The 57671-nt window shown below is 34.2% G+C and carries 39 protein-coding genes and 1 tRNA gene (2 of these 40 only partly in view); 12 read left to right on the top strand and 28 right to left on the bottom strand.

The features are described 5' to 3' along the window. The 5 genes from sufD to BUE95_RS04050 form a co-directional block, all read right to left on the bottom strand. Positions 1-1110: the 5' portion of a Fe-S cluster assembly protein SufD gene (sufD, locus tag BUE95_RS04070; protein WP_073582428.1), read on the bottom strand. The gene continues 207 nt to the left of window position 1, outside the view; only the first 1110 of its 1317 coding nucleotides appear in the window; the start codon lies at positions 1108-1110; the stop codon falls past the left edge of the window. Between the two features lie 35 nt (positions 1111-1145). Beyond that, on the bottom strand, positions 1146-1535 hold the full coding sequence (locus tag BUE95_RS04065) for a four helix bundle protein (RefSeq protein WP_073581673.1): 390 nt from the start codon (positions 1533-1535) through the stop codon (positions 1146-1148). Positions 1536-1608: 73 nt separating this feature from the next. Beyond that, on the bottom strand, positions 1609-2358 hold the full coding sequence (gene sufC, locus BUE95_RS04060) for a Fe-S cluster assembly ATPase SufC (protein WP_073581671.1): 750 nt from the start codon (positions 2356-2358) through the stop codon (positions 1609-1611). A 132-nt stretch (positions 2359-2490) separates the two neighbouring features. Continuing rightward, the gene (sufB, locus tag BUE95_RS04055; RefSeq protein ID WP_073581669.1) at positions 2491-3939 is read right to left on the bottom strand and encodes a Fe-S cluster assembly protein SufB; all 1449 of its coding nucleotides are present in this window, start codon (positions 3937-3939) and stop codon (positions 2491-2493) included. Positions 3940-4055: 116 nt separating this feature from the next. Then, a complete protein-coding gene (locus BUE95_RS04050; RefSeq protein ID WP_073581667.1) occupies positions 4056-4385 on the bottom strand; it encodes a HesB/IscA family protein in 330 nt (109 codons plus the stop codon). A gap of 143 nt (positions 4386-4528) precedes the next feature. Between BUE95_RS04050 and BUE95_RS04045 the strand changes: the two genes are divergently transcribed. The 6 genes from BUE95_RS04045 to BUE95_RS04020 all read left to right on the top strand — a co-directional run bounded on the left by BUE95_RS04045 (position 4529) and on the right by BUE95_RS04020 (position 11981). Beyond that, positions 4529-5389, top strand: coding sequence for an MBL fold metallo-hydrolase (locus BUE95_RS04045; protein WP_073581665.1), 861 nt, complete (start codon positions 4529-4531; stop codon positions 5387-5389). Between the two features lie 73 nt (positions 5390-5462). Further along, the gene (locus tag BUE95_RS04040; protein WP_073581663.1) at positions 5463-7058 is read left to right on the top strand and encodes a S8 family peptidase; all 1596 of its coding nucleotides are present in this window, start codon (positions 5463-5465) and stop codon (positions 7056-7058) included. Positions 7059-7127: 69 nt separating this feature from the next. Next, positions 7128-9005: a M1 family metallopeptidase gene (locus BUE95_RS04035; RefSeq protein ID WP_073581661.1), complete on the top strand. Its 1878-nt coding sequence runs from the start codon at positions 7128-7130 to the stop codon at positions 9003-9005. A 46-nt stretch (positions 9006-9051) separates the two neighbouring features. After that, the gene (rnpA, locus tag BUE95_RS04030; protein WP_073581659.1) at positions 9052-9423 is read left to right on the top strand and encodes a ribonuclease P protein component; all 372 of its coding nucleotides are present in this window, start codon (positions 9052-9054) and stop codon (positions 9421-9423) included. A 73-nt stretch (positions 9424-9496) separates the two neighbouring features. After that, the gene (locus BUE95_RS04025; RefSeq protein ID WP_073581657.1) at positions 9497-11131 is read left to right on the top strand and encodes a S41 family peptidase; all 1635 of its coding nucleotides are present in this window, start codon (positions 9497-9499) and stop codon (positions 11129-11131) included. Position 11132: 1 nt separating this feature from the next. Beyond that, entirely contained in the window at positions 11133-11981 is an 849-nt protein-coding gene (locus BUE95_RS04020) for an OmpA family protein (RefSeq protein ID WP_073581655.1), read from the top strand. Between the two features lie 146 nt (positions 11982-12127). Here BUE95_RS04020 and BUE95_RS04015 read toward each other — a convergent pair whose 3' ends face one another. From BUE95_RS04015 to BUE95_RS03970, 10 genes are all read right to left on the bottom strand, one after another. Continuing rightward, positions 12128-12571 (bottom strand): GNAT family N-acetyltransferase, encoded by a 444-nt coding sequence (locus BUE95_RS04015; RefSeq protein WP_073581653.1) that lies wholly within the window; start codon positions 12569-12571, stop codon positions 12128-12130. Positions 12572-12680: 109 nt separating this feature from the next. Next, positions 12681-13661 carry a DUF4837 family protein gene (locus BUE95_RS04010; protein WP_073581651.1) on the bottom strand — a complete coding sequence of 327 codons (981 nt, stop codon included), beginning with the start codon at positions 13659-13661 and terminating at the stop codon, positions 12681-12683. An 11-nt stretch (positions 13662-13672) separates the two neighbouring features. Beyond that, on the bottom strand, positions 13673-15181 hold the full coding sequence (locus BUE95_RS04005) for a lytic transglycosylase domain-containing protein (protein WP_073581649.1): 1509 nt from the start codon (positions 15179-15181) through the stop codon (positions 13673-13675). 58 nt (positions 15182-15239) lie between these two features. Continuing rightward, the gene (locus BUE95_RS04000) at positions 15240-16427 is read right to left on the bottom strand and encodes a phosphoglycerate kinase (RefSeq protein WP_073581647.1); all 1188 of its coding nucleotides are present in this window, start codon (positions 16425-16427) and stop codon (positions 15240-15242) included. Positions 16428-16443: 16 nt separating this feature from the next. Beyond that, positions 16444-17400: a PorP/SprF family type IX secretion system membrane protein gene (locus BUE95_RS03995; RefSeq protein ID WP_073581645.1), complete on the bottom strand. Its 957-nt coding sequence runs from the start codon at positions 17398-17400 to the stop codon at positions 16444-16446. Positions 17401-17459: 59 nt separating this feature from the next. After that, a complete protein-coding gene (locus BUE95_RS03990; RefSeq protein WP_084530220.1) occupies positions 17460-27887 on the bottom strand; it encodes a T9SS type B sorting domain-containing protein in 10428 nt (3475 codons plus the stop codon). A 50-nt stretch (positions 27888-27937) separates the two neighbouring features. Continuing rightward, on the bottom strand, positions 27938-30817 hold the full coding sequence (locus BUE95_RS03985; RefSeq protein ID WP_073581641.1) for a PorP/SprF family type IX secretion system membrane protein: 2880 nt from the start codon (positions 30815-30817) through the stop codon (positions 27938-27940). A gap of 7 nt (positions 30818-30824) precedes the next feature. Then, positions 30825-32267, bottom strand: a complete 1443-nt coding sequence (locus BUE95_RS03980) for a T9SS type B sorting domain-containing protein (RefSeq protein ID WP_159433493.1) — start codon at positions 32265-32267, stop codon at positions 30825-30827. Positions 32268-32447: 180 nt separating this feature from the next. Continuing rightward, positions 32448-33722: a hypothetical protein gene (locus BUE95_RS03975; RefSeq protein ID WP_073581637.1), complete on the bottom strand. Its 1275-nt coding sequence runs from the start codon at positions 33720-33722 to the stop codon at positions 32448-32450. Positions 33723-33747: 25 nt separating this feature from the next. Next, positions 33748-34185: a hypothetical protein gene (locus BUE95_RS03970; protein WP_073582426.1), complete on the bottom strand. Its 438-nt coding sequence runs from the start codon at positions 34183-34185 to the stop codon at positions 33748-33750. 317 nt (positions 34186-34502) lie between these two features. Here BUE95_RS03970 and BUE95_RS03965 point away from each other — a divergent pair, with 317 nt between their 5' ends. Further along, positions 34503-35654: a DNA polymerase III subunit gene (locus tag BUE95_RS03965; RefSeq protein ID WP_073581635.1), complete on the top strand. Its 1152-nt coding sequence runs from the start codon at positions 34503-34505 to the stop codon at positions 35652-35654. 2 nt (positions 35655-35656) lie between these two features. Next, a complete protein-coding gene (locus BUE95_RS03960; RefSeq protein ID WP_073581633.1) occupies positions 35657-36046 on the top strand; it encodes a DoxX family membrane protein in 390 nt (129 codons plus the stop codon). Between the two features lie 796 nt (positions 36047-36842). Here the strand turns inward: BUE95_RS03960 and BUE95_RS03950 are convergent. The 7 genes from BUE95_RS03950 to BUE95_RS03920 form a co-directional block, all read right to left on the bottom strand. Further along, positions 36843-37154, bottom strand: a complete 312-nt coding sequence (locus BUE95_RS03950) for a GIY-YIG nuclease family protein (protein ID WP_073581631.1) — start codon at positions 37152-37154, stop codon at positions 36843-36845. 133 nt (positions 37155-37287) lie between these two features. Next, positions 37288-39561: a helix-turn-helix domain-containing protein gene (locus BUE95_RS03945; protein ID WP_073581629.1), complete on the bottom strand. Its 2274-nt coding sequence runs from the start codon at positions 39559-39561 to the stop codon at positions 37288-37290. A 165-nt stretch (positions 39562-39726) separates the two neighbouring features. Next, positions 39727-40302: an OmpH/Skp family outer membrane protein gene (locus tag BUE95_RS03940; protein WP_073581627.1), complete on the bottom strand. Its 576-nt coding sequence runs from the start codon at positions 40300-40302 to the stop codon at positions 39727-39729. A 242-nt stretch (positions 40303-40544) separates the two neighbouring features. Then, positions 40545-41393, bottom strand: a complete 849-nt coding sequence (locus BUE95_RS03935; protein WP_073581625.1) for a class I SAM-dependent methyltransferase — start codon at positions 41391-41393, stop codon at positions 40545-40547. 104 nt (positions 41394-41497) lie between these two features. Then, positions 41498-43369, bottom strand: coding sequence for a tRNA uridine-5-carboxymethylaminomethyl(34) synthesis enzyme MnmG (mnmG, locus tag BUE95_RS03930; RefSeq protein ID WP_073581623.1), 1872 nt, complete (start codon positions 43367-43369; stop codon positions 41498-41500). 56 nt (positions 43370-43425) lie between these two features. Next, positions 43426-43845 carry an rRNA maturation RNase YbeY gene (gene ybeY, locus BUE95_RS03925; protein WP_073581621.1) on the bottom strand — a complete coding sequence of 140 codons (420 nt, stop codon included), beginning with the start codon at positions 43843-43845 and terminating at the stop codon, positions 43426-43428. Continuing rightward, positions 43838-47152, bottom strand: coding sequence for a DUF4175 family protein (locus BUE95_RS03920; RefSeq protein ID WP_073581619.1), 3315 nt, complete (start codon positions 47150-47152; stop codon positions 43838-43840). Before BUE95_RS03920 ends, ybeY begins: the two co-directional genes overlap by 8 nt. Before the next feature lie 176 nt (positions 47153-47328). Between BUE95_RS03920 and gltX the strand changes: the two genes are divergently transcribed. Beyond that, positions 47329-48825, top strand: coding sequence for a glutamate--tRNA ligase (gene gltX, locus BUE95_RS03915; protein ID WP_073581617.1), 1497 nt, complete (start codon positions 47329-47331; stop codon positions 48823-48825). A gap of 36 nt (positions 48826-48861) precedes the next feature. Here the strand turns inward: gltX and BUE95_RS03910 are convergent, their stop codons facing one another. After that, entirely contained in the window at positions 48862-49509 is a 648-nt protein-coding gene (locus BUE95_RS03910) for a hypothetical protein (RefSeq protein ID WP_073581615.1), read from the bottom strand. Between the two features lie 97 nt (positions 49510-49606). Here BUE95_RS03910 and BUE95_RS03905 point away from each other — a divergent pair, with 97 nt between their 5' ends. Then, positions 49607-50584, top strand: coding sequence for an SPFH domain-containing protein (locus BUE95_RS03905; protein WP_073581613.1), 978 nt, complete (start codon positions 49607-49609; stop codon positions 50582-50584). Between the two features lie 448 nt (positions 50585-51032). On the opposite strand, the gene BUE95_RS03900 is transcribed toward BUE95_RS03905, so the two are convergent. Beyond that, entirely contained in the window at positions 51033-52715 is a 1683-nt protein-coding gene (locus BUE95_RS03900) for a glutamine--tRNA ligase/YqeY domain fusion protein (protein WP_073581611.1), read from the bottom strand. A 131-nt stretch (positions 52716-52846) separates the two neighbouring features. Between BUE95_RS03900 and folB the strand changes: the two genes are divergently transcribed. Beyond that, complete coding sequence (gene folB, locus BUE95_RS03895) at positions 52847-53206, top strand: dihydroneopterin aldolase (protein WP_073582424.1); 360 nt, start codon at positions 52847-52849, stop codon at positions 53204-53206. A 161-nt stretch (positions 53207-53367) separates the two neighbouring features. Further along, positions 53368-53438 (top strand) — tRNA-Cys (locus BUE95_RS03890). 274 nt (positions 53439-53712) lie between these two features. On the opposite strand, the gene BUE95_RS03885 is transcribed toward BUE95_RS03890, so the two are convergent. The 4 genes from BUE95_RS03885 to rnr form a co-directional block, all read right to left on the bottom strand. Continuing rightward, complete coding sequence (locus tag BUE95_RS03885; RefSeq protein ID WP_073582422.1) at positions 53713-54405, bottom strand: LysE family translocator; 693 nt, start codon at positions 54403-54405, stop codon at positions 53713-53715. Positions 54406-54514: 109 nt separating this feature from the next. Then, a complete protein-coding gene (locus BUE95_RS03880) occupies positions 54515-55189 on the bottom strand; it encodes a head GIN domain-containing protein (RefSeq protein WP_073581609.1) in 675 nt (224 codons plus the stop codon). After that, positions 55186-55467, bottom strand: coding sequence for a hypothetical protein (locus BUE95_RS03875; protein WP_073581607.1), 282 nt, complete (start codon positions 55465-55467; stop codon positions 55186-55188). The genes BUE95_RS03880 and BUE95_RS03875 overlap by 4 nt, the downstream gene beginning before the upstream one ends. 77 nt (positions 55468-55544) lie before the next feature. Then, on the bottom strand, positions 55545-57671 hold the 3' portion of the coding sequence (rnr, locus tag BUE95_RS03870) for a ribonuclease R (RefSeq protein WP_073581605.1). Its footprint extends 51 nt past the window's final position; only the last 2127 of its 2178 coding nucleotides appear in the window; its start codon lies off the right edge, out of view; its stop codon occupies positions 55545-55547.

The raw sequence follows: 57671 nt of genomic DNA, 5'->3' as shown, positions 1-57671 counted from the left end.
ACATTTTACATCATCGGCAAAAATTTCCAATTGTGGTTTTGCATTGATCGTCGCTTTATCGCCAATTAAAATGTTATTGTTTTGTTGGAAAGCATCTGTTTTCTGCGCTTCTTTTTCAACGAAAATCTTTCCGTTAAAAACACCTGTTGCACTATCGTTTAAAATTGTTTTATAGTTTTGGTGACTCTCGCAATTTGGGGTGGCGTGTTGTACCAAAGTATAATGATCTACGTGTTGTTTATCACCAATAATGGTAATTCCTTTCAAAGTAGAATCAATTCGTTCTCCTTGGTGATAGAAATTCAAATTGTTTCTCGTAATGTTTCCACCAAACGAAAACGTATGTACCGCTACTCTACTCTCTTGTTTTTGTGCAATGTACGTGTTATCAATCAAATTCGCAGTTGGCACATCGTTTTGAATCTTGTAATAATCGACGATCGCCCGTTTTTGAGCAAAAATTTCGGTAACCGAATTCGTTAAAACTGGATTACTATTTAAACTTTGATGACGTTCTACAATTTGAACATGAGCGTTTTCTCCTACGATAATTAAGTTTCGAGGTTGTACCATCAAAGCTGCTTCATTTCCTGTAGAGAAATAGATGATTTCGATTGGTTTTTCAACCACTTTACTTTTTGGTATATTGATATAAGCACCCTCCAGTGAAAAAGCAGTATTTAAAGACGTCAAACTATCTTCCTTATTCGCAATTTGATTGAAATAGGTATCGATTACCATTTTGTATTTAGGCTTTGTCAATGCTGAAGCCATCAAACAAACGTCTAAGCCATCATGGGTAGTCGATGACAAAAACGAACTAAAAATTCCGTCGATGAAAACTACTTTATAAGTGTCAATTTCGTGTAAGAAATACTTTTTTACATCTTTAAATTCAATCGCATTTTCTTTCTTCGGGAAAACCGAAAAATCATTCTTTAAAATCGAATTTAACGAGGTGTATTTCCAAGCTTCCTCTTTTTTAGTAGGGAAACCTTTGTTTTCGAAATTTTTTATGGCGTGATTTCGAACCTCATGCAAATCCTCATTGTCTTTGATTTTTTCTTCAAAGGCCATGAAGGAAGCTAACATTTTATCTTTTAATTCCATTGTCCAATATTTTGTTTCAGGTTTCAAGTTTCAGGTTATTGGAACTTGATTCCTTTAAAATCTTTCTTGTTTAAATAAGTGATGAAATTTTTAATTTTACCGCTTAAGTTTTCATATTTATTCTTCAAATCTTTAAACTGTTCTTCCGAAATATACTCGCAATCATAAAGTCTATAAATTTGAGATCTAGTTTCTCCTGCCGAACCTTTTGCTACAGATAAAAATTGGCGAAATTCCAAATTTCCATCTCTTTCAAAACCTTCAGCAATATTATCCATTACGGAACCAGATGATGCTTTTATTTGTTCTTTAAATCTAAAATCAGTTTTTAAATCTGTTTCTTTTGAGAGAATAAAAACTTCTTTTGCTATTTTTCTAGCTTCTTGCCAGATTTCTAAATCTTCAAACTTTGTAATTGTTGCCATGGCGTATATAAAATTAAATTGTCGTGTATATAAATGAGGTTCTAATAACCTGAAACCTGAAACTTGAAACAAATTAAACCAACTCGTTCTTTATCCAATCGTATCCTTTTTCTTCTAATTCCAAAGCTAAATCAGCCCCACCTGTTTTTACAATTTTTCCATCCATTAAAACGTGAACGAAATCTGGAACGATATAATCTAACAAACGTTGGTAGTGCGTAATCACTAATACCGCGTTGTTTTCGTTTTTCAATTTATTTACACCGTTAGCTACGATTCGTAAAGCATCGATATCTAAACCTGAATCGGTTTCGTCCAAAATAGCGATTTTTGGTTCTAACATGGCCATTTGAAAAATCTCGTTACGTTTCTTTTCACCACCCGAAAAACCTTCGTTTAACGAACGCGACAAGAATTTTCTGTCCATTTCCAATAATTCCGATTTTTCACGGATTAATTTCAGCATTTCATTCGCTGGCATTTCCTCTTTTCCGTTGGCTTTTCTACTTTCATTAATTGCGGTTTTAATGAAATTTGTTACTGAAACCCCCGGAATTTCCACTGGATATTGAAACGACAAGAACACACCTTTGTGCGCTCTTTCTTCAGGCGCTAATTCCGAAATTTCTTCTCCATCTAAGAAGATTTCGCCTTCGGTTACATCGTAATTTTCGTTTCCGGCAATGATAGAAGATAAAGTTGATTTTCCGGCACCATTTGGTCCCATAATCGCATGCACTTCTCCTGCTTTAATTTCAAGGTTGATTCCTTTTAATATGTCTTTGTCTTCTACCGAAGCGTGTAAGTTTTTTATCTGTAACATTTTAGTTTCAGGTTTAAAGTTTCAAGTTTATGAAATGGTGTTCTTGAAACGTTTATATTAAATTATTTTTAAATTCTATTATAATTGTTTTTATGTTCAGGTATAACTTGAAACCTGAAACTTGAAACAAAACTATCCCACTGAACCTTCTAATGAGATTTCCAATAATTTTTGCGCTTCCACAGCAAATTCCATTGGTAATTTGTTCAATACTTCTTTGCTGAATCCGTTTACGATTAAAGCGATGGCTTTCTCGGTTGGGATTCCGCGTTGGTTGCAATAGAACACTTGGTCTTCTCCAATTTTTGAAGTTGTAGCTTCATGTTCGATCTTTGCCGAAGCATTTTTGCTTTCGATATATGGGAATGTATGTGCTCCACAGTTATTTCCCATCAAAAGCGAATCACATTGCGAGAAGTTACGAGCATTTTCTGCTCTTGCTCCAATTTGCACTAATCCTCTATAACTGTTTTGTGATTTTCCAGCTGAAATTCCTTTAGAAATAATGGTCGATTTGGTGTTTTTTCCCAAATGAATCATCTTGGTTCCGGTATCCGCTTGTTGGAAATTATTGGTAACGGCAATCGAATAAAACTCTCCGATTGAATTATCGCCTTTTAATATGCAAGAAGGATATTTCCAAGTGACAGCCGAACCTGTTTCAACTTGTGTCCAAGATATTTTAGCATTTTTCTCGCACAAACCTCGTTTGGTAACGAAATTGTAAACGCCTCCTTTTCCTTCTTTATTTCCAGGAAACCAGTTTTGAACGGTTGAATATTTGATTTCGGCTCCGTCCATTGCAATCAATTCAACCACAGCTGCGTGCAATTGGTTTTCATCACGACTTGGAGCGGTACATCCTTCTAAATAAGATACATAACTCTCTTCGTCGGCAACCAATAACGTTCTTTCAAACTGACCTGTTCCACCTTGATTGATACGGAAATACGTTGATAATTCCATTGGACAACGAACGCCTTTTGGAATGTAACAGAAACTTCCATCCGAAAAAACAGCCGAATTTAACGCTGCATAAAAATTATCTTTCATAGGAACAACTGTTCCTAAATGTTTACGAACTAATTCTGGATGTTCTTTAATCGCTTCGGAAATCGAACAAAAAATAATGCCTTTTTCGTTTAATGTTTTCTTGAAAGTCGTTGCCACAGAAACCGAATCAACCACGATATCAATCGCTACGTTATTCATTTTCTTTTGCTCGTCAATAGAAATACCCAACTTTTTGTACATCGCCAAAAGCTCTGGATCAACATCTTCTAATTTTTTATTCGGATCGGCTTTCTTGGGTGCCGAATAATACGAAATCGCCTGAAAATCTGGTTTTTCGTAATTTACGTTGGCCCATTCTGGCTCTTCCATTTCTTGCCAAGCACGAAAAGCTTCTAAACGCCATTCGGTCATCCATTCTGGCTCGTCTTTTTTCTTAGAAATAGCACGAACAATATCTTCATTTAACCCAATAGGAAACGTTTCCGAGTCCAATTCGGTATAAAATCCGTATTCGTATTCTTTATTTTCTAATTCGACCTTTAAGTCGTCTTCAGTATATTTGCTCATATTAGCCCCCTAGCCCCCAGTGGGGGAACTCCTATTAGGGGTAAATAGGATTTTTAATTTATTAAAATAAAATTTGTGCGCAACATTGTCAACTCCCCTTTTTGGGGGTTGGTAGGCTAAAGCGAGAAACTCTCACCACATCCACACGTTCTTTGCGCGTTTGGATTGTTAAAAACAAATCCTTTTCCGTTTAATCCTCCTGAAAACTCTAAAATAGTACCTGCCAAATACAGAAAACTCTTTTTCTCAACGGCAATTTTTACATTATTATCTTCAAATATTTTATCGTTTTCCCCTATTTCGTTGTCGAATTTTAAATCATATGACAAACCCGAGCAACCACCACTTTTTACGCCTACTCGAACGTAATCTTTGGCTGCATCAAAACCATCTTCTTGCATCATTGCAATGATTTTTTTACTTGCTGTATCTGACACTTTAATCATACCTATTTTGATTTTGTCTAAATTAACCGCAAAGATAAGCCATAAATTGCTTTTTACAAGATTTCATAACATTTTTATAACTTATTGATGGATAGTTTCCATTTATAGTATTTTTTGTAATTTGGCAGAAAAATGTTTAACTCATGAAATTACACCCTATTGAAGCAGGAAATTTCAAATTAGATGGCGGGGCTATGTTTGGCGTAGTACCGAAAACCATTTGGAATAAAACCAATCCAGCTGACCAAAATAATTTAATTGATATTGCGGCAAGATGTTTACTAATTGAAGACGGAAACCGATTGACTTTAATTGATACCGGAATGGGCAGCAAACAATCGGAAAAATTCTTTGGTTATTATTCGCTTTGGGGGGACCATTCGCTAGAAAAATCATTAAAAAAAGCAGGGTTTCATCGCGATGATATAACCGATGTGTTTATGACGCATTTGCACTTTGACCATTGTGGCGGAAGTGTGAATTGGAATAAAAATAAAACGGGTTATGAGGTAGCATTTAAGAATGCTAAATTTTGGACCAACGAAAACCATTGGAAATGGGCAACCCAACCCAATGCTCGCGAAAAAGCTTCTTTTCTTCACGAAAATCTATTTCCAATGCAAGAGAGTGGACAATTGCATTTTATCAATCGTCCAGAAAGTGATTTTGGGTTCTCAAGCGAGTTAGGCTTTGACATTTTGTTTGCCGATGGTCATACCGAAAAACAAATGCTACCACACATCAATTACAACGGAAAAACCATTGTTTTTTGTGCCGATTTATTAGCAACAGCAGGGCATATCCCGATTCCATATGTAATGGGTTACGACACAAGACCATTATTGACATTGGATGAAAAAGCAAAATTCATGAATGCAGCTGCTGACCACAACTATTATTTATTCTTAGAACATGATGCGCATAATGAAATTATCACCGTGGAACGAACCGAAAAAGGAGTGCGCTTAAAAGAAGTTTTCAAATGCGAAGACATTTTAAAATAATGTTAAAACGTTTTAAAACTGTAACAAATACCCAATAGTTCTACCCAATTAATAAAAAAATAACTGAATTAATATGAAACGAATTTTTAGACCCCTTTATCTAAGCCTATCGCTTGGAATTTTTCTTATAAGTTGCGGCAGCCAAAAAATGATTTCAACTCCTGTTGAAAATATTGATAATTTACCTTTAAAAACCACTCCAGTTGCTGAAAAAGACCTGTTGCGTTGGAGCCATTTAGATTTAGTCAAAGACACGCTACCTGGGATGAGTGTTGACAAAGCGTACACCGAATTTTTGAAAGGAAAAAAAGGAAAAAAAGTCATTGTAGGAATTGTAGATTCTGGTGTTGACATCAACCATGAAGATTTAAAAACAGTAATTTGGACCAATCCAAAAGAAATTGCTGGCAATGGAATCGACGATGACAAAAATGGTTACATTGATGATATGCACGGTTGGAATTTCTTAGGAGATGCCGTACATGAACAATTAGAAATGACTCGAATCGTAAAAAAAGGGCCTGGAACACCAGACTATGATAAAGCCAAAGCGAAATTAGATGAAGAAGTAAATAGTCTTCAACCTCAAAAACAACAATTGGATTTTCTTGTAGATGCTGAAAAAAATCTTGTTGCTTACTTTAAAAAAAGTGATTTTACCTTAGACGAAGTAAAAGCAATTCCTGATACCGAAACCAGTCTGAGCCGACCAAAAGCAATTTTTACTCAAATTTTATCGCAAACTTCAAAAAAAGAATTCGATGAAGAGATTAAAAATTTCAGAGACTATGTTTACGACCAACTCAACTACAATCTGAATGTTGAATTTGACGGTAGAAAAATTGTTGGGGATAATCCAAACGATTTGAACGATACGAAATATGGTAATAATAATGTTATAGGCCCGGAACCAAAAGAAGCTAAACATGGTACGCACGTTGCTGGAATCGTGGCACAAATTAGAGGAAATAAAAAAGGGGGTGACGGCGTAACCAACAATGCCCAAATCATGACCTTAAGAGCGGTTCCAAATGGTGATGAATATGATAAAGATATCGCGCTAGCCATTCGCTATGCTGTAGACAATGGTGCTAAAGTGATTAACGGTTCATTTGGAAAATATTTTTCTCAGAACAAAGAATGGGTTATGGATGCGATCAAATATGCGGAATCAAAAGATGTACTAGTAGTAATTGCTGCCGGTAATGAATCGTATGATTTAGATGTCACCAATAAATACCCTAATGACACCTATGATGGAAGTCCCGAATATGCTAAAAACGTATTGATCGTTGGAGCACTTGCCCCAACTTATGGCTCAAAAATGGTTGCTGGTTTTTCAAATTACGGAAAAAATAACGTAGATATTTTTGCTCCAGGAGATAAAATTTACGCTACCACTCCGTTGAATACATACGAATATTTGCAAGGAACTTCTATGGCGTCTCCAAACGTAGCCGGTGTAGCCACCTTAATTCGTTCGTATTATCCGAATTTAAGCGCACTTCAGGTAAAACAAATTATCATGGAAAGTGGAACACCTTTGAAAAATCAAGTAGTCGTTGGAGAAGACAAACACAAGGCGAATTTCGCAGATGTTTCTAAATCAGGAAGTATTATCAACGCTTATAATGCTTTGGCTTTAGCTGCTAAAATGGCAAAAAAATAAATTTCAAATCAGCATAAAAACCTACAAATTATCCATTTTTTGTAGGTTTTTCCTTTTAACTCATTAATCATGAAAAAAATCCTTTTTTTACTCATTCCAATTATAGGTTTTACACAAAACAACCCAAATCCAGGTTATTGGCAACAACACGTTGACTACAAGATGGAGGTTGACATGGATGTTAAGAAATTCCAGTACAAAGGAAAACAAGAAATTGTGTACACCAACAATTCACCAGATACCTTACATAAAGTATTCTATCATTTATACAATAACGCCTTTCAGCCTGGTAGCGAAATGGATGCTAGACTTCAAACGATTTCAGATCCCGATAAACGAATGGTTAAAACCTTTAAAAAAGAGGGTAGAGATGTAAAAGAAAGTAGAATTAGTTCCTTAAAGCCTAATGAAATAGGGTATCTGAACATCGCTAATTTTAAACAAGACGGTGTTGCCGCTACTACTAAAGTGGTAGGAACAATTTTAGAAGTTACCTTGGCAAAACCAATTTTACCAAATCAAAAAACAACACTTTCACTAGATTTTGATGGTCAAGTACCGTTGCAAATTCGTCGTTCTGGAAGATTGTCTGAAGAAGGAGTCGCGCTGTCCATGACACAATGGTATCCAAAATTATGTGAATATGATTTTGAAGGTTGGCATGCCAATCCTTACATCGCGAGAGAATTTCATGGTGTTTGGGGCAATTTTGACGTGAAAATCACGATTGACAAAGCGTATACCATTGGAGGTACGGGCTACTTACAAAACAAAAACGAAATCGGTCACGGTTATCAAGACGCTGGGGTTAATGTGGTTTATCCAAAGAAAACTAAGAACTTAACGTGGCATTTTTATGCACCAAATGTGCATGATTTTGCTTGGGGAGCGGATAACGAATTTATTCACGACATGATTTTAGGACCCAACAATGTGGAATTGCATTTCTTGTATAAAAACAAAAAAGAAAATTTAGAAAATTGGAAAAAATTACAACCTAAAACGGCTGAATTGTTAGCCTTTTTTAATGAAAATGTTGGTCAATACCCATACAAACAATATTCTGTTATTCAAGGTGGCGATGGAGGAATGGAATATGGCATGTGTACCTTAATCACAGGAAACAGAGCTTTTGGTAGTTTAGTTGGCGTAACGGCTCACGAACTTGCACATTCTTGGTTCCAATTTGTATTAGCAACCAACGAAACCAAACACGAATGGATGGATGAAGGATTTACTTCATACATTTCTAACTTGGCAATGAACAAAGTTTTGCCTCCTAAAAAACCTGAAAATCCATTTGAAGACTCTTATAAAAACTACATTTACTTGGCTACATCAGGAAAAGAGCAACCCCTTTCTACGCATGCCGATCGTTATGATTTAAATATGGCATATGGCATTTCAGCGTATAGCAAAGGAGAAGTGTTTTTAGCACAATTGGGTTATCTTATTGGTCAAGAAAACCTCAACAAAACTATTAAACGTTATTACAACGAATATAAATTTACGCACCCAACACCAAACGATATCAAACGTGTTGCGGAAAAAGTTTCCGGTGCTAATTTAGATTGGTATTTATTGGATTGGACTTTAACAACGAATACCATTGATTATTCGATAAGAACTGTTAAAGAAGATAAAAATGAAAACCGTAGTACAATAATTCTAGAACGCAAAGGGAAAATACCAATGCCTTTAGATGTTATAGTGGAATATCAAGATGGTACTAAAGAATTTTTTTATATTCCAAACACCTTGATGCGATGGGAAAAACCTAATCCATACGCTTCACTTAAAACAACCATTTTAAAAGGTTGGGATTGGGCTTATCCAACTTTTACTTTTGATGTTGCGCAAATCAATATCAAATCCATTACGATTGACCCAAGCGGTCTAATGGCAGATATAAACAAACAAGATAATATTTTTTTGAGAAATGATTAAATTCAAGCCGACTTTCAATAGTCGGCTTTTTTTATACCTTTGTGCCATGTCATTTACATATCCCAAACACGAAAAATTAAAAAGTAAAAGCACCATTGATTTGTTGTTTTCGGAAGGAAAATCGGTTTCGAAATATCCTTTGCGTTTGGTTTATGTTGAAAATACAGAGGAAAATGCTGAACGCATCAAAATGGGGGTTTCCGTTTCAAAAAAGTATTTCAAAAAAGCGGTAGATCGAAATTATTTCAAACGCGTCTTACGAGAAACGTATCGTTTAAACAAACACCTTTTGATTGATAATTTAGACAAACCTCACGCTTTTATGTTTTTTTATCAAACGAAAGAGCGGCTTTCTTACCAAGAAATAGCAGAAAAAACCATACAACTCTTTCAAAAATTCAACGAATTAAAAAAGTAAATCTCAGATTGGGTTTCAATTTTGGTTAATATTAATTACTTTCGTAAGCTAGTACTAATCAACTATTCCGATCATGATGCCATCTTTCAAAAGAAAAATAACCATTCCTTTTGCTGCCCTAATTTTCCTATTTGTTGGGGTTAGTTTTAAAAACGATTTTTTTGAAATTGCCAAACAAATTGAAATCTTCACGGGTCTTTTCAAAACCGTTAATCAAAATTACGTGGATGAAACCAATCCAGGTGAAATGATGGATAATGCTATTAAAAACATGTTGAAAGAATTGGATCCTTATACGGTTTTTTTCAACGAACAAGATGTTTTAAAATTCAAAATCAACAATACAGGTGAGTATACGGGCATCGGTGCCATGGTACAACGCAAAGAAGGTAAGGTGTTTTTGAAAGAAATATACAAAGGATTTCCAGCCGATAAAGCTGGACTGAAAGCAGGTGATGAAATCATCCAAATTGGGGATATTAACTTAAAAGAATATCAGGATGATGCCTCGCAATTGTTTCGTGGGGCTAAAAACACAAAAGTTGAAATTCAATACCTTCGTCAAGGAAAAACACAAAATGCAACCCTTGTTTTAGATGATGTTGAAGTAAAAGCAGTGCCCTTTTTTTCGCTTTTAAAAGACAATACCGGTTACATTGTTTTAACGCGTTTTACTGAAAAAGCCAGTTCAGAAACTAAGGCGGCCGTATTAGAATTGAAAAAACAAGGTGCTACCAAAATCATTTTAGATTTGAGAGGAAATCCCGGGGGATTGCTTCACGAGGCGGTAAACATATGCAATCTTTTTGTAGCTAAAAACGAATTAATAGTAACCACAAAATCTAAAAATCCAAAACACAACTTGGAATACCGTACAAAAAATGAACCCGTTGATTTAGAAATCCCCATCGCGGTCATTGTTGATGGAAAAAGTGCTTCAGCATCCGAAATAGTGGCAGGTGCCATTCAAGATTTAGACCGAGGGGTTATTTTAGGAACGAGAAGTTTTGGAAAAGGATTGGTTCAGCGCCCATTGGATTTATCCTACGGAACGCAAGTTAAGGTAACCATTTCGAGATATTACACCCCTTCCGGAAGATGCATTCAAGCGTTGGATTATTCCAAAAAAGACGAAAATGGAAAAGCCTTAAAGAAATCGCAAAACGAATTCAATGCGTTCAAAACCAAAGCGGGTAGAATTGTTTATGACGGTGGTGGTGTTTTACCAGATATCGAAATCGAAGAAACCAAAATGGCTACCGTTTCTGATGCACTAGTTAAAAGTGATGCTATTTTCAACTTCGCTACACAATGGTATTACAACAACCCAAACGTTTCTGGAATTCCCACCCTTAACGAAGACCATTTCACTTCATTTAAATCGTTTTTAAAGCAAGAGAAAATCACTTTAGAAACCGAAACCAACAAAGCTTTGAAAAATGTTTTAGAAACCGCTAAAAAAGAAAAAATAGACTCACAAATTGCATCCGAGTACAAACAACTAGAATTGGCCCTAGAACGAAATCAAGAATTGGAACTGGATAAAAACAAAAATCAAATCAAAAAACTGATTCAAGAAGAATTAATAACGCGTTACCAATATCGTGAGGGTTTGTATCGTTATTATACCCAAGAAAACTTAGAAATTGAAAAAGCTATTGCCCTACTCAACAATCCATTGCAGTATAAATCCATTTTAAAAAAATAAAATGAACCGTTTTTTTTCTCTCATCTTAATTTTTTTTAAAGTAATATCTTTTGCTCAAGAAGAGAATGAAATACACTCAATATTTTTTGAATTTGACAAATACTATTTAAATGAAGAACAAGCAAATGCAGTTTTTAGTTTTATAAAAAAAATCGATACCGTACAAATTGAATCCATTCAGATCTTTGGCTATTGTGACGATAGAGGAAAAGACGAATATAACTATGTTTTATCGACCAACAGAGCAAATACTGTTAAAAATATATTATTAGAAAAAGGCATAAAAAATAAAATCATTATTACCCTTGAAGGAAAAGGTAGAATAATGCTTGATGAAGACATGCAAAACAATCTTCCCGAAGCGCGTTCTAAAAACCGAAGGGTAGATGTGGTTGTAAATTTTAAACCTTTTGTAATTGATGATTTAAAAATTCCTGGCGTATATAGTACGATCAAGAAAGACAGGGTTGTAGGTGATAGAATTTATCTTGATCACGTTTTGTTTGAAAGAGGTAGCAGTCAACTAACTTATAAAGCTAAAAAGGAATTAGATAGAATAGCTGTAGAATTAAACAAATACAAAAACATTTATTTCGAAATACAAGGTCATGTATGTTGTACCCCAACATTCCAAAAAGAAGCAATAGATAGGGAAACGAAAAAACGCGAATTATCAATCAACAGAGCAAAAAAAGTTTACAATTATTTATTAAAAAAACGCATAAGTAAATCTAGAATGACTTTCAAAGGTTACGGTAATTCACAGTCTTTGAAAAAAGGAAGCATTTTTGATAGAAGAGTAGAACTTTTGATTACTAAAAATGAAGAACTTTTATCAAAAAAGGAATAAATAATTTAAATTTGAATTGTTTAATTCATTTAAAGCAAAAAGAATATGATTAGAAATTTTCCTTAATGGAAAATTATTTTAAAGATGAATGTTAAAAAAACATCTTAACAGCATAACAAAATCGCGCTCACTTGAAAGCTCCGTACTTAACTCCTCTTCATCTGAATATGAGGAATTTCATCTTCCAAATACATTACACTCGTTTGAACAAATCCATGCGATTCATAAAATTTCTTAAGGTATTCTTGAGCGGAAATGGTAATAGCAGTTTCATTAAAATTTTCTTTAATCGCTGCAATAGAAACGCGCATCAAATCGTGACCGAATTTTTTCTCACGGTACTTTGGGCTAACTACAACGCGTCCGATAGATGTTTCTTCAAAATAATAGCCTTTGTTAAACAAACGAGAATAAGCCGCCAAATCATCGTTATAATAGCCTAAAACGTGAAGTGCTTTCTCATCCTTGCCATCAACATCTTGATAAACGCAATTTTGCTCCACTACAAACACTTCTGAGCGAAGTTGTAGCAAAGAATATAGTTCTGTTGTAGAAAGTTCGTTAAATCGCTTTATTTTGAATGTAATCATGGTGGGTGGTGGGTAATGGGTAGGAGGTCATGGGTGATGGGTAAAGTGAGTAGCTTATTTTTAATAGCTATTACCAACTACCTTTAACCTATCACCCATCACCTAAAAATTATTTTAAAAATTTAACCGATTGAATAATCGCTTCCAATTCGAAAACCAAATCACGTTTTGATTTGGACGGATTATAGGTGAATCCTTCTATAATCAGATAACGATTATTTTTAGTGTCTTTGATAGCATAATTAACAAAAGGACCAGCCATAAAGTCGTTCTTTAATTCCCAAGTTCCTTTCGTCAAATAGGTTTTCTTGCCTGCTACCGTTACATCAAATAAGTAAGGGGCATATGCCGCTTCGGTAATCATCCAAGTGTTCGGTAATGTACCGTGGATATTAGCTTTACCAATCTCATCGCGCATAGCAATTATATTTCCAATAGTATTAGTATCTTTCTCTATGGAATCAATAGGAACTTCATAAATTAAAATACTATTGTAACCCGAAGTAAATTCTTTACGTAACCAGATAAACTTGTCTTTGACCATATCATATTTGTAGCCAAAACCAATTGCTAGGCTAACGCCAAACATTTTTTGAACTTGAGCATCTGAAACCAGCGATTTTTTCATTCGTACTTGATTCTCGACGATCTCAGAAGATTTAATAGTCTTAATGATACCATCAGCTTCTTTCTCTAAAATATTCAAAATAGCTTCTGTAGTACTTCCTGAAATAAAAAATACATGCTGCGGTTTGGCATAACTATTCTTTTTTGTACTAAAACCATTTTTTGAACCTTTTCCTATAACAATGATGTTTCTGCTTTTTCGTACAAAACCTTCAAAAACTTTTGTAGGATATTGATTCAATGTAAACAAAGGTTCTTCTTGAGGAAGTCCGTCAACAGGTGCGGCAAATTTTTTTCTTATACTGTCCCCTATTTCTCCATTCCATAAATTATCATCAATGATTATGGATACATTATTAATTTTTCCATTAGATTCAGAAAGCGTTGCTTGAAAATCTTTTTCGGTTTCTTTACAGGAAAAAAGACTAATTGTGATAAAAAAAAGTGTAAATAAATGTTTCATTAGGTAAATAATTATCCGTTAATTTTTAATTTCATTCCGGGTTTAATTTCATCACCGCTAATATCGTTCCATTTTTTTAAATCATCAATGGAAACATTAGGAAACTTCTTAGAAATAGAATAAAGTGAATCACCACTTACAACTGTATAAGTACCATTTTCATAGGTCTTAGCACTAGTTCCAACATTATTTTTTTTACTAGAATAAATTTTTAATTTTTTTCCTGCTTGAATGGTAGTACCGCGAATATTATTCCACGATTTTAAATTATAAAGAGAAACGTTGTACTTGTCTGCTATTATACCTAAACTTTCTCCTTTTCGAATAGTATGATATTGGAGTTGCTGATTTGATTGCGGATGAACTAGAGCAGAAGTATTAGATGCCACAACCGAAGCGTTATTTTTGACACCTTCTTTAAAAGTGTCTAAATAGGTAAGGTAATGATATATTTTTTCTTCATTAGAAACGAAAAGACCCATTTTGTCTTTTGGAAGTCTTAAGAAATGGGGTTTGGTTGCCTCAAAGGGAATAACTTTTAACTTATAGATAGGGTTAAGAAATTCCAATTGTTGTTCGGTTATATCTAACAACTCTGAAATGTGCTGAAATGACATCTCTTTTTTTACCATAACCGTATCGGTTTCAAAATAAGTTAAAGGGGCTTTTTTGGGAGATAAACCGTGCTCGTTGTGGTATTCGTAAATATACATTGTTGCTAAAAATGCGGGAACATAATTCGCCGTTTCTCTAGGTAAAAATTTTCGAATATTCCAGTAGTTTTGGCTGCCTCCTGAGCGTCGAATAGCTTTGGAAACATTACCTGGGCCTGCGTTGTAAGAAGCTAACACCATACTCCAATCGCCAAAAATACTATACAAAAAAGACAGGTACTGACAAGCAGCCTCAGTCGCCTTTAAGGGGTCAAAACGTTCGTCAACATAGGAATTCACATTTAAGTTAAATTGCTTTCCAGTAGGGTACATAAATTGCCATAATCCAGAAGCTCCAACACGAGATCTAGCCTTCGGGTTTAAAGCGGATTCAACAATAGCTAAATATTTCAACTCCATTGGTATATTATATCTAGCAAGATGCTCTTCAAACATTGGGAAATAATATTCTGAAACGGCCATTAGACGCTCAAATGCTTTCGTTCGGTTCTTTAGAAAAGACTTGATCGTGTTTTCTAGTGCCGGGTTGTATTCAATGTTGAAAGGGGATTTTGCATCTAATTGCTGTAATCTGCTTTTTAATAAATCAAGTGATAAATCATAACTTACTTCAGCATCAATGTTGAGACTTGCTATATCGGAATACATCTCTTGTGATAATTCAGTATTCGTAAGCTCAGCAATCCATCTTTCATCAATACAATTACTTGTGGAATGGTTAACAAAAGTATTTTTTAAAGAATCAATATATGATAACTTGGGTAAGGAGAGCATATTTTGCTCCATGCTTTCCTGAGCAAATGTTGTTGTTGCAACTAACAATAGGACACTTACTAATTTTTTCATTCTTAACTATTTTTCGAATTAAAAACTAATAACTATTGTATCAGTTTTTGTAAATTATTTAATCAATTATAGCGGCTATTCCGGGTAAAACTCTTCCTTCTAACATTTCCAACATAGCACCACCTCCAGTTGAAACGTAACTCATTTTTGGCTCTAGTCCAAATTGTTTTACAGCAGAAACACTGTCCCCTCCTCCAACTAAAGAAAAGGCACCGTTTGCGGTTGACTCCCCAATATAGTTTCCTAATTCGATAGTTCCTTTTGCAAAAGATTCCATTTCAAAAACCCCTAAAGGTCCATTCCATAAAATCGTTTTAGCATCTAAAACAATTCTTTTAAAAATTTCCAAAGATTTAGGGCCAGCATCTAACCCTTGCCATCCAGCTGGAATTTGATTGACATCTACGATTTGTGTGTTAGCATCATTAGAAAAGGCATCCGCAGCGATTACATCAACAGGTAAATGAATTTGAACCCCTTTCTGTTTAGCTTGATTTAAAATTTCAATCGCCAACTCCAATTTATCGTCTTCGCAAATGGAATTACCAATCTGGCCTCCCAACGCCTTTATAAAAGTAAAAGTCATTCCTCCTCCAATAATCATGTGGTTGACTTTGTCTAAAATATTCTCAATAACAGTAATTTTGGAAGAAACTTTACTACCTCCTAAAATGGCTACAACAGGTTTTTCAGAATTCTTTAAAACTTTCTCAATACTCTCAATTTCCTTAGCTAAGAGCAAACCGAAACATTTTGATTGCTTAAAAAATTGCGCAATTATAGTAGTAGAAGCATGAGCCCTATGAGCCGTTCCAAAAGCATCGTTTACATAAAAATCGCCTAATGAAGCTAATTTTTGGGCAAATGCAACATCCCCTTTTTCCTCTTCAGGATAAAAACGTAAATTCTCTAATAATAAAATCTCTCCTTGTTTTAAGTTGTTAGAAGCCGATTCAGCAACAGCTCCAATACAATCAGAGGCAAAATGAATTTTGTGCCCTAAGATAGCTTCTGCTGTAGGAATAATATGTTGTAGTGAGTATTGCTGTTCTACTCCTTTTGGTCTTCCTAAGTGACTCATTAAAATTACACTTCCACCGTCATTCAATATTTTATCAATTGTAGGCTTAGCTGCTTCAATTCTTGTAGCATCTGTGACTTTAAAACGATCATCTAAAGGCACATTAAAATCGACCCTGATAAGTACTTTTTTGGTATTGAAATTGAAATGTTGTAATGAAATCATTATTATTTTATTTGTATTAATATACGATACGATCTTGTGTACACGGACAATTGCTAAGTCCTTGAAGGAAATCAAAACCAATTGTGATCATGTGAGTTCCCGAATTATACGGAAGCAACTCATTTGTATTAATTTGATAAGAGTAACCTAAATAAAAATTACTTTTTCTCATACCAGCCATTGGTCCTATAGTAGCAGGAGTAAGTGATTGATCATTAAAAAAACGAGCGGTAACACCAGCCCAATAATAATCTTCATACTGATGCAACTTAATTTTAAAATTCAAATCTGTAGTAGACCTACCGTCACTTTGGAAATATTGAAAAAGAGCAGAAGGCTCATAAGAAACATCTGATTTTCCATTTCTGATATTGAAACCTGTAAAAGCTTGATAATTAGCTAATAAATTAGGTTCGATCTGATTAAAATCATCAATGTTTTTTGGTAAGATATTGGACGCATTAAAAGCAAAGAAATACGATTTAAACCTGTACAAAAAACCAACATCAAAGTTATAATTTTGGTTGAATCTGTTTCCATCAATAGACGGATCGAAAACATTATCAAAATTTTCAATATCTAATTTGAACTGATTCAGATTGAAAGAAAGTCCAAGTGAAAGATACTGCTCAGAATAATCATCAAGAATAAGATGATGTGCATACGATAACTTGGCGCCATACTGTCTTGTATTACCATTTCTATCGTTGTAGAAAACAACACCAACACCAGTTGTATTGGCAATTCTAAAATCTGCCGCTAAGGATTGATTCATAGGAGCGTTTTTAACACCTACCCATTGTGCTAAACCATTCAAACGGATTCGAGCATTGTCACCAATTCCCGCATAAGCAGAAGAAATTAGAAATGGATTATCCGCCAAATATTGTGTTTGAGCAGGAACAGCCAGCTCCTGACCAAACACTTTGGTAAATGATATTAAAAGTAATGTTATGCTTAGTATATTTTTCATGAGATATTTTTAAAATGATGATTCAGTTAACAAATTCATAAGCAACTCTGTTAGCTTGATTATCTATATAATGTGAAATGACCAATAAATTCTCTTGCATCTGTATCACCGTTTAATTTAATCACATACCAATAATCTCCTGTTGGTAACGGATTATTATTATAGTTTCCATCCCAAGATTCTCCAACACGTAATCTAGCCACTTTTCTACTATATCTATCGAAAATATAAACGACCATGTTAGGGAAGTTATCGGTGTAAATTGGAGCCCAACCATCATTAGTTCCATCGCCATCAGGAGTAAAATAATCTGGAATTGTTACATCGTAAAACGTCATAAAAATGGTCTTAGTATCCTCACAACCATTATCATCAATTACAGTTACGGTATAATCGCCTGTTTGATTAATCGTAAAGACATTTGTAGATCCCATATCCTGACCATTCAAGATGTACTCATTACCACCTGCACCACCAACTGTTGTCGCTGTAAACTGATTCAATCCCGTCTCAGCTAACGTTAGAACCGGTGATGTAAATGCTGTAACACCAAAAGAAAGTGTTTCTGTACATCCAGAACTATGATTAACCGTTACAACATGATTGCCTTCACTAACACCATTAAAAATATTATTTGATGTTGGGGCAGCTCCATCTAAACTGAAAGTGAATTCAGACAATGGTACATTTGGATTTACCTCAACTGTTACCGTGTTTGTTGGTATATTTCCAGTACATAAATACGCAACATCAACTAAAGCTTGAATATCTACACCAGGATTTAACACCTGTACAAATTGGAAATCATCACAACCATTAGCGTCGATTACAATAAAATCATACGATCCTGCAGGTAAGTTCACAAAACTAAAGTCACCTGTTAAAGAAGTCTGAACAAGTGCACCTCCATTAACACTCACTGTATATCCTTGCGTTCCATTAATCGTTCCGCCTGTTAAACTAAAGCTTATACTACCACCATCATTGAAACAAACTTCCTCATTTACACTTAATGCAGTCAAAGTTATTGGCGCTGGTTCAGTAATAGTAAAGTCAATTGGCGCTAAGAAACATCCCGCTTGATCCTGAACATAAACTGTATAATTACCTGGAGCTAAATTGGTAAATAAACCACTATTAACCGTTTGAAGCGGATTTGAGGAAATAGAGTATTGAATAATACCCGTTCCACCAGTTGCAATTACCTCAATAGCACCATTATTTAAGCCACTACAAGTTACATTCGTAAAAGTACTCGTGAATTGTATTGGAGTAGGCTCAGTGATAGTAAATGGTGCCGAATCTGAACTACAATCACCACTATCAACTCTTACCGTATATGTACCAGCGGGTACATTTTCAAAGACTCCAGGAGAAGTTTGTACTACGCCAGCAGTAGCTGGTAAAAGGGTATATACATAACCTCCTAAACCATCTGTTGCATTTACAGAGACTGTTGCTGTACCTCCATTACAAGATATAATGGCATTAGCGGTATCTACGGTTACTGAAACAGGCACAACTGGCTCTACAACAATACTGTTTGAAACCACTTCCTCGCAATTGTTAGCATCAATTACATAATATTGATAAGCTCCAGCGGTTACGTTAAATGTTACTGAACCTACAAAAGGAGTATATGGTCCACCAGGTGTGGTACTGTAACTGTAAGGCGCTGTTCCCCCAGAAGCTGTTAAAGTGATGGTAGCATCAATCAAACAAGTTGCAGTAGAGGTTACATTCAACTGTGCTGTTACAGCACTTGCTGGCTCTGTTATCGTAACATCTGCTGTTGTAAACGTACAATTAAATGAATCTGAAATAATAACATTGTAAGTACCTGCACCTAAGTTTTGGAAAACATTACTAGTCTGAGGAGCTGAAGTAGTTCCTGTAGTAAGATTCACAAGACTATATAAATAACCACTTCCTTGACCTCCTGTTACACCAGAAACTGTAATAGAGGCATTGGTGTCACCGAAACACAATAATGACATTGTCGAAGCACCAACAGAGGCATTTATAGGAGTAGGAATAGACAATACAACATTTGTACTAACCACACACCCTTGTGCATCTCTTGTACTAACCGTATAATTACCAGGACCTAAATTTGTAAAATTAGCCACTGAAGACCAAGGCGAAAGTATTGTTGCGCCTAACGCTAATTGATATTCATAAGGAGCACCCCATCCGTTGGATGCCGTCGCACTTATAGTACCATCATCTGAAGTTGCCACACAAGTTATCGGAGTACTAGTAGCGTTAATAGCTAATGCAGCTGCTGGTTGGGTAATGGTAAAGTTTTTAATAACCGTACAAAATGGTGTGTTCACCAATGTTGCTTCTAAGCTATATACTCCACTTGCCAGTCCAGTAATAGTTAATGGTCCTGCTGTTGCACTAGTTCCACTAGAAACTAAATTATTTGCTTGATCGTAAATTTCATAATTAAATGATCCCGAATCATTAGTTGGTGTCACATCAATATCAACAAAAGTAACATCAATTGAACCATCTGTTCCACCAAAACAAGTAACATTATTGTTTACTGTAATGTTCACATCAAAAGTATTTGGATCAAACACATAATGTATGGCTTGAACACTACAACCTGTATCAGGATTTTCAACAGTTATCTGATAATTACCAACCGTTAAACCAGTAAAGTTTGGTGAAGTTTGCGTTACATTATATGGGTTTCCGTTAAGCCCTACTACAGTGTAATTTAAAGCTGATGGAAAACCTCCTGTTACGGTAACATTAACTGTGATGTCCTCATTGGTCGTACAAGTAATAGAATTGGCTACCGTTACTGTAGGATTTGAAATCGATACGAAAGGATCAATAGTTGCAACCGTAGTTCCTATACACCCGTTATTGTCATAAACGTTAATTGTAAAGGTTCCTCCTGCTAAATTTGATGCTGTATAAACATTACTTGATCCGCTTTGAAGAACTGAACCACCTAGTATAAACTCATAATTGATATACGTTGAAGAACCTCCAGTAACACCATTTACAGTAATGGTTGCGAAATTAGTTGCGTTGGTACCTGCATTACAATTAAACTGTGTCACTACAGGAGCAGGAACTAAAATAGCTGCTGGTTCACCCACTACAATATCTTGAGAAGTTGAACAACCTCTTGAAGAAGTAACTAAAACAGTATAAGTTCCAGCTGCTAAACCATTAAACACATTTGTTAATTGAGGTCCAACTACAATTGGAGCTGTTATTTCATATGTGTAAGCCGGATCCGTATTTGAAGCAGCTAAGTTGATGGTTATACTACCGTCTGTACCAGCATTACAAGTTGCGTCAGTAACTGTTGAAGTGAAAACTACTGGTGCTGGAGCTGTAACAGTAACAGGCAACGTGAACACACAAGAGGTCACAGCATCTGTTATACTGATGGTATAAGAACCAGCAGGAACATTTGAAAATACATTACCACTTAATGTTATCACAGCCGGACTCGGAGTTATAGCGTAAGAATAACTTCCTGAACCACCAGAAACATTTAATGTAATAATTCCATCGCTTACACCACAATTTCCTGCAGTTGCCGCACTTACAGCAGCACTACTGATAATTGGAGGGTTAATCACTAACGTTTCTGTATAAGAACATCCATTTGCATCTCTAACAATAACCGTATGCGAACCTGAATTTAATCCTGATAATACAAATGAGAACGAAGCGTCTTCTGTGTAAGAATTAAATGCACCCCCATCAACACTGTAAGTGAAAGGAGCCACACCTAGTGTATTGTCTCTTGTTACAATAATGGAATAATTTCCTTCACTAGCATTACATGTTGTAGATGCGTCTAGAGCTAAAAAAATCTGAGGTGTTGTATCAGTTGGTACAAAGATAGAAACCGTTTGGATACAGTTGTTATTATCTTTAATATACACATCATAATTACCGCCTTCAACATTGAAAATAGATGAAGTTTGACCTGCCCAAGTTGCAACCGTAGGCGCAGGACCACCAGATGGAACTAACTGATATTGGTAAGGACCAGTACCATTAGCACCAATTACCGTAATTTGACCAGCATTAACATTACAGTTATCATTTCTGGTTACGTTAGCCGTTAAAGATAATAATACCGCCGATTGTGAAATCGTGAAATTAACAGATGTTTGCGAACAGGCTACATTTGGCCCATCGTTTTCTGTAAATAAAATATAATAAACGCCTGGAGGCAATACTCCAAAGTTATTTATGGTTACGGGAGCTCCTGTTAAACCTGTAGAAGTTCCTGCCGGACCAACCGCAACGTTATTAAGAGCTGTGAAAATTTGATACGATACACTGGTTCCTTGATAACCTTGGAAAGTAAATGTAGCACTTCCATCTGCTAAACCTGTACAAGTAACATTATTAGGAACAAGATTAGATGTAATTGTTGATAATGTTGGAACAGGTGCTGCAGCAGTTTCAAAATAATAACAATTTGTCGATTGATCATAAACAATGAAACTATATGTAACGCCTGGTGTTAATCCTGTAAATGTAGAAGTTAAACCACCTGGAACATCTGCTGGCTGAAAAGCAGGATCTGGAAAAGTAGGATAAGGTGGGTTTGCAGGAGATAAATCTTGATAAATAGCAAAGAAATAAGGTCCTCCAACAACCACTGGATTTACGGTTACTTCTATAGTACCACCACCCACACATGTTGCAGTTGCAGTACCTACATCAATAGATAAACTATTAGGTGGAGAAGCGATGAATACATCGTTTTCAACCAACTGACATCCGTTGGCATCTACTACTGTTACGGTATAGATACCAAAATTTAAAATTGGGAAAGAATGATTTTCATTTGTTGTTGCTGAATAACTATCAAAATAACCAAAACTATTGGTAACATAATAAGTAAAAGGCTGTGTTCCCCCAGTTACACCAACAACTTCAATTTGTCCTGGTTCTGTTCCCGAAGGACCACAATTAATATCTGTTTTAACTGTTGAAAATGCAATTGGATCTGGTTGCGTTATTGTTATTGTTGTTGAAGCAGTACACGAATTAGCATCAGTAGTAGTAATCGTATAATTACCCGCTGCTAATCCAGAGGTTTGCGTTCCGTAATCAACTCCTGTGGTATTGTTAAATACGTTAATCACATAAGGAGGTAAGCCCCCTGATGAAGTAACTACGATTGAAGCGTTACTATCACCGTTACACAATACTTGATTATTCTGAACCACCGTTGGTGGCAACAAAATTGGTAATGGATTAACGGTCACTGTATTTGTTACATCGATACAACCAATACTATCCGTGATCGTAAATTGATAGCTTCCTGCAGTTGTTGCTGCAAAGTTAAATGTTGAACCTACTACACTTACTGGAGCACTTAAAGCTCCTCCATTAAATGAAACTTGATAGGTATAAGAAGCAACACCACCAGAAATTGTTCCCGAAATAATGGCATCTGGTGAAGTTGTACAATTAAGATTACTAGTGATAACTACATTCGCTAATAAAGCGGGAGCAATAGTTGTTGCAGGCAATGTAACTGAACAGCCATAAGCATCGCGAACGGTAACTACATAAGAACCTGGAACTAATCCACTAAAAGTATTACTGCTTTGGAAAGCACCTCCATTTATACTATATTGATAAGGTGTTACACCATTTGCAGCATCTACAACTATAGTAGCTGCATTTACACTGTCGTAACACAAATCTGATGTTGTTGAAATCGATGCCGTAGGTACAACAGGACTTGGAACATTAATTGGCACATCTGTAGGATCTGAACAACCTCTTGCATCTCTAACAACTACTATGTAATCACCAGGGACAATGTTTGAGAAAACACCACTCGCTTGGAATGGTACAACAACAGTGCCTAAATTATCCTCTAATTGATATTGATAATTTGGTGTTCCACCTGAAGCGGAAGCAGTAATTGTAGCTCCATTTAAACATGTTGCAGGACTGGTAAGATTAGCCGTAACCACTAAAGGTGCTGGTTGTGAAATAACTTGAGTGAAAGGGAAAGAACAAGTCGTTGCTGAATCGTCATATCTAACTAAAATAGAATAGGTATTCGCCGCTAAACCATTCACCACTACAGGTGAAGTTGTAGCGTTAATCCAAGTAGTTCCTCCATCTATCGAATAATCGAATCCATAAGGAAGCTCAAAGTTTTGAGCTGCGATAGTAATCTGACCGTCATTAGCTCCATTACAAGACAAGTCTGAAAAACCAGTGATAGAAGCACTAAAAGCTTGATTACACGCAATATTTATAGGAAAATTCACTTCAGTAATACATGCTATTGGTAACTGATATACTCTAATATCATCAATAGCGGCATCATTACCGTTATATAAAATACTTCCTGAACGCACATTAAAAGTTAAACTGGTGTTAGCTCCTGGGTTTAACGTTACTGTTCTCAATTGCCACGCATCTACTGTGTTATCAATAACTCCAGTATTCTGTGAAGCAACAACATTTCCAGCACCGTCTACTAATTCGAGTATAAAGTCAGGATCTGCACCAGCCACACCTGTTCTTAATAGATTGGCTAACCAAATTTCAACTATTACAGGTTGGTTTGGTAAAACATCGGTAATAGGTTTACTATATAGAATTCCATAATTACCTGCTGCTGAACCAATATTTACCGCTAAAAATCTTCCGCTTGGATCTGTCCCTCCAGAAGTATGATCTCTGTAGGCAAACCAAGCACAGTTATTAGGAATAATAGCACTCGTTACACTATACTGATTATCTTCAATGGTATAGGATCCACAAACTGGAGCATAACCTGGAATTGGAGAATTTCCACATGGTGATGTAGCTGGATAAGGTTGGCTGTTCCAACAATAAGCAGAAGCTATACCATCTGTTGTTGTATTAGCACCACTTCCAAAGTCTTCGTTTAAAAGATTACTGAAAGTAGGAATATTTAAATTTTGATATTGAACGGTAACCGTATGATCGCCACAAGGTACATTGGTAAACACGTTACTAGGAACATTTGTATTTGGAACACCGTCTAACAAATATGTATAAGCAAAGTTTCCACCATTATCATTAACCGTTACGGTTGATGTTGCAGTTCCATCACAATTAAAATCGGGATTGTTTACCACAATGGTTGGATCTGACGGTGCTGGATCTATTGTTACTGCCATTGGGAAGACACACATATTAGCATCTCTAATGTAAAGTGTATACGTTCCTGCTGGTAAAAAAGCAGTATTGGCAGGTCCGTAAGTAACACCATTATCAAAACTATAAGCATAAGGTGGTGTTCCTCCTTGAGGATTTGTAATTCTTACTTCTCCTTCACCAGCTGGACCACAACCTGCTAGTTGCGATACACCACCAGAAGCCGTTAATGCCAATGCTGGCTCTGTTATCGTAATTGCTTGAGCAGTTGTAAAACAAGCAACACCTCCTAAAGCATATTGTACTATTGTTTGATAAGTTCCCGCTACTAAATTAGTAAAACTTGGATTCGTAGTGTAGGTTGTTCCGTTATCAATACTATAGGATAAGGTATACCCATTCGTATTAGTGACATTAAAAGTTATAGCCCCACTATTATCTCCATAACAAAGAATATTGGTTTGCCCTACTGTAAAAACAGGAGCTGGTATTTGGTCAACAACAATACTTGTTGTTGCCACACAGTTATTAAAATCGGTTACGGTAATATTATAAGTACCTGGTGTAGTAATTTCAAATTCTGGTGTAGATTGAAATCCTGGAATTGTACTGACCTCATAAATATAAGGTGGAGTTCCCCCAACTGGATAAATCGTGATTTCACCAGCAGTACATGTCAATGGAACTGTAATTGCTGCAGAAACAGTTAAAGGTGCAGGATCTACTATAGTAACATTTTGTGTACTAGTACATCCATCTGTTGTGGTTGCTACAACAGTATACGTTCCTGGATTTAAATTTGGAAAAATATAATCGTTTGCATTTATCGGTCCAGCCGAGTTAACTAATGTAGCGCCTAAATACAATTCATAAGAATATTGTGGTTCTACATTATTAACCTGAACCCTAATGCTACCCTGTCCACCATTACATAATGGTTGTGTAGGGATGACATCAACGCTGAAATTTCTTTGTAAAACAGAAATGTTTTCTAATTCAAAGATACAAGTACCTACACTATCTCCGATTGGTCTAACAAAAACAGAATATGCCCCAGGTGTAGTTATTGGAAAAACATTACTTGTTTGCCATGGACCTGCATCACTACCAATGCTAAATTCATATCCTACAGGTACATTGTTTATAGTTATGGAACCATTTGTGCCACATATAATATCTGTACTTGTAAATGTTGGTGTGAATTCGTTTTTATAAACATTGAAATAATAGGTCTCAAAACATCCATTTTGATAAACAAATCGAACGCGATATTGTCCAGCATTTCCTGCATTATAATTAATACCACTTCCTACTTGATTCCAAACACAAGAGGTATTCGTATTAGGGCAATCCGCAACAGTTATCGCAGGACAACTCGTTTCGTCTAATCGCTCCCAAACAATTCCAGAAGCACTATTACTTGTAGTACGTATCAATCTTCTTTCGCTACCACATAAGAAAAACTTGAACAAAGTTTGACCATCATTCGCACATACTGCTTGCGCATCACTTTGTTGAAAAGGATTTGTGCCAATTACAGAAGAAAAGAAATTCACATTAAATGTTTCTACAATAGACAAGCAAGGTGCTGGTGCTGTATTCACAACCGTGAAAACACCAGTAGCAGTAGTCTCAAAAGTTTGATTTGTAGCGCCTGGAATAGCATTAGCTGCAGTAGGTGGCGAACCAGCATGCCACTGGTAAGTCGAGTAACCAGAACCCGCTGTTAATATGATACTATCACCACATAAAACCTCATCTCTTGTGAAAGAACAGTCATCAATTCCAACAAGGAAATTAGTTGTACCTGGCTCAGGAATAAGACAAGCACTAATACCTGATGCACTTGGTTGTTGATTCTCTACAATATTTCCTGAATTCTGACTGCTATAGGTTTTAAAAGCTTGGTTTCTAATTTCATTCGAACAAGCATCTCTTAATGAAAAACAATCTTCAACCACTTTAACTTTGATACTGATTGTATAAGCGGCACCCCCTTGCGTCACTAAAGAGTTTGGAATGGTAAACACAATGGTATTCGTTGCTGCATCAAAAGTATAAGTAACCCCTGGAGGCAATACCAAATCTGCTGGCAAGAAATCAACATTTATAGGTAAAACATCAGTTATGGTAAAATTAGTAGCGTTGTCATTTCCAATGTTTTGAAATGTTAAATCATAAAACAATTCTTGACCTAGCGTCACACTTCCATTCCCAATATCATTACCTCCTAAATCACTAACCGTTTTAATTAAATTGATTTGTGGTTGAATAATTTCTATAGCAAATGCATTCAAATAATAAAAATACGCATCTCCAGTTGTGAAAAGAGTTAAGGTAGCATTAGTGGCTCCGTTAGCTATTAAAGCATTACCTGCATTCGGCACATTAAAAATCCCTGCATCAAATCCTAATAAATTACTACTGTTGGGAACACGGGCATTGAATGCGCCATTAATATCGTTAATTGTACTATTAAAAAAATTTGTTGCTGGTCTTGTTGGGATGGTCATATTTGTCCCGTTGACTCTTAAATTGTCACCTGTTAGTCCTCTGTCTCCTTCCAAAGCGGAAAAGGCAATTTTTGACCTAACAGGTCCTACTGGAATAGTTGTAAAACCAGAAACTGGGATGTTTAATGTTTGTGTATCTCTTACGGAACTAAAACCATCAAAACTTGTAAAATTCTTAGCAGTTGCTAATGGATCTTCATAAACCACAAAAAGAGACCAACCTCCTGATGATCCCTCCCCATTACCAGCAATTAAATCTGCGACTGTGTAAGTTCCATTGGCGTCAGTTAAACCCTGTAACAATGTTGTAACATCAGCATAACTTACATAGCCAGTTTGATTAAGTGATAAAATAGTTGGATATGCGTCGTGAATAACTGTACCTGTTATATTTGTATAACCAGCTGTACCAGGTAATCTTAATTTTACTCTATTGAAATTGGCTCTATTAACTGTATTATTATTGATATTTGCTTGTGAATATAGCCCCCCCCAATATAAAGCAGCATATGCAATCCTATAACAATTTGCAGTGGCTGTTGGAATAGTTAAATTTGCACTACTTGATGAAAAAGTACTAGCATCTCCATCAATATCAATATATTGCATATTGAAACTATTGTTATTTCCATCACCTGTGTAGGGATTACTTGTTGTATTACCTGGATTAGTTCTTACGTTAACAATTCCATTTCCAATAAGCAACATATCTCCTTTAAGTGAAGCATTGTATTTTACAGAAAAGGGTACTGCAGTCTGTGCAACCACAGTGTTTGTCGCCAATAGTAAAAAGGTCAGGACGAATAAGATATTGGGAGTAATTCTTTTCATTATGGTACAGAATTAAGTTGGTGTTATTTTATTATTTTATCTGTTTGTTGCTATTCTACTTTTACAATAAACATGTTTTTATTATACGTTTTAGTTCCTTTAGCTTTCAATTCTTGGTTGGCAGCTGACATGCTCTCTACTTGAGAAATATATACATAGTAGGTACTGTTATGCAAGTTATAGAAGAAGTTTACATTAGAACCTCCTCCTTCTTTAAGTACCGTAGCTAAATAAGCTTTTGTTTCGTCGATTGTATTGAACTTTTCTAATACCAAATAGTATCCCGAATTTACATCTTTTAATTTCTTAATAATCGGGATGTCCATAACGGCATTCGGATCTGTATTTGTATCACTCACTGGGGTTACTCCTCCTGTAGGGTTCGTACCGTTTACTACTCCTTGGTTTTTCTTTAACGCCTCCAAATACTGTTGGTTGGTTAAATTTCTTTCCGTTTCATCAACAAACTCTGCTTTTTTAATCCTTCTTAATCGTTCTGCTTCTTTTTCCTCTTTAATTCTTTGGATTTTAGCATCCGCTTCTTGCTCTAACTTGTTGAATGCGTCCCGTTTTTGTTTTAAATCGTTTAACATTTTTAAGTAGTAATCATTGACTGATTTTGCGTCTGCATCTGAAATGCCTTTAGCTTTCAAATCTTTAATCCTTTGATTATTGGAAGCTTCAAAGTCTCTAATTAACTTATCAAAAGCAGCTTTATTCGCATTAATTTTAGATTTCAAATTTTGAATCTGTGCGTTTGACTCTGCTGTACTAACAAACTTTCTAGGTGCTCTAGCAGTTCCATCAGCATTCAACGTATTTTCTAGCAAATACTCCTTTAAGTCATTATCTCTGTCTTTAACTATCGAATCAATACTTTTTGTTAATCTATCCGATGCTGCTGTTTTTAATTCAATTTCTTTCTTGAATGCCTCAACTGCTCTATTAGACTCGTCTGATTCGATTTGTTTTCTTTTCGCTTCTTCTGCTGCCAATCTATCTTTTTCTGCTTGTGCTTTCGCTGCTGCATCTGCATTGGCTTTATCGGCTGCTGCTTTTAAACGTGCTGCTTCTTCCGCTGCCAGTCTATCTTTTTCTGCTTGTGCTTTCGCTGCTGCATCTGCATTAGCTTTATCGGCTGCCGCTTTTAAACGTGCTGCTTCTTCCGCTGCCAATCTATCCTTTTCTGCTTGTGCTTTCGCTGCTGCATCTGCATTGGCTTTGTCGGCTGCTGCTTTTAAACGTGCTGCTTCTTCCGCTGCCAGTCTATCTTTTTCTGCTTGTGCTTTCGCTGCTGCATCTGCATTAGCTTTATCGGCTGCCGCTTTTAAACGTGCTGCTTCTTCCGCTGCCAATCTATCTTTTTCTGCTTGTGCTTTCGCTGCTGCATCTGCATTGGCTTTGTCGGCTGCTGCTTTTAAACGTGCTGCTTCTTCCGCTGCCAGTCTATCTTTTTCTGCTTGTGCTTTCGCTGCTGCATCTGCATTGGCTTTATCGGCTGCTGCTTTTAAACGTGCTGCTTCTTCCGCTGCCAGTCTATCTTTTTCTGCTTGTGCTTTCGCTGCGGCTTCTCTTGCCAATCTATCACGCTCTGCTTTGGCTTTAGCCGCATCTGCTCTGGCTTTATCATTAATAGCTTTTCTACGTGCCTCTGCTTCAGCCGCTAATCTATCTTTCTCAGCTTGAGCTTGTGCTGCTGCATCAGCTGCTGCTTTATCAGCTGCTGCTTTTAAACGTGCTGCCTCTTCTGCTGCTAACCTATCTATCTCCGCCTGAGTATTTACAACTTCTTTTGATTGTTCGGCTTTCAAACGAGCTGCCTCTTCTGCAGCCAATCGATCTCTTTCTGCTTTTTCAGCGGCTTCGCGAGCCAATCGATCTTTTTCTAATTTTGCATTAGCTAACTGATCTGCTTTTTCTTTAGCAATTTGCGCTTTAGTTTTTGTTGGAGTGGTTGGAACTTTTTTAGTTGTTGCCTTTGGTTTTTTTGTTACTTGTTGATAATATCTATTGCTCTCTTCATATTCATCAAATTTGTAAGAAAGTAAAAATTCATGACTAGATCCTAATTGGGATACATCTCCTAAACCAATATCGTAATTATATCCTAACGAAAATCTTTCCGACAATGTAATACCTACACCGGCAGAAAATCCATATAAAGTATTGTATCCTCCTTGAAGCCATGCTTTATTAGGGATGTCTAGTAGAAGATTTGCCGCCAAAGCAGTAGCGTCTTTGTTTTTTTCTACAAAGAATAGTGTTGAAAATTTAGCATCCTCTAGGAAATCATTATAACTGTTTACGTAACCTGTGTACATGGCATACCCCATGTAGCTGTTCTCTTGATTGTCCTTAACCATTTCACTTGTAGCTAAGTTATAGAGCACCAAATTATTTACAGAAACACCAAAATCAAAAAACTCGGTTCCAAGGTTTATTCCTGGCTTGATTGCTATCAAAGAATTTGATTTTTGATTTTGTAACAAGGGCTCCTCTACAACGGTAATTACTTTACTAAAATCAAAAGTTGAATTATAAAAATACGTGTTAATACCGAAAGTAAGGTTTGATTCAAGACCAACAGGAATATTATAGGCGTAGTTTAAAACCCCTCCAAAATTTTTCAAAAGCCCTAAACTTTGTTGATAAACACCAACTCCAAACCTTGAGTTGTTGCCCAAACTCCCTAAGTAATTTGCAAAATAAAGTTGGGGTGAATTTTCAAATTTAACCCATTGTCTTCTATTTACTAAAGTTATTGTAGGAGTACTTTCTCTTGCATAACTAAAAGCAGGATTGAGTAAAAATTTATTAAATTTAATCGAATTTCTTAAAGACACGTCAAAAGAACTGTATGCGTTTTCCTGAGAAAAAACACCAACACTTAAAAACAGCGAAGCAAACAATAAAAAATATCTTTTTCTCAAAACGTAATTACTTAATAACGGTTATGGTTCCTTGCTTAATTTTTTGGTCTCCCTTAGAGATAATATAGAAAAAAACGGAATTTGAATCAACAAAATCAGATTCATTAATTGGCCAGTTATTCTCGTAATTATCCGTATTCAAAACCATCTTACCAGATGCATTGAAAATCTTCACATTAATTCCTACTTGTGAAGTAATGGATGTAGGTAAAATCCATTTTTCATTTGAACCGTCATTATTAGGACTTATCAAATTTGGCACATCATTGATTTGAGGGCCTTGGACTACAATTTCAATTTCTTCACTAACAATACATCCCGTAGTTTGATTAACAATCAAAGTGTACGCTCCTGTTTCATTTACAATCAATGTATTAGAGGTTTCAGACAAAACATTCCCGTCTTTAAACCATTGGAAAACTGGATTTGTTGCTGAAGTTGTTACAACAATAGTCTCCGTTTGACCTGGGCTCAATGTAATTGGAGCAGATGGGGTAAAACTAACATTAAAAGTAATGGGGGATAAGACAATCACATTGGATTCCGCTAAACAAGTACCGTTATCTGCTACTAATTTAAAATTTCCAGCTACAGTAGTTGTATAAGTACTTGAATTTGCTCCTATTATGGCTTCAGTTCCATTGTACCATTGAAACGTATAGGCAGATCCTGTCAAACTTCCTGTTAATGTAACATTTGAACCTTCACAGATTTGATTTCCAGAACTACTAGTTATGGTCAAACTTGAAGAAGACTGATCGGTTACAGTTACTATCCTTGATCTCGAGTTAAAAGATGGTGTACATACACCATAGTTTGTTTCTACAAAGTATTCCCCAGGTTGATTAACAGACAATGAAGCTCCTGTACCCACAACAATATCATTGGGTAATTGTTTTCTCTTCCAAACGTAAGTCAACTCCGGATAAAAAAGAGGAGAGGAATTGGTTCCTGAATTAAAGATAAAAAGGGTTATGCTTCCACCAGAACAAAATGAAATATTATTGATTCCCGTAGCTGTATTAAGCATAATTTCTTGATTATGCTTGATATAGTAGGCGTCAAAAGGATCAGATGCGGGACTGACAGATGCGGGACTAGAACTTCTTACCCTTAATCTGTGATTCGTTCCAAACGTACTGGTCGGTAAACTAAAAGTCATCGTAAATTGAGAACCTGACTGTACAACAGCTATTGGATTAATCAACACAGGTGCTGTAGCGAAGTTATCTTGTGACATTTCCAAACTAAAAACATTTCCAGAATTTATGTTTCCAATTGGAGAAACCGTAAACGTTATATCATGCGTTGTATTAACCGTCTCACTTTGACATAAAAAACTAAAAGTAAGCTGTGGTTTTGTAATCACTATTTGAGCTGTCATTACAGATGACATCGCTAAAAACAGTAGTAACCACTGATATTTTCTTAAAAAATAAGACGTCTGCATAATGGCCATTTTAGATTTGGTGTGGAAAAATACAAAAAAAAATGTTAAAACCAACTTTTTTATAATTAAAAAAAAAACACATTAAATGAAATATTTCATTTAATGTGTTTGTTTATCAGTGTTTTAGACAATTATTAATATTTTACTAAAAAATATAAAATTGTTATAAAAAGTGATTTGTTATCTTATGCCACCAATTTTAATTCTGTAATCTGGAGTTCTCTCGTTGTTAGCATCATTAAAAATATCTGCTGACAAAACTTTAGAATAAACATTTCCATAAATTGTAGCAGCATAATTTGATTCCAAATCTTCACTCGCTGTAATTCCCAACTCAGATGTTATGTTTTTTACACAATTATTAATAAAGACTTTTTTAAGCTTTACTTTGTCTAAATTCTCGGGTTTTAATTCAATTTCTGAACTAAACAACAGTGCTGTTTCGAATCCTGATACAATACTTTTGTTTAAAGATAACGAACAGTCCTTATTGACAAAAATTGCTTCTTTAATTAAACCATTCGTACCTGATTGTCCATCACTCTCATTAACTAACGAAAAATTAGTCATTACTACATTTGTTTGTGGTTTAGAAAAATCAGTTAAATCTTTGTTTTCATATTGCTTGATATTCACAGCTCTAAAGCCTGTGTTTGCAGAAAAGAAAGCGTATCGAATCACTAATCCGTTATTCAAATCACAATTAACGCCTTGTGTTAACTCAAAATCGCTATTTTTTGATCGGTAAGCTACTAATTTAGTTCCTTTGATATTACCTCCAACGAACTTAAAAGAGTTTCCATTAGAAAAACTAGATTGAATCGCTTCAATTGTAGTACCTGTTCCAACACCTATAAAACTAACAGCGTCATAAACAGAATTTCTATCAGCACCTCTTCCCGCAAACTCAACCCTAACATTTTTTATAACCCCCGAATTATCTGCAGGATTTGAACCTCCAGCAATGATAAGACTTGGATCAATAGACGATTCTATTTTGAATACACCTCCATAAGTATTAATGGGTGCATTTCCTAAAATATAAATACCCCCCCAGTCTCCTGGTTTTCTTTCCTTAATAGATTTTGAAGAAGTAAAAACTATAGGATTGTTTGGTAAAGCATCAGCAACAAGTTTTGAACCTCTAGTGATGATTAAAGCACTGTACTCATCTGTACTAGCTCTAATTATCGTTCCTGGTTCAATTGTTAAAGTTGCATTATTAGTTACATAAACTTCTCCAACCAAAGCATAAGTTTCATAACTAGATAATTTAAAATCAGCAGATATTACGTTAGGTAATATTTTTGTTGTCTGAGGATAATCGTTTGTTAATGGTTTAAATGATGTCCAACCTTGAAGCCAGTTGTTAGCCCCAACGATTCCCAAATCTTGTTGTGCCCAAACCATTGAGCAGCTAAAGATAACTGTAATTAAAAATCTAATTTTTCTCATAAGATAGGGTATTAAAATATTTTATTTAAAGTTGAGAACTACTCAACAACTTCAAAACTTCTTCGTAAAAAAGAATTGCATTAATTATATTAGCGGTATCCGAATACGGTAAAATCGCATTCAAAAAAGCTTCATTTTTGTCAATAAACTGAGATCTATTAATAATCTCTTCATCAAGTGCCGCAGAATTTTCTTTACTTGCTGGAATTCCTAAATCAGCAAATGACACTCCAGGTTTTGGAGTCACTCCAATATATGGGAAAATGTTATATAATATTTTAACTCTTTCCTTATATAAAGGGATTAATTGACCCTTAGTCATTCCTTGTAATTCTTTCAAATCATGGAATTTTGAAATTCCTCTAACATTAATAATAATTTTTGGCGGTGCAACTTTTTGCGCAATAACTTCTCCGGTGCCGAATAAAAAAAGCGATAATATTCCAAAGTAAATTCCCTTCATGTTGTGGTTTTTTTTAAAATTATTTTTTAGTTTTCTCATTTGCGTAAATACAAATATATATTATTTAATAAAAACAAACAAAATAAAATTTATTTTTCAACAATTTTTTTGTTAATAACTAATTTTAGCTTTTGTTTTTTGTACTAATTACAACTAGAAACAATTTAGTCGACATTCTTATTTAAAGTTGCAATTTATGAAAAGTTTTCAAAAAACGTGCCAAAAAATTTTTTTTTATTTTACTACCGCTGCTGTTCGAAAGATTGACTCCTATAAATTTCAATTCAGAATTAATAAAATTACTTTATATTTGAAAAATGCTATTCAAAGATATTTTAGGACAGGAACATATTAAAAATCACTTAACTAAGAGTGCCGAAGCCGGAAGAATTCCGCATGCTCAGTTGTTTGTAGGACCCGAAGGTTGTGGTACACTCCCGATGGCAATTGCTTATGCACAATATATTTTGTGTGGCAATGTTGGTGGTGAAAATATAGGAGAAAACACAGCTTGTAACCTAAAATTTGAGCATTTCTCTCATCCCGATTTGCATTTTGTTTTTCCAGTTGCTACAACCGATAGCGTTAAAAGTCATGCAGTTAGTGATAATTTCATGATAGAATGGCGCCAATTTTTAAACGAAAGTCCGTACGGAAGTTTATTTGATTGGTTGAAAAACCTCGGAATTCAAAACAAGCAAGGTTTAATTGGAGTAGATGAAGCTACTGAAATCAACAAAAAATTAGCGTTAAAAGCTTACGAAGGCGGTTATAAAATTATGATCATTTGGATGGCGGATAAAATGAACGGTCCGGCTGCTAATAAATTATTGAAATTATTAGAAGAGCCGCCGGCTAAAACCGTTTTCATTTTAATTACAGAAAGCACTAGTGATATGTTGCAAACGATTTTGTCGCGTTGTCAAGTAATCGATTTTATTGGTTTGAGCGAAAGTGTAATTGCAGAAGCTTTGGTTTCACGTGAAAAGTGTGAGCCAACAATTGCAAAAAAAATCGCGCATCAAAGCGAAGGAAATTATAATAAAGCCTTGCATATTTTACGAAAAGAAGACGATGAATTTCCGTTTGACGAATGGTTTGTGGAATGGGTGAGAAGTGCTTTTCGTGCTAAAGGAAATGCCGCCGCCATTAACGATTTGATTGCTTGGAGTGAAAACATCGCTTCTACCGGAAGAGAAACACAAAAACAATTTTTACACTATTGCATTCACTTTTTCAGACAAGCTTTATTACTTAATTATCAAGCGAATGACTTGGTTTTCTTAGAAACAAAAGTGCCAAAATTTGAATTGGAAAAATTTGCTCCGTTTGTAAATGGCGCTAATATTTCAGATATTTACATAGAATTAGAAGATGCTATTTACCATATTGAAAGAAACGGAAATAGTAAAATCATCCTAACCGATTTATCTATAAAACTAACACGATTAATCCATAAAAACGCATAATTATGATACAAGTTGCTCCTCTTTTAGTTTTAGCTTTTTTAGCCATCACTTTTTTACAATCTGGATATGATAAAATTAAAGACTGGAAAGGCAATGTGGAATGGTTAACAGGTCATTTTGCAAACACGATTTTAGCCAAACAAGTTCCGTTTGCTTTAGGAATTGTATTGCTATTAGAAGTAGTTTCCGGAATTTTATGTGTTTCTGGAATTATTCAACACCTCGTACAAGATGTAGTGATTAGAGGTTTAGGATTTTATGGTGCGATTTTATCTTGCATTACATTACTTTTTCTTTTGTTCGGGCAACGTTTAGCCAAAGATTACGATGGTGCTAGAACGATTGTAATTTACTTTATTCCAGCAGTTTTAGTGGTTTTTTGGTTGAACTAATTTTGATATCAACGAAATTTCACATATACAAGAGACGCTTAACAGCGTGACAACTTTACGGATAATTAAGCGTAAAAAATCTACACAACGCTTGTTATGCTGTCAAGCATGCCTTTTGTTATTTATGAAAACCTATTATTAAAAAAATCCATCTTTGGATTGAAGTCTTGTATTAACTCCAATTTCAAATCTCTTCTTAAAAGTTTTATTTCTTTTTCTCTATCTATTGCTTGTTAAATCCAACCGCATTTTTCATAATAAATCAAATAATTAAGGTTGTATTTTGCTGTAAAACTGTTTGGGTTTAGTTTTTCATTGTGTTCTTCTAATCGTCTTTTTTAGATTATTAGTAACGCCTGTGTAAAACTGTTTTGAATTTGCTTGTTAGAATATAAACGTAAAAGTTGTAGATTCCTTCTGTGAATTCCATCATGATTTTGGCTTTTAAAGTGTTTTTGAGTGAGATGCTTGACAGCATGACAAACTGAACGTGGAATAATTGGGCTTAAATTTTAAGTGAAACACCCTGAACAGTAAAACAAACTTTACTTTAAAACTAAACGCAAAAAGATCTCCACAACGTTTGTCATGCTGTCAAGTATCTCTTTGTATTTCCAATGAAAAATGATTGTTCAAAAATTATTTTTTAGGCTTTATCTTTGTGTTAGACTGCTCGTGAAAGAAATGGATTTAAACTTTGCGTGGGATGCTTAGCAGCATGACAACTTTGAGGGTAAACTAAACGGAAAACATTCACACACAAAGTTGTCATGCTGTCAAGCATCTCTTTTAATTCTTATGAAAAGCTTTTATTTAAAAACTCCATGTTGGGATTGAATTCTCTTATTAACTCCAATTTCAAATCTCTTCTTAAAAGTTTAATTTCCTTTTCTCTAGCAATTGCTTGTTGGATCCAGCCATATTTCTCGTAATAAATTAAATAATTGAGGTTGTATTTTGCTGTAAAACTTTTTGGATTTAGTTTTTCGTTGTGTTCTTCTAATCTTCTTTTTAAGTTATTCGTAACACCTGTGTAAAGAACTGTTTTAGCTTTGTTTGTTAGAATGTAAACGTAAAAGTTATAGATTCCTTCTGTGAATTCGATCATGATTTTGGCTTTTAAAGTGTTGTATGTGAGATGCTTGACAGCATAACAAACTGTATGTGAGATGAATGCGTTATAACTTTGTGTGGGATGCTTAGCAGCATGACACCTTTGAGGGTAAAAATTGTGTTAAAAATTAACCCAAACTCGCTTTATACAATTTCAACTCGTCCCAAGTGAATTTATCGCCGTGGATTTCTTTTAATTCGCCCAAACTTTCGCCTTTAAAATCTTTGAAAGCGGCTCTTAAATCGGAAATTTTATCTTCTGGTAAAATGTCGGAAAGTTGCACGATTTCCATTTGAATTAACTTGGAAAAATGGTTGTAAATCGTTTGTGGTGTTAACTTTCGGTGTTTTGCTATTTCGTAAATCGATAAGTTTTGTTTCCACAATTCCAAGGTGTCTTCGTAAGTCGATTTTTTTGGCTCTTTTGTTTTTTTCTTTTTTGAATCGGTGTAATACGAAACATCTTCATTGTCTTCTACTAATGCCGCATGCAAAGTTCTAAAACGTTCTGCCACAACCACTAACTTATTGATTTTGTAAGTACTAATGTCTTCCGAAATTAAATTTTTCCTTGAAATTTCTTTCCCTTCTACAATGATATTGGTCAGTAATTTTGCTTTTTTAAGTTGTAAAATCGTTTTGATTTGAAGTTCTTCTAAAACCAATAATTCATCATAAAATGCTTTAACTTTTTTAATACGTTTGACTTCTTCGATCTTCAACAACAATTCTTCTGCGGCAGCATCTAACGTTTTAAAAAAGTACTGATAAGCAGCATCACATCGTTCTTTAACAAAATTCACATCAAGATTCTCATCGGAAAAAATTTTATGCAATTGCGACATGAATTTCCCAGAGGGTGCTAAAATTTCGGCGATTTTATCATATTGGGATTTGGCCCAATCGTTATGCTTTGTTTTTGGTGATTTTGGTGCTTCGGAATTATAGCTGAACAAATGATTGCGCCATTCTTGACCTAATTCTTTGAAATCATAAGAATTAAGTAAGGTATTCAACCAAAAAATTAATGTTTCTTTGGCTAACGAATGTTGCAAAATCTCTTCAGAAGCTTTGTTTTCGGCATAATTGAGTACTTCTTCATCGCTCGAAATGCCATTCATTCGCAACGGAGAAAGCAAAATAAGCCCTTTTAACGAACGCAAACGCGATAAAGCCACATACGCTTGTCCGGGTGCAAAAACTTGCGATACATCGAGCGCAGCTTTGTCAAAAGTTAAGCCTTGACTTTTATGTACCGTAATCGCCCAAGCTAACTTGATAGGGTAGTGGACAAAAGTTCCGATGACTTCTTCTTCAATTTCTTTAGTATTTTCGTTGACTTTGTAGCGAATGTTTTGCCATTCGTACCTTTCAACTTCAATCGTTTTATTTTCTTCAGGAAAGTGAACAAAAATTTCCTTCTCGGTTAACGAACTGATTACGCCCATTTTTCCGTTGAAAAATTGCTTCTCGAAATTCAAATCGTTTTTAATAAACATGACTTGCGCTCCGACTTTTAGCTGCAATTGCTCTTCTAATGGATAAATTTTTTCGGGAAAATCTCCAGTAATTTCTGGTGAATAGTTGAATTGTTTTCCTTCTAAATCTTGTAACGACTGAGCGTTTATGCTATCGGCTTTAGCATTATGCGTGGTTAAAATAATGAAACCTTTGTTATTCTTCAGATCAAAATCAGGTTGCACAAATTGATTTAGCAGTTGTACATCATCTGAAGTGATTTTATTGTGACGTAAATTGTTCAAAACAGCAATAAATTCGGTATCCGTTTGACGAAAAATTTTATCTAATTCGATATACAAAGGTGGGAATTGTTGTATTACATGCGAATGAAAAAAGAACATGCCTCGGTAGTAATTCTTCAACATTTCCCATTCCTCATTTTTCACAACAGGTGGTAATTGTAATAAATCTCCTATAAATAAAACTTGGGCTCCGCCAAAGGGTTTTTCAATTCTTCTCACTTTACGCATCATGAAATCCACAGCATCAAGCACATCAGCACGGAGCATAGAAACTTCATCAATTACTAGCAATTCCATATTTCGTATGACAGAACGTTTTGTCCTATTCATTTTAAAATGACGTCCGAGCGAATCCCGATTTTCAAATTTTGTGGTCTCTGAAAAATGTGGAAGTTTCTTATTATCAGGGATAAAAGCGGCAAAAGGTAATTGAAACATCGAGTGAATTGTAACGCCATTCGCGTTCAAAGCGGCAATTCCAGTTGGTGCGACAACAACTGTGTTTTTATGTGTTGTAGCTATAATTTCTTTTAAAAGTGTTGTTTTTCCGGTTCCTGCTTTACCGGTTAAGAAGATGGATTTATTAGTTTGATTAATAAATCGGAGAGTGTAATTGGCTGCGGCAGATAGTTGTTCCATATGGCGTAAAATTTTAAAAAACAAATATATAGAAACAAAAAGAAATAAAAAAGAGGCTCTCAAAAAAAGGAGAACCTCTTGTTAAACTGAACTTGTTTCAGAATTAATTTAAATTAGCAAAATTAGATTCTGAAATAAATTCAGAGTGGAAATAACAACAAAGAATTATTTCTTTTCTTCTTCTTTAGCGGCTACCTTAACGTCTTTTTTTGTAGCATTATAAGTGTCATTAAGTTCTTTTAAAACATCTTTAGTAATATCATATCCTTCTTTTGCGTACAAAATTGTTGCTGCATCTCCTGTTCCATAGATATAATCATAACCTTTTTTCTTCCCATAATCTTTAATGAATTTTTTTACTTCACTAATTAAAGTATCCTTCAAAACGGCTCCTTCTTGTTGTAATTGTTGAATTAAAGCGTTTTGTTCCATTCCCAATTGCTGCTCTCTTTGTTGCAATTCAGCACCTTTTTGTTGTGCCCATTGTGGCCCTTTTGCCTGAGCATTCTGTTGAAAACTTTGTGCTTCAGATTGAAAGGCTCTAACTTTAGCTTCAAGTGGGCGACCTAATTCTTCCGATTTTACTTTGAACTTGTCGTCTTCATCTTTAAATTTTTCATATTTTTCAATCAACACAGCGGTGTCGATATATGCAGTTTTAAATTCTTTTGCAGTAGTTTCTGTTTTGTTGCAAGCTAAAAAACCTAATGCAACAGCTAAAATCAATACTAGTTTTTTCATTTTTCGATATTGGTAATTAATAAATTTTCGTAAAAGTAATAATAAGTTGTAAAGTAACAAATTTGTAGCTTTTTATTTTAATTTTTTAACTATAATCATTTCTTATTTAAATAATAAAAATTAATAGTTTATAACTATAAAAAAGGGCTTTTATAATTCAAACAAGATAAATCAACTATAAAAAGGCAACAAACTATATCAAACCAAACAAAAAAGTGTCTAAAATCGCTTTAAAATGATTTTTACTTGTTTTTTAATACATAAATATGCGATGAAAACTCCTTTTTAAAGAATCCAGATAGATTTGAGATCAAACCAATAAAAAATCCAGAAAAGAAATTCATTTTACCTGATTTATATTTTTCAGATAAAAGCGACACATAAAAACTATCAAACCACATTGGTTTAATATCTTCAAGATTCATATTTTGTTTGTCGAATAATTTTTCGATTGCTGTTTTTGAAAAATGCCACAAATGTCTAGGCACATCATAAGCTGCCCAAAATTCCTTGTAATATTTCGCATCGTATGATTTGAAATTAGGAACGGCAATAACAATAGTTCCAGAAGGTTTCAATAATCTTTTTAATTCCGCAACTTGATGTTCGACATCTGGAACATGTTCTAAAACATGCCACATAGTAATGACATCAAATGAATTGCTTTCTAACTTTTCAATGGTATTGCCAAACTTAATTCCTTTTCCAACAGCAATTCCCTTTGCTTTATCGTTTGGCTCAATTCCTAAAATATCCCAGTTTTGATTTTTACATTCTAAAAGAAAATCTCCTGTTCCAGCTCCGATGTCTAAAATTTTACCTTTTAGTGGTTGGTACGAATTAATTAATTTCACTTTATCACGAATTGCTTTTCTTTTGATGAAATGATACATTTTTTCAAACAAGGTACGTTTTCCATCGGTGTGGGAAATGTAATCTTCGAATTCGTAATATGAACCTAATTTATCTAACGTAGGTTGGGGATGTGTTTTTAAAATTTGATATTCCTCATTTAACAACAAGGAAAAAGATTCTCCAGAAACTGAAAAATCTTTAACGGTAATAAAACTTTTATCTTCTAAAAAATTCATTTATTTAATTTTTATGCGAAAGGCTTATTTTAATGGGGTTTACAAGGTTGTTTCACGTGAAACATTTTTTACTGAATACTAAAAACTGAACACTGAACACTTTTTTATCTTCCCATATATATCAACAACACCGAAATATCACTTGGCGAAACTCCACTAATACGAGAAGCTTGTGCGATAGTTCTTGGTCGAATCTTATTTAATTTTTGTTTGGCTTCAATTGAAATGGATTGGATTTTATCGAAATTAAAATTATCGGGAATTATCATGTCTTCTAAACGTGTCAATTTATCCGCATTGTTTTTTTCCTTTTCGATATAACCTGAATATTTTACTTGAATTTCGGCTTGCTCCACTACTTCTTGATCTAAATCGTGTTCTTCTATATAAGCAGCTACTTTTTTAAACTTTCTAAAATCTTCCAAATCCAATTGCGGACGAGAGAAAACTTTAAACATTTTATCTGGCTGACTCATCGGAGCCGAACCTTTAGCTTCTAAAATTGGATTTGCTTCTTCAGGTTTCAAACTTGTTTCTCTAAAGAAATTCACCATTGCTTCCGATTGAGAGAATTTTTGTTCCATTCGAATCAAACGCTCTTCTTTAGCTAAACCAATTTCAAATGATTTAGGTGTTAATCTAAAATCAGCATTATCTTGACGCAATAACGTTCTGTATTCAGCACGAGAAGTAAACATACGATAAGGCTCTTCTGTACCTTTTGTTATTAAGTCGTCAATTAAAACTCCGATATATGCTTCATCTCTTTTTAAGATAAATGGTTCTCTATTCTGAACTTTTAATGCTGCATTTATTCCAGCCATCAAACCTTGTGATGCTGCTTCTTCGTAACCAGTAGTTCCATTAATTTGTCCGGCAAAATACAACCCTTCAACCAACTTGGTTTCTAAAGTGTGTTGCAATTGCGTAGGAGGGAAGTAATCGTATTCGATAGCATAACCTGGTCTGAAAAATTTCACATTCTCAAATCCGGCAACAGAACGCAATGCTTTGAATTGAATATCTTCTGGCAACGAAGTTGAGAATCCGTTGATATAATATTCGCAAGTTGTCCAACCTTCTGGTTCAACAAATAATTGATGACGTTCTTTATCTGCAAAACGATTAATTTTATCTTCGATTGAGGGACAATATCTCGGACCTAAACTTTTGATTCTTCCGTTGAACATTGGACTTCTATCAAAACCTTCACGTAAAATATCGTGCACTTCTAACGAAGTATACGACATCCAACAAGAACGTTGTGTTTTTAATGGAGCGGTCAAATTCGAATACGAAAACTTTTCTGGATGTTCGTCACCAGGCTGTTCTACCATTTTAGAAAAATCTAAAGAACGTCCATCCACACGTGGAGGTGTACCCGTTTTCATTCTTCCTGATTCAAAACCTAATTTCACTAAATCTTCGGTGATGCCAAAAGAAGCACTTTCTCCTGCGCGACCTCCACCGAATTGTTTGTCGCCAATATGAATCAATCCATTCAAAAAAGTTCCGTTTGTTAATACAACAGTCTTTGATTTGATTTCCACTCCAAGCGAAGTTTTCACTCCTACAATCTTTCCGTTCTCTGATAAAATTCCAGCCACCATTTCTTGGTAAAAATCCAAGTTCGGAGTATTCTCCAACATCGATCTCCATTCATCAGAAAAACGCATTCTGTCCGATTGCACTCTTGGCGACCACATTGCTGGTCCTTTTGATTTATTCAACATCTTGAATTGGATGGCAGTCTTGTCTGAAACAATTCCAGAGTATCCACCCAAAGCATCAATCTCACGCACGATTTGTCCTTTTGCAATTCCTCCCATAGCAGGATTACACGACATCTGCGCAATGTTTTGAAGATTCATTGTTACCAAAAGAGTAGAGCACCCCATGTTGGAAGCAGCAGCAGCAGCTTCACAACCGGCATGACCAGCACCCACAACAATTACATCGTATTGATTTAAAAACATCTTCTATAAATATTATGTTCCACGTGAAACATTTAAAAAAATTCTAGTTTATAAGCTTAATGTTCCACGTGAAACATTTGCATTTTTTCTTCTTCTTTAGAACGCATCAAAGCTTCGTCTTCAGGAGATTTATCTTTGTATCCACAATAGTGTAAAACTCCATGTGAAAGAACACGCTTTAATTCTTCCTCAAAAGAAACCTTAAAATCATTCGCATTATCTTGAACACGTTCTACAGAAACGAAAATATCTCCCTGTATTAAATTTCCTACTGTGTAATCAAAACTGATAATATCGGTTAAAGTGTCATGATCTAAGTACTCCACATTGATTTTATGTAGGTATTCGTCATCACAAAAAATATAATTGATTTCGCCTTCATCAAATCCTTCTGATTCAATTATGCGAGATATCCAATCTTCGTATTGCGCTTCGTTTTCTAGTTCGAAATCTGTTTCGTAATTAAAACTAATCATTGCCTTTAAAATAGTTTTGAACCTTCTGGTTAAAATTGGGTTGCAAAGGTAAGCTTTGTCTGTTTAATATTTCAACACTATTTAGATAATCTTTTAATTCCTTAGAAAGTGGAGTAGTGGAACCGTTATAATTCTTATCATTAGTTTTAGACTGACGCTTGGTATCTTCTCCTTGTTGCTGAATGGCTTTTTCTAATTTTAAAAGCTCGTGTTTTAAATTCAACATCTTTTGCAACGTCTCATTTTTGAATCCTTTATTAATTAATTGCTTCTCGATATCTTTCATTTGGTTCAAGGCATTCAGACCTTGACCTGTCAATCCTTCTTTCTCTAGAGCTATTTGCAAAGCATCACGCAATTGTCTTTGCTCTTTTAAAATCTCAAGAACTTTTCCTGCGTTACCTTCGGAACCATTTTCACCTTCTTCGTCGTTCTCACCTGATTGTCCTTTTTGTTTTCCTTGACCCGATTTTTCACCCGGTTTATCTCCAGGCTTATCTCCTTGTTTCATACCTTCTTTCATTTTTTCGCCTAAACCTTCTTGCTGTTTGATGATATCTGGCAACTGCATTCCTTTACCGCCACCAGGTTTTGGCTTCCCTTTTCCCGAACCCTGACCTTGCATTTCCATATTCATTTCAGTTTGCACATTACTTAAATAATCTGCTAAACGATTGGCTGATGTTAGAACATATTGCTGATGTGAAGCACCTTTTTGAATGTTATTATCCGCTAAAGTTTCTAAAGTCTTGTCTAAGTTGTAATGGATTTCACCGACTTCATTTAAAATCGTTTCAGTAATTTTTGGATTACGTAAAGCCACAGCGAACAAACTATCATCCACATGTTTGAATTGTAACTTTAAATCTTGTTGTTTTTTTAACACTTTGTTCAATTGCAAAGAACGCGTTTGAGTTGCATTAGTAGTCTTAATCAAACCTTCTTCGTCAAAAGAAAATGCTAATAAATTATCTAGAATTTGTCGTAACAATTTAGCATCTTCTTGCATTTGTTCCATGTCACCTGATTGCATAGATTGAGACATTTTTTGACTCATCTGTTTCATCTTTGCAGCAGCTGATTTTTGCTTAGGTTTTGCTTTCTGTTGATTTTGTTTTTGCAATTCTTCAGAAGCTTTCTCCATGTCTTTTTTCACATCTTCTTGTTCATTCTTATCGTTAGGAATGTCCATTGGAGCTTTCAATTCTTTGTTTTCTTTCTCTAAATCTTGAAGCTCTTTTTGAATTTCTTCGAATTCTTTATTGATTGTATCCTGATTTTCCATAGAGTTTTCTTTAGCATCGTCAGCTAATTTATCTTCCTTCACCGCCAACTTATCTAATTTGTCTGCGATTTGTTCCGCTTTCTTTTCAACGTAAAAACGTTTGGTCAACTCTACTAACTGTTCAAGATTCTGTTGTTGATTTTTAGCATTTTGTTTAAGCTTATCTGCTTTGTCGAACAATTGATCTTTCTCTAATTTTTTAGAAAGCTCTTCTAATTCTTTAAGCAGTTTTTCATTTTTCTCTGCTTGTTTTTCGGCTTCTTCTAATCTTCGGAGTAGCTCTTCTTTGTCTTTATCTTGTGATTTTGGATTAAATTCTTCCAAATTCTCGGTTAACTTTTTAGTGAATTCTTTCATCATTTCATCTTGCTGTTTTTGACGATTGATAAAGTCTTCCACTTTCTTTTGGTCTTTGAAATCTAAAGTCGATTTCTCTTTGTTCATTTTTTGGAGTTTGTCCAATTCTGAAATTTGCTTCTCTTGATTTTGAAGCGATTTTTCTAAACTATTTATGTTTTCATTCTGCTCTTGCAGTTGTTTGTCTTCTTTTTGGACCTCTGTAAGTTCATAATGAAGAAAAACAGAAGATTTTGTGCTTTTATAATTGTTAACTACATCATTATCAAATACTTCAAAGTAATATTCGTAATTTACACCTTCATCAATAGATAAACCATTTGGAAAAGAATAAATAAATTGGTCAACGGCTTGTTTATTGATAGCTAAATTCGCTTTTCGAACTGCATTTGGATTTCCTTTTGGATAGAAAACAACTTGTAACTTCGATAAACCATGATCATCGGCAACTTGACCAATCATCATTTTTGATTTTAACTTAAGAGAATCAGGCGCAATTTGAACTGAAATCGTAGGATATTGATCTTTAATCGTTGCAATTTGATACGACAATTTTTCAAACTCGTTGATGTTTCTATTAGATGTAATTACTTCGTAACTTAAATTATCAGTGATTCTTCTGGAAAGCGAAAAATTGTTTTCATTATTTATAAAAACACTTACTTGATTGTTCGATTTAAAACTCACTTTATCCGTTGCCAAAGCATTAATTCTCCAATTCACAACGGTGCCTTCTGGAACTACAGCATTTCCAGTTCCTTGAATAACTTCTGATTTCTTTCCTAAATAGGAAGGATATTGCAAGACCATTTCAAAGTTGGCAATCGTTGGAACATCCACCACATTAATCTGATATTCATTCGAATTTAATCCATTTGCTAAAAGCAAAAAAGTAACATCTTTAGATAATTTTGAAAACGTATATTCAAAAACACCTGGTTTTGTGGTTTGTAAAAAATATTCTTCATCACCAATTTGAATAGCAATATTATCAGGCATAACTTTTCCTTGTGTTTTAACTTGTAAAACAAAATCGGAATTCTGTTGTGCTGTTAATGATTTATTCAATACTACAAATTCAAAAAGAGCTGGTGGTGCATATTTCGTTTCATAATTCACTACTCGAGCAAAACTATTCGAAATGATTTCAGAATTTCCGGTAACGAAAAACAGTATCAATAATAGAATTGGGATAATCGCATAAGGCAAAAACTTCTTATTCTTAGCAAAATTCACCGCATTCGAAAACGGAATTGGTTGTAACGAAGCTGCTTTTTGTTCGATAGAAGCTGCTAATAATTCCGAAGTTTGACTTTGATTCGCCAATTGCAGGAAGTTTAACAACTTGTCTTGCACTTCTGAAAAATGATTACCAATGATTTCAGAAGCTTGTTCGTAATTGATTCCTTGTTGTAATTTGAATAATTTAAACAACGGAAAAGCAATAAAACGAATCAATAAAAACAATTCAACGCCTACAAACAACCAGAACAAAATAGTTCTTCCTGATGTGGATAACCATAAAAAATATTCAATCAATAAGGTAAAAATAAAATACAACAAGCCAAATCCGATAAAAAGAATGACTCCTTTTATCAGCTCATTGGTGTAAAACTTCTTAATAAACCCTTCAAGCTTATCAAAAATAATGCTTTTTGCTTCCAAATTTGTTGATATACTGTTTATAACTGATAAAAATACAATATCTTAATAGATTAGTCAATAGGTTTTTAATGAAACTTAACATTTGTAGAATACGATTGTTAATAACCTAATGATTTTCTAAAATCTAAAATCTAACTTCTAAATTGGAATCGTATCTTTGCACAAAATTTAATGAAATGTCAGTAAGAGTAAGATTTGCACCAAGTCCAACCGGACCTTTGCATATTGGTGGTGTTCGTACCGCTTTATTCAATTATTTATTTGCCAAAAAACATGGTGGTACTTTCTATTTGCGAATTGAAGATACCGATCAAACGCGTTTTGTTCCAGGAGCAGAAGCCTATATTTTTGAAGCTTTAGAATGGTTAGGAATTGCACCAGATGAAACCGTAGGAAAGAACGAAAAATTTGGACCTTATCGTCAAAGCGAACGTAAAGCAATGTATCAACAATATGCAGACCAATTAATTAATTCAGGTTGGGCATATTATGCTTTTGATACGGCAGAAAGTTTAGATGCGATGCGAAAAGAAGCTGAAGCTAATGGAAAAACGTTTATTTATAATCATTCGGTAAGAGAGCAATTGGATAACTCGTTGACGGTTTCACGTGAAAAAGTAACGGAACGAATTGCTGCAGGCGAACAGTATGTAATCCGTTTTAAAACACCAGTGAATGAAATTTTAGAATTAAAAGACATTATTCGTGGCGACATTAAATTTGATACGAATTTATTAGATGATAAAGTTTTATTCAAATCAGATGGTATGCCAACGTACCATTTAGCGAATATTGTAGATGACCATTTGATGGAGACTTCGCATGTCATTCGTGGAGAAGAATGGTTACCAAGTTTGCCTTTACATCATTTATTATACAAAGCTTTTGGTTGGAATGCTCCAGAATTTGCGCATTTACCTTTGATTTTAAAACCAATTGGAAATGGAAAATTATCAAAACGCGATGGTGATAAAATGGGATTCCCAGTATTTCCTTTGGAATGGAAAACGGAAGAAGGAATTTCATCAGGCTATAGAGAAAATGGATTTTTCCCAGAAGCGGTTGTCAACTTTTTAGCGTTATTAGGTTGGAATGATGGAACCGAACAAGAAATTTTCTCATTAGAAGAATTGGTACAAAAATTCGATTTAAATAGAATTCACAAAGCAGGAGCGAAGTTTGACCCAGAGAAAAACAAATGGTTCAATCATCAGTATTTAATTGGGAAAAGTGATAAGGAATTAGCTATAAGTTTTTCTACGGATTTAGAAAAAAGAGGTGTTTCTACAACAATAGATTTAGAAAGAGTGGTTTCTTTAATTAAAGAAAGAGCTAATTTCGTAACCGAATTTTGGGATTTATCAGATTATTTCTTTGAAGCACCAACATCATACGACGAAAAAGCAGCTAAAAACTGGAAAGAAGAAACACCAGGATTAATGCAACAGGTGATTTCGGAGTTAGAAAAGATTGAAGATTTTACTTCAGCTAACATCGAAACCTTATTAAAAGAATGGATGACAACAAACGAAATTGGAATGGGGAAAGTAATGCAACCGCTACGATTGAGTTTAGTAGGCGCGTTAAAAGGGTCACATTTATTCGATATTATCGAAATGATAGGAAAAGCCGAAACGGTGAAGAGAATAGAAAAAGCGATTGCTAGTTTATAAAAAAGAAAGCCCTCTGAAATTCAGGGGGCTTTTTTATTAAAGATATATTGTAATAAGACCACTAATCAATCCAATATTTCCTTTCATATTCAAACCTGAGGATATAACATTTTCGTTCTCTTTTAGATTACCGAAAAAATTAGTCAAACCATATTGATATCCGATTCTTGCTCTTATATTTTTAATTCCGCCATTGATTCCAACATAAAAATTGGCATTAATCTTTGAAACATCTACAATATCTTTAGCTATTAAACCGGGTTGGTCTAACAATAAATTGTTTTCGTCATCTTTATCTATTCCTAATTTACCATTTATTTGTAACACAGGTCCAAACTCGATATTCAGATGATCTTCAATTGCAGTATAACTAGGTACTAGATAAATTTGAACCGCCGACATTTTGAAATTCGTTTGCGTTTGTTGTAATCCATTTAATGTTGGAATGGAAAAATTACTATCCGTAAAAAACATACCAAAGCCCATTTGCCAATTGTTATAATAATTTCCTCGGACGCCTAGACCTGCCATCCAACCTACTTCAGATGTAACAGTTAAATTGTCAGTAAAGACATTTAACTGAGTTACACCTCCTTCAATCCCAATACGATTACTGTCTTTATTTCCACGTTGAGCAAAGACCGAACACGAGAATAAAATAAAGAAAAAAAATAAATTTCTCATAATTATACATTTACATCACAAAAATAAGATTAAAAAACGAAACTGTAACTTTTTACTTAAATAAGCGTATAACTATAAATCTATAAACTAAATCATTATGAATTATTTATTATTTCCAATAATTTTCATTGGATTAATCATCCTTTTTTCTTCATTTTTCACCGTTAAACAACAAACCGTAGTGGTAGTGGAACGATTCGGTAAATTTCTTAGCTTAAGAAATTCGGGTTTACAACTTAAGATTCCAATTGTTGACAGAATTGCAGGACGTGTTAATTTAAGAATTCAACAATTAGATGTTATCATCGAAACCAAAACAAAAGATAACGTATTCGTTAAAATGAAAGTTTCGGTACAGTTCAAAGTATTACAAGAAAAAGCATACGAAGCGTTTTATAAATTAGAATATCCACACGACCAAATTACTTCTTACGTGTTTGACGTAGTTCGTGCTGAAGTTCCAAAATTAAAATTAGACGACGTTTTTGAAAGAAAAGATGATATTGCTATCGCTGTAAAACGTGAATTAAATGAAGCGATGACTACTTATGGTTATGATATCATAAATACCTTAATTACTGATATTGATCCAGATATTCAAGTTAAAAATGCGATGAACCGAATTAATGCAGCGGACCGAGAAAAAACGGCTGCAGAGTATGAAGCAGAAGCAGGAAGAATCAGAATTGTTGCAAAAGCTAAAGCAGAAGCAGAAAGTAAAAGACTTCAAGGTCAAGGTATTGCCGACCAAAGAAGAGAAATCGCACGTGGTTTAGTAGAATCAGTTGATGTATTGAACAAAGTGGGAATCAATTCTCAAGAAGCTTCGGCTTTAATCGTAGTAACACAACATTACGATACATTACAAGCAATTGGAGCAGATGCAAATTCTAATTTAATTCTATTACCAAATTCACCGCAAGCTGGTAGTGACATGTTGAACAACATGGTGGCAAGTTTTACAGCAAGTAACCAAGTAGGTGAAGCAATGAAAAATGCTAACAAAACCAAAAAAGTAAATAAGAAAGATATTTCAAACGATAATTTTGGAATTGAAGATTCGGAAGAAGTATAATCTAGATGCTGAAAAATTTCAGCATGACAAAAACGAAAACCATCAATTTTTAATTGGTGGTTTTTTTTATAACCAAATATTAGAAATCTACAATTTCAGTGATAATTTTTTAAAAGCAGTTCCATGAAGAGTAAATCAGAGTAAAATTACCTCGATTTTATACTAAAATTAAAATAAAGCAATTTCTGACACTATCAATAGTAAAGATGTAAAAACACTTTAGCTAAAAAAGTTATTGTATTAGAATTAATTTATGAAAGCTACTTTTTTAAGTTTTTAATTATAATAAATTTTATTTCGATAGTTTTTAATAATAATAGTAAAAATAGATTATAAAAAAAATATCATCATAAAAAATTATTTTTAACAATTAGGAATAAAAAAACCTGCAAAGAAAAATTTGCAGGTTTGTAGTCTTAATTCTTAATACAATAATCTTGATACATTTTTATTGTTCTGAAATTTTTGCCCAAGTATCTCTCAAGCCAACTGTTTTGTTGAAAACTAATTTTTCAGGAGTTGAATCTCTATCTACACAGAAATAACCTAAACGTTGAAATTGGAAATGATCTAACTCTTTTGAAGTTACCAAACTTGGTTCTACAAATCCTTTAATTACTTTTAATGAATTTGGATTGATGTATTCTTTAAAATCAACTTCTTTGTCTTTATCTGGACTCTCATTGGTAAATAATCTGTCATAAATTCGAACTTCCGCTTCTTTTGCATGAGGAATTGAAACCCAATGAATAGTTCCTTTTACTTTTCTTTGACTTGCTTCTGTTCCGCTTCCTGATTTTGAATCTACGTCGTAAGTAGCGTGAATTTCGGTAATATTTCCGTTTTCGTCTTTTATAACAGATTCACCTTTAATGATATAGGCATTTTTTAAACGAACTTCAGTTCCTAAAGTCAAACGGAAAAATTTCTTATGTGCTTCTTCTTGAAAATCTTCTCTTTCAATATACAATTCTTTAGAAAAAGGCACTTTTCTGTACGTCATTACTTCTTCTTCCGGATTATTTTCGGCTTCTAACCATTCTTCTTGACCTTCTGGATAATTCGTAATTACTAATTTCACAGGATCTAAAACAGCCATTACACGAGGTGCAATTTTATTCAAATCTTCACGAACACAGAATTCTAAAAGCGAAACATCAATCAAATTATCACGCTTTGCAATACCGATAGTTTTAGCAAAATTTCGAATTGAAGCTGGAGTGTAACCGCGTCTTCTCATTCCAGAAATCGTTGACATTCTTGGGTCATCCCAACCTGTAACATGTTTTTCTTCAACTAATTGCAATAATTTACGTTTAGAAACAACAGTATGTGATAAATTTCTACGTGCAAATTCTCTTTGTTTTGGACGTACCTTAGTTTCATCGTAAATTTGATTCAAAAACCAATCATATAATTCACGGTGAGGCAAGAATTCTAACGTACAAAATGAATGCGAAATTTGCTCTAAATAATCACTTTCACCATGTGCCCAGTCGTACATTGGATAAATACACCAATCGTTTCCTGTTCTGTGGTGATGTGCGTGCATGATGCGGTAAATAATAGGATCACGCATCAGCATGTTGTTAGCACCCATCGAAATTTTAGCACGTAAAACATGAGTTCCTTTTTCGAATTCACCGTTTTTCATACGTGTAAACAAATCTAAATTTTCTTCGATAGAACGATTTCTGTAAGGAGAATCGGTTCCTGGAGTAGTAGGCGTACCTTTTTGTTTTGCCATTTCTTCCGAAGTTTGGCTATCTACATACGCTTTATCTTTTTTGATTAATTCCACTGCCCAATCATACAATTGTTGGAAATAATCCGAGGCATAACATTCTTTATCCCATTTAAAACCAAGCCACTCTACATCGCGCTTTATCGCATCAACATATTCTTGCTCTTCTTTTGATGGATTGGTATCGTCAAAACGAAGATTAACTGGTGCTTTATAATCGATTCCTAAACCAAAATTTAAACAAATTGCACTGGCATGACCAACATGCAAATAACCATTAGGTTCTGGTGGAAAACGAAAACGCAATTTATCTGCTGACAAACCATTTTTTAAATCTTCTTCAATGATTTGTTCTATAAAATTCAATGATTTTTCTTCCGTAGACATAAACTCTAAAATTTATGCAAAGATAGAAAATGTTTCAGGTTTCGGGCTTAAAAGTTTCACGTTTTATGTAACTTTGAGAAAAGAAAAACAACTTGAAACCTAAAAAATTTCAAACTAAAAAATATAATGATATGGGAACAATAAAATTAAATAATATCCGAACATATTCTTATCACGGATGCTTGGTGGAAGAAGGAAAAATAGGTTCTGATTATCGCGTAGATTTAGAAATAAAAACCGATTTACGCAAATCATCCCAATCAGATGAACTAGCTGATACCGTTGATTATGTACATTTAAACAAAATTGTAGTGGAAGAAATGGCAATTCGTTCTAAATTATTAGAACACGTTGCCCAACGCATTATCACGAGATGTTTTGCGGAAATTCCATCGATTTCTCGAATAAAATTAGCGGTTTCTAAATTGAATCCTCCTATTGGAGGTGATGTAGAAGCAGTTACGATTGAAATGGAAGAGTTTAGAAACTAGTGTTCAGTGTTTAGTAATTAGTTGGCAGTTAAAAAATTACGTTTATCATTGTTTTTTTAAATCTCTATTGAAATAAAAAATACAGTAAAATGGTAAACTTTTAAACTTTAAACTTTTAAACTTTAAACTTTTTATATACATTTGCAGTCCGTTCAAATAATGGCGTCGTGGCCGAGCGGCTAGGCAGCGGTCTGCAAAACCGTCTACCCCGGTTCGAATCCGGGCGATGCCTCTAAAACCTTCTAAGAAATTAGGAGGTTTTTTTATGAGATAATTTTTAGAAAAAATAAATAAAAGATATATCGAATCCGGGCGATGCCTCTAAAGAGTTACTAGAAATAGTAGCTCTTTTTTTTGTTTAATGTTTAGAAAAAATTAATTAAAGATATATCGAATCCGGGCGATGCCTCTAAAACCTTCAAGGAAACTTGGAAGTTTTATTATGGCTAATTTTTAGAATTAATTAGATCATGAAACGAGTTCAGGATGACAAACATTAAAAATTATTATTCCGTAACAGCTGTATCTGGTAACAACTTATTGGTTATCATTTCTTTTTCTTTTGGGAAGAAACCTTGAAGAATAAAAAACAAACCAAAAATTAAAATTACCATACTAATTACTCGTTTGATTTTGTAGATGTTTGCTGGAATTAATTTGTGTTTCAATTGCTTTGCTAATAATATTTTAGCTACATCAAAAGCTAAATAAAACACTAAAATTGCAGCGAAAAAAATAGAAATTCGAGAAGTATTCATTTCCATTTGTGGTCCGTACGTGATGATAATCATCATCCAAAAACCTAAAACTCCAATGTTGATGAAATTCAATAAAAACCCTTTGAAAAACAAAGCAAAGTAATTTTTCTTTGGAATATTATCGTCGTCTTGTTCAATTTCAGTTTGTTTTTTGAAATTTCTTTTGAGTTGAATAAACGAAATTAATCCATAAGCCAACATAATAATTCCACCAATGACAAATAAAGTAGGATTATCTTTTAATTGTTCTAAAAGTTGATTCGTACTTAAATACGCAATAAGAATGAAAATAATATCACCAAAAACAATTCCTAAATCAAAAATAAAAGCAGCTCTAAACCCTTTGGTAATACTGGTTTCAAGTAAAACAAAAAAACCAGGACCAATTGAAAAAGCTAACAAAAGTCCCCAAGGAATTGCGGTAAGTATGTCTTGTAAAATCAAGTATTCAGTATTCAGTAATTAGTGTTCAGTGCTTTTAATAAAGTACGAATTTACGAAAAAAATCTGCCAACTAAAAACTCCCGATAGCTATCGGGACTGATTACTATTATTTAGCTTGTTCGATAGTTCCTCCAGCGATTTTCTTTTCGTTGATTTGTTTTGGTTTGCCATAAATTTTAATTTCACCACCAGCTCTTGTTTTAGCCTCTACTAAATCAGTTGCAAACACGTGAGCTATTCCTCCAGCATTTACGGTTACTACAGTTTGCTGTGTTTTACAATCTTGACCATCATACTTACCACCCGAATTGGATAAAATATCTTGATTTTTAACTGAACCAATAGTAGTAACCACGCTACCTTGTGAAACTCTAACTTGTAATCTATCCGCTTGTAAATTAGTCAGTTTAATTTCGGAACCTTCTTTACAAATGATATCAAAATTAATGGCAGAAATTTCATCTTTTGAAGCAATTCTACTTCCTTCATTTGCTTCTAAAGCGTCTAATTTTTTGAAATAAACCGTAGCTGAAACATCGTCACCACTTAACATTTTAGTTAAAGGCATTCTGATTTTTAATTCACCATTTTTGTTTACTAATTCCACTTCTTGAGAATTAGCTCCAGTTAAAATAACTTTATTTTCAGTTGAAGCTACTAAGCTGACATCAATTTTATCAAAAGCGGTTACTTTGGTAAAATCACCAACGTTTTTTTCAGTTTGCGCTATTCCAAAAGAAAAAATGGAACAGGTTATAAAGGTTAAAAATGTGTTTTTCATGATAATATATAATAAATTAAAAAAGGAATAATAAGTATTAATAATACTTGAATAATAAATAATGAACTCTCGCTTTTAATAGTTCTCCTCATTAGAAAATCAATTAAAAGTAAAACAAGTGAAAACAATAAAAATCCAAGTAATAAAGAACCAGCCATTCCATGAGCACTTTCTTCAGGTTTAATTGTAAGTATATTAAATAAAGTTATCAGAAATATACTAATAGCAATTACATTGAATAATGAAATATTTCTTTTTATAAATTCGATTACTTTCATATTTTATAAATTCCTACTAGGATTTCAAAACCTAGCAGGAAAACTAATCACTAATTACTTTTCACTTATCACTAAAACTATTCTCTCTTTCTCAAATAATGAAAATCTAATTGTTTTTTTACTAAATCGGCATTTTTTACTTTAACGTAAACTTCATCGCCTAATTGTATGATGTTTTTAGAAACTTCACCAACTAAAGCATATTGTTTGTCATCAAACGTGTAATAATCTTCTTTTATATCACGAATACGAACCATTCCTTCGCATTTGTTTTCGATGATTTCTACATAAATTCCCCATTCGGTCACACCAGAAATTACACCTAAAAACTCTTGATCTTTATGATCTTGCATGTATTTTACTTGCATGTATTTCACAGAATCGCGTTCGGCATTGGCAGCTAAGCTTTCCATATTTGAAGAATGCACACATTTTTCTTCGTATTCTTCTTCGCTTACACTTTTTCCACCATCTAAATAATGTTGCAACAAACGGTGTGCCATAACATCAGGATAACGACGAATTGGCGAGGTAAAATGACTGTAATAATCAAATGCTAATCCGTAGTGACCAATATTTTCAGTTGAATAAGCCGCCTTACTCATACTTCGAATCGTAAGTGTATCAACTAAATTCTGTTCTTTTTTACCCACCACTTCGGAAAGTAAATTATTCAACGAACTGGAAATATCTTTTTTAGATTTGAAATTAATCGAATACCCAAACTTAGAAATAACCGATTGTAATCCCATCAATTTATCTTCATTAGGTTCATCGTGAATTCTGTAAATAAAAGTTTTCTTTTGTTTTCCAATGAATTCTGCTACCTTTCTATTCGCTAACAACATGAATTCTTCAATCAAATGATTGGCATCTTTACTTTGTTTGAAGTAAACACCAATTGGTTCTGCTGCTTCATTTAAATTGAATTTTACTTCTACTTTATCAAACGAAATTGCTCCAGCTGCCATTCTTTTTCTACGAAGAATTTTAGCTAATTCATCCATTTTAAGTGTAGCATCAACAATTGGTTTTGGAACGATATATTCGCTTCCAGTTAATGAAATTTCGGCTGGAATTACGTCTGATTTTGTTTCGATGATACTTTGTGCTTCTTCATACGCAAAACGTTGATCAGAATACGTTACCGTTCTTCCAAACCATGCATCTAAAACTTCTGCTTTATCATTCAATTGAAAAACTGCTGAAAAGGTATATTTTTCTTCATGAGGACGAAGAGAACAAGCAAAATTCGATAATACTTCTGGTAACATGGGAACTACTCTGTCTACCAAATAAACTGAAGTTGCTCGATTATACGCTTCATCATCTAAAATGGTTCCTTCTTGTACATAATGCGAAACATCGGCTATATGAACTCCGATTTCATAATTTCCGTTTTCTAAGACTTGAAACGATAACGCATCATCAAAATCTTTAGCATCTTTTGGATCAATGGTAAACGTTAAAATATCGCGCATGTCGCGACGTTTTTTAATTTCTTCTTCTGTGATTGAAGTATCAATTTTATTTGCATACGTTTCTACTTCAATTGGAAAATCGTATGGTAAACCATATTCTGCTAAAATCGCGTGAATTTCTGTATTGTGTTCGCCTGGTTTTCCTAATACTTTAATAACAGAACCAAAAGGTGAATCGGCTTTTTTAGGCCAATCTTCTAAGGTTACTAAAACTACATCTCCGTGCTCAGCATCACCAATTTTATTTTTTGGAATAAAAATATCGGTATACATTTTAGCATTGGCAGTAGTTACGAAAGCAAAATTTTTTTGAATATCAATTACACCAACAAATTCTGATTTTTTTCGTTCTAAAATTTCTAAAACTTCTGCTTCTGGTTTACGTGAACTTCTTCTATTGTAAATATAAGCTTTCACTTTATCCCCATCTAAAGCATGATTTAAGTTAATAAACGGAACAAAAACATCGTCTTCTAATTCATCACAAACAAAATATCCTGTTTTACGAGAAGTCATATCAATAACTCCTTCGTAATATTCGGCTTTAGAAATAATTTGATATTTACCAACCTCCGTTTCGTGAATTTTATCTTGTGCTTTAAGTATTTTTAAATCTCTAATTATTTCGTTGCGGCTTTTGGTATCGCTTAACTCTAAAACAGCAGCTATTTGCTTGTAATTAAAAGATTTAGAAGGTTCTTTTGAAAGTATTTTAAATATTTG

This window comes from Flavobacterium cucumis, assembly GCF_900148835.1.
Taxonomy (GTDB): Bacteria; Bacteroidota; Bacteroidia; order Flavobacteriales; family Flavobacteriaceae; genus Flavobacterium; species Flavobacterium cucumis.
Note: the sequence above shows the minus strand (reverse complement) of the source record. Positions and strands in the feature narration are given on the sequence as shown.

Excerpts from the sequence above, each read along its gene's own strand:
- BUE95_RS04065 (WP_073581673.1), bottom strand. The coding sequence starts at position 1,535 with ATGGCAACAATTACAAAGTTTGAAGATTTAGAAATCTGGCAAGAAGCT.
- sufC (WP_073581671.1), bottom strand. The coding sequence starts at position 2,358 with ATGTTACAGATAAAAAACTTACACGCTTCGGTAGAAGACAAAGACATA.
- sufB (WP_073581669.1), bottom strand. The coding sequence starts at position 3,939 with ATGAGCAAATATACTGAAGACGACTTAAAGGTCGAATTAGAAAATAAA.
- BUE95_RS04050 (WP_073581667.1), bottom strand. The coding sequence starts at position 4,385 with ATGATTAAAGTGTCAGATACAGCAAGTAAAAAAATCATTGCAATGATG.
- BUE95_RS04045 (WP_073581665.1), top strand. The coding sequence starts at position 4,529 with ATGAAATTACACCCTATTGAAGCAGGAAATTTCAAATTAGATGGCGGG.
- BUE95_RS04040 (WP_073581663.1), top strand. The coding sequence starts at position 5,463 with ATGAAACGAATTTTTAGACCCCTTTATCTAAGCCTATCGCTTGGAATT.
- BUE95_RS04035 (WP_073581661.1), top strand. The coding sequence starts at position 7,128 with ATGAAAAAAATCCTTTTTTTACTCATTCCAATTATAGGTTTTACACAA.
- rnpA (WP_073581659.1), top strand. The coding sequence starts at position 9,052 with ATGTCATTTACATATCCCAAACACGAAAAATTAAAAAGTAAAAGCACC.
- BUE95_RS04025 (WP_073581657.1), top strand. The coding sequence starts at position 9,497 with ATGATGCCATCTTTCAAAAGAAAAATAACCATTCCTTTTGCTGCCCTA.
- BUE95_RS04020 (WP_073581655.1), top strand. The coding sequence starts at position 11,133 with ATGAACCGTTTTTTTTCTCTCATCTTAATTTTTTTTAAAGTAATATCT.
- BUE95_RS04015 (WP_073581653.1), bottom strand. The coding sequence starts at position 12,571 with ATGATTACATTCAAAATAAAGCGATTTAACGAACTTTCTACAACAGAA.
- BUE95_RS04010 (WP_073581651.1), bottom strand. The coding sequence starts at position 13,661 with ATGAAACATTTATTTACACTTTTTTTTATCACAATTAGTCTTTTTTCC.
- BUE95_RS04005 (WP_073581649.1), bottom strand. The coding sequence starts at position 15,181 with ATGAAAAAATTAGTAAGTGTCCTATTGTTAGTTGCAACAACAACATTT.
- BUE95_RS04000 (WP_073581647.1), bottom strand. The coding sequence starts at position 16,427 with ATGATTTCATTACAACATTTCAATTTCAATACCAAAAAAGTACTTATC.
- BUE95_RS03995 (WP_073581645.1), bottom strand. The coding sequence starts at position 17,400 with ATGAAAAATATACTAAGCATAACATTACTTTTAATATCATTTACCAAA.
- BUE95_RS03990 (WP_084530220.1), bottom strand. The coding sequence starts at position 27,887 with ATGAAAAGAATTACTCCCAATATCTTATTCGTCCTGACCTTTTTACTA.
- BUE95_RS03980 (WP_159433493.1), bottom strand. The coding sequence starts at position 32,267 with ATGCAGACGTCTTATTTTTTAAGAAAATATCAGTGGTTACTACTGTTT.
- BUE95_RS03975 (WP_073581637.1), bottom strand. The coding sequence starts at position 33,722 with ATGAGAAAAATTAGATTTTTAATTACAGTTATCTTTAGCTGCTCAATG.
- BUE95_RS03970 (WP_073582426.1), bottom strand. The coding sequence starts at position 34,185 with ATGAAGGGAATTTACTTTGGAATATTATCGCTTTTTTTATTCGGCACC.
- BUE95_RS03965 (WP_073581635.1), top strand. The coding sequence starts at position 34,503 with ATGCTATTCAAAGATATTTTAGGACAGGAACATATTAAAAATCACTTA.
- BUE95_RS03960 (WP_073581633.1), top strand. The coding sequence starts at position 35,657 with ATGATACAAGTTGCTCCTCTTTTAGTTTTAGCTTTTTTAGCCATCACT.
- BUE95_RS03950 (WP_073581631.1), bottom strand. The coding sequence starts at position 37,154 with ATGATCGAATTCACAGAAGGAATCTATAACTTTTACGTTTACATTCTA.
- BUE95_RS03945 (WP_073581629.1), bottom strand. The coding sequence starts at position 39,561 with ATGGAACAACTATCTGCCGCAGCCAATTACACTCTCCGATTTATTAAT.
- BUE95_RS03940 (WP_073581627.1), bottom strand. The coding sequence starts at position 40,302 with ATGAAAAAACTAGTATTGATTTTAGCTGTTGCATTAGGTTTTTTAGCT.
- BUE95_RS03935 (WP_073581625.1), bottom strand. The coding sequence starts at position 41,393 with ATGAATTTTTTAGAAGATAAAAGTTTTATTACCGTTAAAGATTTTTCA.
- mnmG (WP_073581623.1), bottom strand. The coding sequence starts at position 43,369 with ATGTTTTTAAATCAATACGATGTAATTGTTGTGGGTGCTGGTCATGCC.
- ybeY (WP_073581621.1), bottom strand. The coding sequence starts at position 43,845 with ATGATTAGTTTTAATTACGAAACAGATTTCGAACTAGAAAACGAAGCG.
- gltX (WP_073581617.1), top strand. The coding sequence starts at position 47,329 with ATGTCAGTAAGAGTAAGATTTGCACCAAGTCCAACCGGACCTTTGCAT.
- BUE95_RS03910 (WP_073581615.1), bottom strand. The coding sequence starts at position 49,509 with ATGAGAAATTTATTTTTTTTCTTTATTTTATTCTCGTGTTCGGTCTTT.
- BUE95_RS03905 (WP_073581613.1), top strand. The coding sequence starts at position 49,607 with ATGAATTATTTATTATTTCCAATAATTTTCATTGGATTAATCATCCTT.
- BUE95_RS03900 (WP_073581611.1), bottom strand. The coding sequence starts at position 52,715 with ATGTCTACGGAAGAAAAATCATTGAATTTTATAGAACAAATCATTGAA.
- folB (WP_073582424.1), top strand. The coding sequence starts at position 52,847 with ATGGGAACAATAAAATTAAATAATATCCGAACATATTCTTATCACGGA.
- BUE95_RS03880 (WP_073581609.1), bottom strand. The coding sequence starts at position 55,189 with ATGAAAAACACATTTTTAACCTTTATAACCTGTTCCATTTTTTCTTTT.
- BUE95_RS03875 (WP_073581607.1), bottom strand. The coding sequence starts at position 55,467 with ATGAAAGTAATCGAATTTATAAAAAGAAATATTTCATTATTCAATGTA.